The organism is Macrococcus equipercicus (assembly GCF_004359525.2).
Lineage (GTDB): Bacteria > Bacillota > Bacilli > Staphylococcales > Staphylococcaceae > Macrococcus > Macrococcus equipercicus.
In genome coordinates this window covers 115,344-173,014 of the sequence record NZ_SCWC02000001.1, presented here as the reverse complement: position 1 = coordinate 173,014, position 57,671 = coordinate 115,344, and the positions used below count along the sequence as shown (strand labels likewise).

The window sequence follows — 57,671 nt, the reverse complement described above, 5'->3', positions numbered from 1 at the left end:
GACACCGGAATCCCCAGTAATGAGTACGCCTATCCCGTAGACATCGACAAGAACGCCGTGCAGGCTTGTCTCAGGAGCAAGCTGCGTTTCAAGATAAGAAGTGAGTTTGCTCATCAGACTCGTTGTGGCATCTTCTGACGACAGCAGCGGCGTACCTTTACGGTCACATGCGGCGATCAGTTCTTCAGGCGGTTCGATACCGCGCGTAATGATGATGCACGGTGTTTCTTTGCGGCAGAGCTTATTCATCCGGTCGACTTTATCTTCCTTGCCGAGCATCTCGAAAAAAGATGTCTCCGTCGTACCGAGCACTTGAATTCTATCAGAGGAGTAGTGGGAGAAGTAGCCGGCCATTTCAAGACCTGGTCTTGAAATATCCGTATTCATCACAGGGCGGTCAAGTCCTTGTTCTCCTGCAAGCAGCGTCAGTTTAAACTTAGCGGTTATATCGTTACATGTTATCATGGATACCCTCCGTACTTTCGATACTATTATTCTAAATAACTTCTGCTGTAATTACAATGAAATGAAAAAAGCCTTTCATTTACTGATTCAGCTGATTCCCTGAAAGCACAAAACCAGACAGGAGGTCTCCCATCTGGCTGCTATCTATCAGTGATCAGTTGAACTATTGATGCATTCTTTCCACAAGCTGCTTCAAATACTTGCCCGTATAAGATGCGGCTGTCTCCATAATGACTTCCGGCGTTCCCTGCGCAATGATCTGACCGCCTCCTGAACCGCCCTCCGGACCGAGGTCGATAATGTAATCGGCCGTCTTGATCACATCGAGGTTATGCTCAATAATAATGACCGTGTCACCGTTATCGACAAGCTGATGCAATACTTTCAGCAGTCTTGCAACGTCATCTACATGCAGTCCTGTCGTCGGTTCGTCGAGAATGTACAGCGACCTGCCGTTCGAGCGTCTATGGAGCTCTGAAGCCAGCTTCACACGCTGTGCTTCGCCGCCCGACAATGTCGTCGCCGGCTGACCGAGTTTGACGTAACCAAGACCGACATCAACAATCGTTTTCAGTTTCCGGTTGATCTTTGGAATGTTTTCAAAGAAGTAATAAGCATCTTCTACTGTCATATCCAGCACATCTGAAATGTTTTTGTCTTTGTAGGTCACTTCCAGCGTCTCCCGGTTATAACGCTTGCCGTCACATACTTCACATGGTACATAGACGTCAGGCAAAAAGTGCATCTCAATTTTAATGATGCCGTCCCCGCGGCACGCTTCACAACGGCCGCCTTTTACATTGAAGCTGAAGCGGCCTTTCTGATAACCGCGCAGCTTTGCTTCATTGGTCTGGCTGAAGACATCGCGAATATCGTCAAATACGCCTGTATAAGTCGCCGGGTTTGACCGCGGTGTCCGGCCGATCGGCGACTGGTCGATATCGATGATTTTCTCGATCTGCTCTGCCCCGTCAATTGACCGGTGTGGACCTGGTTTGGCCTTTGTCTTATAGAGTTTCTGTGCCAGCCCTTTATATATTACATCATTGACCAGCGTACTTTTACCGGAACCAGAGACACCTGTCACAACCGTCATCATGCCGAGCGGGATATCAACATCCACGTCCTGCAGATTGTTGCTCGATGCGCCTTTCACTGAGATGTAACGGCCGTCAGGCTTGCGCCGCTCGGTCGGCAGTTCAATTTTCTTCTTGCCGCTCAAATACTGGCCGGTCAATGATTTCTTGTCTTTCATGACCTGCTTAGGGGTCCCTTGAGACACGATTTGGCCGCCATGGACGCCTGCGCCCGGACCGATATCAATCAAATAATCGGCCGCAAGCATCGTATCTTCATCATGTTCAACGACAATCAGCGTGTTCCCCATATCACGCATCGACTGCAGTGTAGCGATTAACCGGTCGTTATCACGCTGATGCAGTCCGATAGACGGCTCATCCAGAATATAGAGAACGCCCGTCAGTCTTGAACCGATCTGTGTGGCAAGGCGAATACGCTGCGCCTCTCCGCCTGATAATGTGCCTGCCATCCGGTTCAATGTCAAATACTCAAGACCGACATTATTCAGAAATGATAACCGTTCTGTAATCTCTTTAAGAATTAAGTTTGAGATCATCTGTTCCTTCTCAGTCAGGTCAAGAGAGTTAAAGTAGGCCGCTGATTCACCGATGGAACGACGGACCGTCTGTCCGATATGTTCATCGTTGATCTTAACAGCCATCGCCTGTTCATTTAACCGGTAGCCATGACATGTCTCACACTTCTCATCCGTCATATATTTACGCATCTGTTCCCGTGTATATTCAGACGGCGTCTCTTTGAAGCGGCGTTCAATATTATTAACGATTCCCTCGAACTTCATGCTTCTCGTCCGGGACACACGATTATCCTGCTTGAACTTATAGGCGATTGTATCCGGTCCGCCGTACAGAATAATATCGCGTTCTTCAGCTGACAGCTGATTAAATGGTTTCTTCATATCAATCTTATAGTGCTTGCACGTCTGCTTCAGTAAATTAGGATAATACTCAGAGCTGATCGGCTGCCATGGCACTAATACGCCGTCCTGCAGGCTTTTGGATTCATCGGGAATAACCAGGCTGATATCAACAGTCAGCTTAGTGCCTAACCCATCGCAGTCCGGACACGCACCGAACGGGCTGTTAAACGAAAACATCCGCGGTTCCAGCTTGTCGATGGAGAAGCCGCATACCGGACATGCATGATGCTCAGAGAACTTGAGCTCTTTGTCACCGATGACATCAATCAGGACATTTCCTTCAGCCAGCTGCAGCGCATTTTCAAGCGAATCTGCGAGTCTGCTTTCAATGCCCGGCTTGACGACCAGCCGGTCGACCACGACATCGATATCATGTGCGTGCGTTTTAGGAAGATCAATATCATCACCGGCATCATGCATCTCACCATTAATTTTAAGCCGCGCATAGCCTTTTTTGGAGATGTCCTCAATCAGTTTCTTATGCGTGCCTTTACGCCCTCTGACAAGCGGCGCAAGCACCTGGATCTTCGTCCGCTCTTCAAGCGCCATCACATGGTCAACCATCTGCTGAATGGTCTGCGATTCTATCTTAATATCATGGATCGGACAGTACGGCGTCCCGATCCGTGCATAAAGCAGTCTTAAGTAGTCATAAATTTCAGTGACTGTGGCGACCGTACTTCGCGGATTGTTGCTCGTCGTCTTCTGGTCGATAGAGATGGCAGGTGACAACCCTTCAATCGTATCCACATCAGGCTTGTCCATCTGTCCTAAAAACTGTCTGGCATATGCACTAAGTGATTCTACGTAACGTCTCTGACCTTCTGCGTAGATGGTATCAAAGGCAAGACTTGATTTACCTGACCCTGACAACCCGGTCATGACGACCAGCTTATCGCGCGGAATCGTAATGTCTATATTTTTTAAGTTATGTGCTCTTGCGCCTTTTACAACGATTTCTTTATTCTTCATGATCTCACCCTTCAGCCTTCAGTTCAAACAGAATATCACGTAATTCCGTCGCACGTTCGAAGTCAAGCGCTTTAGCTGCTTCTTTCATTTCATGTTCCACACGCTCGATAGTCTGCTGGCGTTCTTTCTTCGTTAATTTCTTCGTCTTCTTAGGTGCTGCTGTCTCTTCAGTCTCAACACTCGCGCTGATGACATCACGAATTTTCTTATTGATGGTCATCGGCGTAATGCCATGCACCTTGTTGTATGCTTCCTGAGTTTCCCGTCGGCGCTTTGTCTCTGAGATGGCAATTTCCATTGACTTTGTCATCTTATCAGCATACATAATGACTTTACCTTGTTCGTTACGCGCGGCACGGCCGATGGTCTGGATTAACGAACGCTCAGAACGCAGGAAACCTTCTTTATCCGCATCCAGAATAGCGACAAGTGATACTTCAGGAATATCCAGTCCTTCCCGCAGCAGGTTGATACCGATTAACACATCGTACACACCCATGCGCAGGTCACGGATGATTTCTATCCGCTCCAATGTCTTGATTTCCGAATGGAGGTAATTGACTTTAACGCCTGCTTCTTTCAAGTAAGTCGTCAAGTCTTCACTCATCTTCTTCGTCAGCGTCGTAATAAGCACGCGTTCATTTTGAGCGACACGCAGCTGTATCTCTTCCATAAGGTCATCAATCTGATGCTCAGATTTTCTGACTTCAATGATTGGATCAAGCAGTCCGGTCGGCCTGATAATCTGCTCGACCATCTCATCTGTATGTTCAATTTCATAAGGACCCGGTGTGGCAGAAACATAGACAAACTGCTTCGCTTTGCTGTCAAACTCCTCAAATGTCAGCGGTCTGTTGTCCAGCGCACTCGGCAGCCTGAAACCGTGTTCCACCAGCACTTTCTTTCTCGCCTGATCACCGTTGTACATCCCGCGCACCTGCGGCAGACTGACGTGCGATTCATCAATCATAATGAGCCAGTCATCACCGAAGTAATCAAGCAGTGTATAGGGCGTCGAACCTGTCGGACGCAGCGTCAGGTGGACCGAGTAGTTCTCAATCCCTGAACAAAATCCCATCTCACGCATCATCTCAAGATCGTAATTGGTCCGCTGTTCCAGCCGCTGCGCTTCCAGCAGCTTATTCTCCGCCCGGAACACTTTCAGCTGTTCTTCCAGTTCCCGTTCAATGCGCTCTATCGCAAGCTTCATCTTCTCCTCCCGGGTGACGAAGTGACTCGCCGGGAAAATAGCGAAGTGTTCCCGTTCCTTTAATACTTCTCCGGTCAAATAGTTGATCTCGCGGATACGCTCAATCTCATCCCCAAAAAATTCAATGCGGATACACTGCTCATCACGTGACGCCGGAAAAATTTCAACGACGTCACCTCTGACACGGAATGTACCGCGGTGAAAATCGATATCATTTCTCGTATACTGAACATCGACAAGCTTTCTGAGCAGGGCATTACGTTCCATCTCCATACCGACACGGACACTCACTACCATATCTTTGTACTCTTCCGGGTTACCAAGACCATAAATACAGCTGACCGAGGAAATGACGATGACATCGTTGCGTTCAAACAGCGCACTCGTCGCGGAGTGACGCAGCTTGTCAATCTCGTCATTAATAGAAGCATCTTTTTCGATGAATGTATCCGTGGACGGAACATAAGCTTCCGGCTGGTAATAATCATAATAGCTGACAAAGTATTCGACGCGGTTCTCCGGGAAAAACTCCTTGAACTCACTGTACAGCTGACCTGCGAGCGTCTTATTATGCGCAATGATCAGCGTCGGTTTGCCGACCTGCTGAATAACATTGCTCATCGTAAATGTCTTCCCTGTCCCTGTCGCGCCAAGGAGTGTCTGATGTCTTCTGCCTTCCTTGATGCCTTTTACAAGCTGATTAATCGCTTCAGGCTGGTCTCCTGAAGGCTGAAATTCTGACTGTATCTTGAATGGATGATTTTCCATCATACCCCTCCCTTTTCTTCATTATTTTATCAAATTTCATCATTCAGGTACAAACATCTGTTCGTAAAAAAGCAGATGCATGATGCATCTGCTACTGTTCGTGCAATTGAAAGCGATCGACAAGTAAATAACCGATAATCAGTGAAATGGTATCGATAAAGACAATCATCTCTGAATGAAAGAATCCTTTATAAACTGATACCCCGATCACTATAGTCGCTAACAATAGACCCGTATATTTATTTCTGATAATCATGCTGAAGACGATGACCATCAACGCAGGAAGAAATAAGGCGAGTAAATACCACGTCACTCCGAATCCTCCCTATCAAGAATGGCATACGTGATCTCTCTCAGTTCAGACCTTGGAATAAACTTCTCCTCAAGCATTTCCGGCAGAATATTATTCAGGAAATCCTGCACCGACACTAAATGGTCAAACTGCATGATTGTTTCCAGACTCTTTTCATAAATTTCAAAAAACAGCGGCTCTGGATTACGCTTTTGAATTTCCCCGAACGATTCGTAGAGCAGGTCAATCTTATCTGCGACAGCTAAAATCTGCCCCTCCATCGTATCATCTTTTCCTTCCTGCAGCCGTTCGCGGTAAACCTCGCGGTACTCAGGTGGAAATTCTGTGTCAATGAACTTAGTAATCATCTGTTCCTCCACTTCATTGAAGAGCTGCTTCAGTTCTTTAGAGGCATATTTGACAGGTGTTTTAATATCTCCTGTGAAAATCTCCGGATAGTCATGGTTGAGTGCTTTTTCATACAATTTCTTCCAGTCAATGGCATGACCATGGTATTCTTCTACCGTTCCTAAGTACTGGGCAATTTTAGTCACTTTGAATGAGTGACTAGCTACATTATGGTCATGATATTTGAATTTGCCCGGACAGCGGACAAGTTTCTCAAGATCGGACAAGCTTTTGAAATATTGATGAACACCCATTATTCGCCCTCCTCAATTTGCTGTATTAACACTTTCACTTTTTCTTCATTCAGTTCTCCTAAATATGTCTTTAGGACCACACCTTTACTATTTACAAAAATTGTCGTCGGTAAGTTGTTGATTTTATAATTCTTTCTCACGGAAGCATCAGCCGTCAGTATCGGATAATCCGCATGATATTTTTTGATGAACGCCGTGCGATTAAGTTCCTTATCCTGGAGATTCATACCGATGACCGTCACATGACCCGGTTTGTCGTGATTGTAATTGACCAGTGCCGGCATCTCACGGTTACATGGTTCACACCAGGAAGCCCAGAAATTAATAATATTGATATCCCCTGTGAGTAATTCAGTCAGCGGCTGCGGCTTCCCATGTTGATCATAAGCTGTCATTTCAGTAATATTTTTGCCGTTTAAATAGTGGGGATGGCCTGCCACTTGATTCGATTGATCGTCGTACGTCAGTACACGCCACACACTATAGCCCGCTGCAGCGAGCAGCGCTGCACTTAATAAAATAATCATAAAACGTTTCACGATGCCCCTCCTTAATATGGTTACATTATAACAAGGATAAGCGGTGAAACACTATATTATTATACAAAAAAACGTCATCACCCCTATAGCGGTGATGACGGTATGTTTGATCTAGTAAATGTATTGGTAATATGAAACATTGGCGCGATAAACTTTACGGAAAGTTTTAATGCCGCGTACTGGATAGTTCATTTCAGAGACGATGATATCACCGTTGCTGTAGATGCTTTCAACGACAGCGACATGGCCGTAATAACCTGATTGTGAAACAAGCACAGAACCTTTAATCGGTGATCTTCTGACAGTATATCCATAACGGACAGCATTGGATGCCCAGTATTTCGCATTGCCCCATTGGTTAGACACGTAGCGTCCCATCTGAGCACGGCGGTTAAACGCATAGTAAGCACATGATCCTGTCGTATAGTAGTTAGGTGCTTTATAGCGGATAGGGTTGGCATATGCAGCGGCGTCGGCTTCCTTAGTCACCTTAAAAGGAGTGATATTCAGTTCTCCACCAATTGTAATCAGCATTAATATCGTCAGCATCGTCAGCATTAATTTTTTCATTAGTATGTTTTCTCCTTAAGTTTTGTTCTTAAAAAAAGAGTAACATACCAATGAACTGTTCAAACCAATGTTATGGTTTTGTAATACAAGTGTTACGAGGACAGCATAAAATAACCGTAAAAGTTACAAAATTGCCCGTTATGCTACAATTTTGTAACAAAAAAAGAAATCTGCCGGCAACTAATTTGCCGGCAGATTTCCATTATTTGATAAGGCTGCTACATTTTACTTCTGCTTTGACAAATACGCTGCAATCTGCTCTGCTTCTTTGCCTTGTGCCTGACCTTTCGGCATCGGACCTTTACCATTTTTAATGATATTCAGTATTTCCGCTTTTGAGTACTTGCTTCCCACTTTTTGAAGGTTAGGTCCACTTGCCCCTTCCATATCGCGGCCGTGACAACCGACGCATGTGTTCTGCTGAAAGGCTGTCTTACCAGGATCAGAAGTTGACGTGTCTGATGTTTTAGTTTCGCTGCCACAAGCTGCGAGCAGAAGAGCTGAACCTATCAGTACAACTGACAATTGTTTTTTCATGACAATCCTCTTTTCATTAGCGTGGTTACTGGAGCTGTCTTTTCAAGTAAGCATCGATGAACATGGAGATATCTCCGTCCATGACAGCTCCCGTGTTGCCTGTCTCTGCATTCGTGCGGTGGTCTTTAACCATTGAATAAGGATGAAAGACATAAGAACGAATTTGTGAGCCCCAGCCGATTTCTTTCTGCTCACCACGGATAGCAAGCATCTCTGCTTCCTGCTCTTCAATCTTACGCTGATAAAGCTTGGCTTTCAGCATCTTCATCGCCTGTTCACGGTTTTTAATCTGTGAACGTTCGTTCTGACATGTCACAACAACACCTGTCGGTTTATGGGTAATCCGGACAGCTGAATCTGTTGTGTTGATATGCTGACCACCGGCACCGCTTGCCCGGTACGTGTCAATATTCAAGTCTTCAGTATTGATTTCGATTTCAATATTGTCATTATCAAACTCCGGCGTCACTTCACATGAAGCAAATGACGTATGACGTCTTCCTGACGAATCGAACGGGGAAATACGCACGAGGCGGTGTACCCCTTTCTCTGCTTTAAGATAGCCGTAAGCATTATGTCCTTTAATGAGCAGTGTCACGCTCTTAATCCCTGCTTCATCGCCTGGCAGGTAGTCCACTGTCTCCACCTTGAATCCCTGCTTCTCGCTGAACCGCTGATACATACGCAAAAGCATAGCACCCCAGTCCTGGGACTCAGTTCCACCTGCTCCTGGATGAAGTTCAAGAATCGCATTGTTGGCATCATGCTCACCATTAAGCAGCAGTTTCAGCTCAAACTGATCTACCGCTTCTTTCAAAGCGAGCAAGTTTTCACTGATGTCCTGCTCCATTTCAGCATCCGGCTCTTCTTTAACCATCTCAACCATAACTTCAATATTTTCTTTCTCTTCCGTCAGCTGATAGTAGCCGTTGACCACTTCTTTTAACGCATTGCTCTCGTTAATGATCTGCTGGGCCTTGCTGGAATCGTCCCAGAAACCCGGGTCCGCCATCATCTCGTCATATTCCTGGATGTTCGTCTCTTTTTCCTCTAAGTCAAAGAGACCCCCTGAATGATTGTAATTTCTCTTTTAACTCTGCCAGTCTGTTTTTTATTTCATATGATTCCATTATTGTTCCTACTCTCTACCATGACAATTTTTATACTTTTTGCCGCTGCCGCAAGGACACGGTTCATTTCTACCGATTTCCGGTTCATTCTGCTTCGGTTGTTTCTTAACTTTCTCTTTGCCGTCGCTTGCAACCATCGCTTCACCTTTAGCGACCTGCTCACGCTCAACTTGTTCATCTTTATCGATGACAGATTTAAGGATATACTTCGCAACATCATCTTCGATATCTTCAAGCATACCTTCAAACATGCTTAATCCTTCGTTCTGATATTCACGCAGCGGGTTAATCTGACCGTACGAACGCAGATGAATACCTGTACGCAGCTGATCCATCGTATCAATATGATCCGTCCACTTCATATCAATCGTACGGAGGAGAATCATCCGTTCGAATTCATGCATCTGGTCACCGAGCATTTCTTCCTGACGCTTGTACTGTTCATCAATGTGACGCATCACGACTTTGAAGATTTCATCGTTATCGCGGCGGGTAACCTCTTCTTCTTTCAATTGCCCTTCAGGGAGATACATATCTTCCACGAAGTTGATGAACGCTTGATAGTCGTGGTCCTCTTCTGTGATAAAGTGACCACTGACGGCACGACGTACTGACTCCTCAATCATTGAATGAACCTGCTCTGAACAGTCTTCCTGCTCAAGGATGTCATTCCGTTCCTTATAGATGATTTCGCGCTGTTTACGCAGCACATCATCATATTCAAGGACACGTTTACGGCTGTCATAGTTATTACCTTCCACTCGTTTCTGAGCAGATTCAACAGCGCGTGAGACCATCTTCGATTCAATCGGTGCATCGTCATTCATACCAAGACGTGTCATCATCGTCTGCATTCTTTCTGAACCGAAACGCACCATCAGCTCATCCTGTAGAGATAAATAGAACCGGCTGAAACCCGGGTCTCCTTGACGTCCTGAACGTCCGCGCAGCTGATCATCGATTCGGCGTGATTCGTGACGTTCTGTACCGATGACCGCGAGTCCTCCAAGTTCCACGACACCCTCTCCGAGTTTAATATCCGTTCCCCGGCCGGCCATGTTCGTCGCAATCGTCACCGCACCGCGTTGACCTGCATTCGCTACAATCTCAGCTTCCCGCTCATGGTTTTTCGCATTCAGCACGTTATGACGGATGCCGCGTTTTTTCAGCAGTCCTGAAATATATTCACTCGTCTCAACTGCCACTGTACCAAGCAGCACAGGCTGTCCGACTTTATGTCTGGCAATGACTTCCTCGACGACAGCTGTAAGCTTACCTTTCTCAGAAGCAAAGATTAAATCCGCTTTATCCTGGCGGGCAACCGGTTTATTGGTCGGAATCTGCGTCACAACCATATTATAGATGCTGACGAATTCTTCTTCCTCAGTCTTCGCTGTACCGGTCATCCCTGATAACTTGTTATACATACGGAAGAAGTTCTGGAATGTAATAGAGGCCATCGTTTTGGATTCATTTTGAATCTCAACGCCTTCTTTCGCTTCAATCGCCTGATGAACACCATCAGAGAAACGACGTCCGGGCATTGTCCGGCCGGTGAACTGGTCAACGATAACAATCTCGCCGTCCTGAACCACGTAATCGACATTGTTCAGCATAGAACGGTGTGCTTTCAGCGCGATATTGATGTGGTGCATCAGCGTCACATTTTTAACATCATAGAGATTATCGACTTTGAACATCTTCTCCGCTTTATCGATACCTGCTTCTGTCAGCTGGATGCCCTTTGTCTTCTCGTCATAGTTATAATCGACTTCATCTTTCAGCATCTTCACAAAGACATTCGCCTGTACGTAAAGACCCGTTGATTTCTCAGCCTGTCCCGAAATAATTAACGGCGTACGCGCTTCATCAATTAAAATGGAATCGACTTCATCGATGATAGCAAAGTTGAGTGGACGCATGACACGTTCCTCTGCATAAGTCACCATGTTATCTCTTAAATAGTCGAAACCGAGTTCATTGTTCGTACTGTAAGTAATATCTGCTGCATAAGCGTCGCGTTTCTCTGCTGTCGCCTTACTGTTCAAGTTGACACCGACTGAAAGACCAAGGAAGTTATAAAGCTGCCCCATCTCTACTGCCTGCGTGCTTGATAAATACTCATTGACCGTTACAACATGGACGCCGCGACCGGATAATGCATTCAAATAAACCGGCATTGTCGCCGTCAACGTTTTACCTTCCCCTGTTTTCATTTCAGCGATATCGCCGCGATGGATGACCGTACCACCCATGATCTGCACAGGATGAGGGAACAAGCCGAGAACACGTAAAGCCGCTTCACGTACAACCGCGAATGCTTCCGGCAGAATTTGATCAAGATATTTCTCCTGATCTTTATAGTCAGTGATTTCTTTAAGGTCATTCTGATATTTAACTGTCATACTTCTGAGTTCATCATCTGACTTTGCTGCCATTTGATCTTTATAGGATTCAACCTGGTCGGCAATTTTAGATAAAGATTTTACTTCACGTTTAGAACCGTCAAACATCTTTTTAATAAATCCCATGCTGTTCTCTCCTTTAATTACGAAAAACTATCGTCTACAACATCTAATAATAGCATTTATTGACGCTATATAAAAACATTTAAAAAGCTCACAGTAAGATATGTTCTGCGCGGCACCGGAAACTTAGCAGTGCTCACAAAAAAGCACCCCCGTCGCGACGGGGGCAGCGTTGCTATACTTCTGTAGATGTTTCAATCAGACCGTACTTACCATCGTTACGTCGATAGACGATGTTAGTCCCATTAGTCTCCGCATCGTTAAAGATGAAGAAATCATGGCCCAGCATGTTCATCTGCAGCACTGCTTCTTCAGAGTCCATCGGTTTAAGATCAAACTGTTTGGAACGAATGATCTCCATCTCATCCTGCTGGTCGTCTTCTGCAGCATCCAATTCCGGCAGCGCCGGGAATACATCTTTCTCCACGCCTTTCTCACGAAACTTACGGTTGACTTTTGTTTTATGTTTCCGGACTTGACGCTCCAGTTTCTCTACAATAAGATCAACAGCTGCATACAAGTCAGCATGCCGTTCTTCTGCCCGTAATGTCAGGTTTTTCAAAGGAATAGTGACTTCGACTTTTGCCTTAGAATCTTGGTAAGTCTTAATCTTTACATGGGCATTTGCGTCCGGCACCTCAGTAAAGTAGCGCTCAAGCTTACTCAATTTCTCTTCAATATAATTGCGAATGGCATCTGTCACTGTAATGTTATCACCGTGTATTTCATATCTGAACATATTGCATCGCTCCTTTTGAAACCATATTCTATGTTGTTTCTTCCTGTCTTTATTTTACCAAATATTCAGACTCTTGCAAAGATTAACACTCCTATTTCTGTGACTTGTTCCTGTCGCAGCACTTGAGCAGCCCGGTGGACCGTTAAACCTGTCGTATAAATGTCATCAATCAGCAGCACACGTGGCGCAGTCGCACCTTCTATATAGAAAGGATTGCTGTCCTGCAGTCGTTCAGCTTTAGTCAGTCCTGCCTGCTTCACGCGGTGCTTTGTCTTCAGCGGCTGCTGAAAACTGACGCCGGTCCGATGCACGACTTCTGCCATATGATCAAATCCCCGCTCAACGATTTTTTCCGGGCTTGACGGCAGCGGGATGACCATATCGCAGTTCATCGCCTTAATGTGCGGTTTTAACAGCGCCGCAAACACTTCAGCAAGAACGATATCCTTCTTAAACTTGTATTTAAAGATCAGCTCCTTTGTCCAGTCATCATAATCATAGAGACAATGGATGTGATCCACCGGCGCAAATCGACTGCTCATGAAATAACAGTCTGTGCAGTCAACTTCTTCCGGCTGCAGCTTTTTGCGGCAGTGGCTGCAGCGTCTCGCATCCTCCAGCTTAAATTTGCTGCTGCATGCTTCACAGATGAGCGGTTCACCTGTCAAATACGTGTGAAATGATAACTCCGTTCTATGGCGATTCAAGCAGATCAAGCAGTTCATTTAATCCATCCCCGCCTTTTAGCCGTCTGATTCATCGTCTGGATTTCCTTGACGGCCCGCTGCATACTCAGCGTTACACCATCATGAAAAAAGATAACTTCTCCGTCATAATACTCACGTTTCCGGTCAACCCGGCCGGCCATCTGAATCAGGCATTCCGCGGTGAAACTCCCGGAATCAACGACCCAGACATCAAGACCTGCGAGCGTAAAACCACGCTCAAGTATAGTGGTCGTAAAAACAATACGGTGCTTCCCCGCCCTGATCTCCTCTACTTTGTCATGCCTGCTGCGGTCAGCCGCAAAGACGGTCAGCGGCTTAAATGATTGGTAGGTGACGGCTGCGGCTGTCATCACTTGTATATCATTGAAGAAGACAAGCAGTGTGCCGCTGTGCCGGCGTTCCAGCCGGGCAGCGAGCCGCCCTTTCAATATTGATTTTACCGACAGATACTTAAAGCGCGGGACGGGCAGCGGACGTTCATGATAACGTGCCGGCAGTGTAATGACCTCATGCTTCTCGAATGCCGCCCGCAGTGCTCTCGGCGGTGTCGCCGTCAAGTAGATCATCGTGCCGTCTGCTGCAGCCGCTCTTGCTACACAGCGCATCAACCGTTCGTCCATCGGCAGCGGAAAGGCATCCACCTCATCGACAATCAACAGACCGAAGTGATGCATATAACGATAGAGCTGCGGGACTGTGCAGATGACGAACCGACTGCTGTAAGCAAGCGACTGCCCTTCGTACAAGACGTCAATGTCCGCATCAAAGTACGCTGCCATTCTTAAGTACACTTCTTTGACGACATCGACTCTCGGCGATACGATGGCCACATTTCTGCCAAGCCGTCTTGCTGTCTGAATCCCCTTCAGAATCATCTCTGTTTTGCCCGCACCGGTCACCGCATGCAGCAGCCGCCTGCCTCCTGATTCGACCGCTTCAACAATTAAGCGGGAAGCATAATTCTGCTGGGCAGTGAGGGCAAAATCAAGGTGACATTCCAGCTGTTCAGGAGCATCAGGTATTGCCACCGGCTGATAATAAGTTTCTGTCGTCGACCACGTCATCATAATACAGACACGGCAATAAGTGATCTCCTTCTGGAACTGATGATTGAAGTACGTATAAAACAACCGCTGATCTTCATTCAAGCAATAGCTGCAGTGATAACCCTGTGCTTTGATGACACCCGGCATCCCGGAGCAGCTTGTTTCAAGCAGTGCCATAATGACCTCCAAAAAAACAGCACACTAAAGTAAGTGTGCTGTAGAATATAAAATTAAAATATAAGACGTTGTATTGAAACTTCAAATATTCAGGCGTCGTTTGGTCACACCGAAGCCTAATGCTTTCTCGCCTAAATGTGAGCCGATGACAGGACCAAATTCTGTCAGTATCCACTTGATATCAGGATGAGCTGCTTCCAGTCTATCCAGCCATTCACGTGCTGACGCTTCATCGTTTGCGTGAATGATACATGCCGTCACATCGCGGGCATCACCGATAAACTGCTCAATCAGTGACTCTATTTCCTTCATTGCTTTTTTCTTTGTGCGGACTTTGTCGAACGGCACAATTTTTGTTCCCTGAAAGTTCAGTATCGGCTTGACCTGCAGCATGCTGCCGATAAAAGCCTGTGCCCCAGTCAGCCGGCCTCCTTTTTGCAAGTTCTTCAGATCATCGACAAGAAAATAGGCATTTGTGTCTTCTTTCATCGCCGTAAGTTCCGCGATGATTTCAGCTGCTGAATGTGTCTCCTTCATTTCGCTGGCGCGCAGCGCAAAGAATCCTTGCGGCGCACATGAAATTTCCGAGTCAAAGGCATGGACCGTAAGACCATCAACCATCGTTCCTGCTGTGACAGCACCTTGATACGTTCCACTGATGCCGCTTGACAGGTGAACGGCAATAACATCAGTAGCTCCGTCATCCTTCAATCGTTGAAGCAGCTTGACGTAGTCGCCGATAGCCGGCTGGCTCGTCGTCGGCAGTTCCTTCTCAGCTTTCATCCGCCTGTAGAATTCTTCGCTTGACAGCTCCTCTATTTCTTTATAGGAGACGCCATCAAACAATACATTCAGTGGTATTACATGAATATCATAATCTGCTGCCAGCTGTGCCGGCAGATATGCTGTAGAATCTGTTATTATTGCAATGCTCATGTCATTCCTCCTTACCCACATTTCCATCATACCATGTTGGCTTGAAAAATAAAGTGCGGACCAATTGTATCCACGATAGTCATTGACTATACTTATATAAACGAAAGCTAAAGGAATGAATGCGAATGTCCGACAACTATATCACGATTAAACAGGAGGTCACCTATGAACAGGTGATCAATAAATCCCGCTTCATCACGTCTCTTTATCCAGTGTCAACAGAAGATGAAGCAAAAGCTTATATCGCCCTTACTAAAGATACGCATAAAGGTGCTAATCATAACTGTTCAGCCTATACGCTCGGCACAGCACATCAGATCCAAAAAGCGAACGATGACGGCGAGCCATCCGGAACAGCAGGCGTGCCGATGCTTGAAACCCTTAAAAAGGAAGATGTTCATAATGTCGTCGCCATTGTCACGCGTTACTTCGGCGGCGTTAAGCTCGGGACAGGCGGACTGATCCGCGCTTACCAGTCCGGCATTACAGAAGCGGTCAGACAGACAGGAAAAGTGAGCATGCAGCAGGCGGAACGCTACTTAGTCACGATGAACTATGAACAGACCGGAAAGTTCGACCACTTCATAGACCAGACGCCTTATGACGTCATCGACAAAAGCTATACCGATAAAGTCACTTATACCATCCATATTACCGCCGAAGATGTCCCCGCATTTGAATCATTTGTCAGCAATCAGACAAACGGCCAGGCAGCCATAAAAAAAGAAGCATCATTGATGCTTCCGTTCGATTTATAATGTTTTTTTGAAAATTCTCGAATAAATGTTAAGCACCGGCCGGTAATGTTCATCGACAAGTCCCGTCAGTTCGACTATCATTTCAATCGTTAGTAAAATCATAAATCCTATCAGCAGCGCACCCCAGTTAGTAGATAAATATAAAATGATTGAGGCGATGCTAAACAAAATGGCGATAGAGTATATGAGAATAACGGTCTGCGGATGCGTGTAACCTAGTTCAAGCAGTTTATGGTGCAGATGAGATTTGTCCGCCTGCATAATTGGCTTCCCCTGACGGTATCGTCTGATCATCGCCACAAACATATCAATAAATGGCACGGCGAGAATGATAACCGGGAAAAACAACGAGATCAAGGTGATATTTTTAAAGCCGAGCAGACTTAATACACCGATAATATAACCGAGCATCAGTGCCCCATTGTCACCGAGAAATATTTTGGCGGGATAGAAATTATAGCGGATAAAACCAATCAGCGAGCCAATCAGCACACTGCAGATCATCATAATGAAAATATCATGCTGTAAAATGGAGATAAAGCCGATCGTACAAAGCGCGATGAGCGATACACCGGACGCCAGGCCATCGAGACCGTCAATCAAGTTGATAGCATTAGTCACAGCGACAATCCAGAAAATTGTCATCGGGATACTCAATACGCCGAAATCAATGACGATGCCGAACGGCAGGGTAATTAAATCAAGCGTCACGCCATAATAAACGACGATGGAACTAATAGCAATCTGTCCGATCAGCTTCACAATCGGTCTTAAATCATACAAGTCATCAATCAGGCCGAGGAAATTAATCAATATCGCACCAATGACGATAGGCATAAACTCTCGTTCTACAGGATGACCAATAAACATCCCGGTCAAAAACGAAATGAGCAGGACAACACCGCCAAGCATAGATACTGGAACGGTATGGACTTTGCGTATATTTGGTTTGTCAAGTGCTCCGATGTACGGCGAGAACTTGATGATCAGTGGTGTTATGATAAATGAGATAACAGCCGTAATAAGAATTAACGTTAATGTAAACATAGGCCACCCCAAGGTTTAAATTCTTATTTAATATAGCATATTAAATTTAAATGCGGTATTATTTTCGTGAACAGATACATCTGGACCGATTGACGAAACGCTTTATTTGATACATAATAATACGGTTAATAACAATACTCGGCACCATGTCTATGAACAATCAGCTGTCCGCAGACATCGGTAATAATTGAAATAAAGAGTAAAGCTCAAGCTTTACTCTCTTTTTTAGGGACTAAATGTTAAGGAGATGGGAATTGTGAAACGTCTGGACTATTTATACACGATTATTGGTTCTATTCTTGTAGCGCTCAGCTACAATTTGTTCCTGCTGCCGTCACAGCTGGCAGCAGGAGGTATTTCAGGAGTGAGCACGATATTAAATGAGCTGTTTCAAGTGGAGCCCTTTATCGTCCAGTCCGTCATCAATATCCCTATTTTCATTGCCGGCTGGATGGTTCTCGGCCGAGATTTCAGTCTGAAGACTATTGTGGCAACCTTTCTGATTCCGTTCGTTATTTTTCTGACGGATGATTTTGTGGACAACGGCATACATAATCCTCTGCTCGGTGCCATCTACGGCGGAATACTGCTCGGATTAGGCTTAGGCCTCGTCTACAGAGGGAATGGTTCCACAGGCGGCACAGCAACACTTGCACAGATCGTCAAAAAATATACAGGGTTGTCCAGCGGCTTCTGTCAGCTGATCGTAGATGCAGTCGTAGTGGCGGCAAGTGCCTTCGTCTTTGATTTTGAGCTTGCGCTCTACGCCCTTATTTCTATTTACGTCACCAGCAAAGTCATTGACTTCGTTCAGCTTCATACGGGTGACAACAAACTTGTCTTTATTATTACAGAAGAAGAACGAACAGTTACGCAGCTGATCTATGATTCGGTCGAGCGCGGTGTGACTAAAGTCAGTTCTTTCGGAAGCTATTCACATGCAGAGAAAGCCCTGCTGTTTTCTGTTATGGAGCAGAAGGAAGCTATTTATTTCAAGCAGGTGATCAGTCGGGCTGAACCTGAGTCATTCGTCATTTTCCTCAATGCCTCCGATATTATCGGACGCGGCTTCTCTAAATCAAAACGATATGACAGTAATCAAAATGAATGACAATAGTAGGAGTTGGTTTTATGTTTGAAGCAGTTATTTTTAATGTAGCTGTCACTATCAGTGGTATTTATTTGTTTCACCGGATGCAGTTCTTTGAAGAGAAAGAAATTGTTTTCTCGAAGAATTATATTACTTTGCTGATGATATTCATCAGTTTCTTACTAATGACTTACCCTATTGAATTCAAAGGGCTGGCATTTAATATGGCATTCATGCCGCTGCTATTTATCGGCCGCTATACGAATGCCGTCTATACGTTCGTGAGTGCTGTCATTGCTGCTGTGCTGCAGCTTGCCTTCTTTCACGGCAGCTGGATTGACGGACTTGTGTTCGTCGGCATCGGCTTGTTCGTCGGCGTCATCGGTCCTTTTATCAGCATGTCTCATTTCGCAAGCATTCAAATACTCAATGGCATTGCACTTGTCGTTATCGTGCTCAGCCTGCCATTTCGCGAGTTGCCTCATATGCTGCTCTATACAGCCATGCTGATCTGTGTGTCCTTCATCATGACGATATGCAGCGGCTTGATGTTCGTCGATATTTGGCAGATCTCAAAATTGATCAAACGCTATGAGCATGAAGATGCGGTCGATTACTTGACCGGTCTCGGCAACGTCCGCGAATTCGACCGTCAGCTTAATGCGACGAGCCGCTATGAACATCAGGCGATTAGTCTGCTGTTGATTGATATCGATGAGTTCAAGGAAGTCAACGATCAGTACGGCCATATCGCAGGTGATGCCGTATTAAGGCAGATCGCCCAGGTACTGACCAACTATATTCCAGTCGGAACGAAAGCTTTCAGAAATGGGGGCGAGGAGTTTTCAGTCATTCTTGTCGACGTCACGCTCGACAGTGCAATCAAGCTTGCTGAAAGTATTCGTCAAGGCGTCCGGCAGACAACGTTCCATCTGCCGAATAAAGAAACAATTTCATTGACTGTATCTATCGGCGTCGGTTATCTTCAAAAAGAGGAAATGAAATCTCACCGTAAAATTTTTAAAGATGCAGATGACATGCTGTATGCTGCAAAAGAACAGGGACACGATACGGTCATGTTCAATCCCATCATCAAATAACGGAAAGGCACCCTTTCTGTTATTTTTTTTATTATATAGGAGGTTAAAATGACAAGTAATGATATAAATAAAACGATTGATGTCATCATGATCGCCGGTAAAATACTGCTTGAGAACGGTGCAGAGACATACCGCGTCGAAGATACAATGACACGCATTGCAGCTCATTATGGACTGAATAATACGCACAGCTTCGTCGTACCGACTGCCATCATCTTCTCACTCAGCGATAAATCAGAGACACGGCTCATGCGGATCGATACACGGACAACTGACCTTGAGAAAATTGCTAACACCAATGAAATATCAAGAGCCATTGCAGCTGATACGATGACGCTGGATATGGCAAAAGCCGCGCTCCATGAGCTTGATCAGGCGAATCTGCAGTACCCTCTCTGGCTGAAGGTGCTGTCCGCCGGTATCGTCAGCTTCTTCTTCCTGTTCATGTTCGATGGCACAGCAGTTGATGCGCTGCCTGCTTTTCTAGCAGGCAGCATCAGTTTTCTGATCGCGGAATACATTCAGCTGCATACACGCATCAAATTCTTCTCGGAATTCGCGGCAGCGATCATCATCGCATTAATCGCCCAGCTGTTTGTCCTGCAGCTTGGCGGGGGATCTATCAACAAAATTATCATTGCAGGTGTCATGCCGCTTGTGCCTGGAGTATTGATCACTAACGCCATCCGCGACTTGATGGCATCGCATTTACAGGCCGGTATCGTTAAAGGCGTGGAAGCGGGACTGACAGCATTTGCAATCGGCGCGGGGGTGGCTCTATGCTTAACGATATTTTAATGGTTGCTTTTCAGTTCATCACGAGTTTTTTTGCGACCTTGTTCTTCTCCATTATTTTCAACGCGCCGAAAAGACTGCTTGTGCCGTGCGGTATTGTCGGTGCTGTAGGATGGGTCGTCTACTACTTTACACTGCAGGCGATGACGAGCGTCGGAGCCTCGTTTTCAGGGGCTTTCTGTTTAGGGATGATGGCCCATTTTATGGCAAGGTATTATAAGCGGCCGGTTATTATTTTTTATGTATCAGGGATCATCCCGCTCGTTCCCGGAGGACTGGCCTATGATGCGACAAAGCTGATGATTATTCATAATTACGATGCAGCGATTCAGAAAAGCTTTGAAGCGATGATGATCTCCGGTGCCATCGCATTTGCACTCATTATCGTGGAAATTATCTTTCAGACTTATTTAAAATTAAGAAGAAAGGTGCAAATGCATCGAAATCCGATATAATATACGTATCAATGATTAGGGGGATTTAACTTGAAGCATGAAATTATTGAACGTTTATCGCGTTATGTCAAAATCGATACACAGTCAGACGCAGTCAGTGAGACAACACCATCAACAGACAAACAATGGGAACTCTTACGTCTGCTCGAACAGGAAATCAAGGAACTCGGCCTTGAAGCAGCCATTGATGATAAAGGTTACTTGATGGCGACATTGCCGGCAAATACGGATAAAGAAGTGCCGGTGATCGGGCTTCTGGCACATGTGGATACGGCTACTGATTTTACGGGAACAAACGTCTCTCCTCAAGTGATCGAAAACTATGACGGCAAGGACATCACATTAAAAAGCGGCCTTGTCATCGATACGAAAACATTCCCTGAACTGCCGGACTACAAAGGTCATACGATGATGACAACTGACGGCACAACGCTGCTTGGTGCTGACAATAAGGCGGGCATTACAGCAATCATGGAAGCAGTCATCTATCTTCAGGCACATCCGGAAATTAAGCACGGCATGATCCGCTTTGCGTTCACACCGGACGAAGAAATCGGCCGCGGTCCGCATCACTTTGACGTCAAGCGTTTCGGTGCAGATTTCGCCTACACAATTGACGGCGGACGCCTCGGGGAGCTCCAGTATGAAAGCTTCAACGCCGCAAGCGCCGAAGTACATTTCTACGGTGTCAATGTCCATCCAGGTTCCGCGAAAGACAAAATGATCAACGCGCTGACATTAGGTATACAGTTCAACAGCGCCCTGCCGGTAGATGAAGTGCCTGAAAAAACTGAGAACTACGAAGGCTTCTATCATCTGATGGCGATGGAAGGTTCTGTTGAAGAGGCTGTGCTGCACTATATTATCAGAGACCACGATAAAGCGCAGTTCGCTGCACGGAAAGCACTGATGGAGCAGGCAGCGAAAAATATTGCCGGGCAGTACGGTGAAGATAAAGTGAAACTGACCATTAATGATCAGTATTACAATATGGGAGAAAAAATCATGCCCCATCCTGAACTGACTGAAATACCGCAGGAAGTGATGAAGGAACTGGCAATCGAACCGATCATTGAACCGATTCGCGGCGGCACAGACGGCTCACAGTTATCATATATGGGACTGCCGACGCCGAACATCTTCACGGGCGCCGACAACTTCCATGGACCTTATGAATATGTGTCCATCGACAATCTTGAAAAAGCGGTCCAGACTATTGTCGGTATCGCCTCTAAGTTCGAGGCCCGCTCATAATTGGCATAAAAAAACATAGCTCTCTTACTGAGAGCTATGTTTTTTCGTTTAGCGGTACATATTAATCAGTGTCATAACAGTGTTCTGCAGCTGAATGCCAATTTGTATATCCTGCGTCTGTTCAGTCATCTCAGGATAAATGTTGAAATGATAAATAGTCGCTTTATCGCTTGGCAGCTGCCGCCCCGCCGTCAAATAAAGAAAGATTTTGTCCTGCTTCGAATGCTCCATGATCGCCTGTGAGACGAGCGAGCCTTTTGTCGCATGCTCTGTCCCCCCGCCGAATATGACCATATCCGCTTCTTCGAGCAGTGCTTCAATATCTGTCTCTTTAAAGATCATTTCCTTCGATGTCATCACTTCAGCGGACAGCACGGCGCTGAAGACCGCTCTCAGTCCACCGCCGTCACCTCCGAATGCAGGCTCGGTCAAGTTGATATCGATCTTTTTGAACTGCTCGTTTAAATACCAGATGTTATTATCAATGACCTGCTGTGCTTCAGCATTCAACGTGAAGCTTGCGACATGACTGTTTCTGCCGAACAAATAGTACGACTGGTCACTGACTACAGTAAAGGTGCTCGTGCTCAGCCGGTCGTCCAAAGACGACAGATCGATTTCACGGATCCTTTTAATATCAGCAGCTGACAATGGACCCGTCAGCTGCTGCCCGTTCAGGTCATAGAAACGTGCACCGAGCAGCTCAAGCATGCCGATGCCGCCGTCCATAACGGTCGTATGACCAAGCGCAACTGTAAAAGCATCATAGCCGAGATCAAGTCCGTTTAATATTACCTGCCCGAGACCTGCAGAAGAGGTCTGCTGCAGCTCTGTCACATCATCAAATAATGTCGCACAGTCAATGAACAACCGTTTATCGATTCCTGCTACAGTCGCACGCTTCTGCTGCAGCTGACTGCCGAGCACATTCCAGTGATACCGTTTGCCGCGGTTCCATTGCAGCACGCCGTCAATCATATCTTTTGTCCCGTCAAAGAGCGGCACTTTGATGACTTGACTGCCCGGGGCTGCTTTTTGTATGCCTTCTTCAATATACACATTCGCTTCGTGTGAACTCAGTTTATCTCCGAACCGATCTAGTGCTACTAATATCTTCATAAGTCCCCTCCAAAATAAATAACTAATAGCCTCAGCTATTAGTCACTTGTCTTCCTATCTGTTATTCCTCTGCTGCTGAGAGAGAATGGACTGTTATCTGGCCGTGGCTTGCGTTCCACGCAACCTTCTTGTTGACGAAGTAAAATGCCTGGGGCGATTCGTGCCTGATGCCTGTCTGCTCTGCAATGTAATTGGAAAGCTCACGCGCTTCCTGCACGGTTAAGTAATAACCGTCCATATCCCGTTCATAGAGAAAGTTATTATACTGGTCAAAAGCATTCAAAGAAATGGGGCACGTCGTTGAATGCTTCATCAGAAAGAATTTATCCTGTTCGTCCAGCAGCTTCTCAAATTGCTCTATATTACTAATCTTTAATACCATCGTTTCACCTCATCAAATAGATGGACTATTTGTTTTGATATATCTTTTATTTTATACCCTTAATTAGTTCTCTTTAGTCATGTTATAATAACAAGAAAGGAGGATTTACTATTGAACCGATCACCATTACCTGTTAAACGCTGGGGCGTTCTTGATACTATTAATCTCTGCCTGATGATTTTTGTCTGTCTATTTGTCGTCGACTTCCAACATAATCCGCTGATTTCGTGGCTTGTCATAGCCGCCTTCGGAATATGGGCACTCACTGTGCTCGCGCGGAATATTTATCTGTCAAAATATCATAAGCAATGAGCGGAGAGAAGGGATTATGCCTTCTCTTCAAGTTTTTTCAGCGCTTCATAGTATTTGTCATCGATGGATTTAATCTGCTTTGTATTTTCAAGAATACTTTGAATCGGCATGTGCTGGAGGCTCTTTTCAATACCCATCGCATGTTTACGTTCTTTGTAGTAATTGATCAGACTATAGTCTATTTCCGTCTGCGCTGTGCGCATCTGAATCACATCTGCTGAGCTGATGTTCGTCTTGTTCAGTTTCTCCACATGCGAATGAAGCAGCGGCAGCAATGTCTTAGCAATAAAGTTCTGCTTTTCCTTAGTGCCGGCACTCCCTATTAAATACCCGACTTTAGTCTTAAGCTCAGCGTTGTTGGCATTGATCACATCGGTCAGGGCGTTATAATCTGCCTGTTCTTTCTTGTTCTTCACTGCACGTGCAGCGAACTGCTCGCTCTTTTCCTTGTTTTTCTCAAACACTTTCGTGTAGCCGAGAATTTCTTCATTGGAGACGATTGATTGGTTATAAAGACTGATATATTGGTACATATCGTTGATGAACTGCTTTTTTTTCTTGAAATTATCGACATATATCTCATGAACATCAGCCACTTCTGTCGTTTTGACCTCCACGGCATCCAGCTTCTTCTCGTAGACAGCAAGCTGCGGCATGACTTTGTTGTTGAGCGCCAGCTCTATTGCCTTAAGCTTCTCTTTTTTAGCCTCAGTGACTTCCGAACCAATCAGCTGATCTGCTTTTTCAAGCTTTAACCGGTCAATCGATTTAACGAGCTTCTTTTCTTCTGATTGAACATCGGTCATCTGGGCTTTATAATCATTAATGTCTGACTTAAGTTCATTGCCGCACGCAGCAAGCATCGTTAGACATAAAAGTACAAATAGGCGAATTATTATTTTCATTTATCTTCTCCTTGCTAAACACATTATACATAAAATCATTATCAAGTTAAATACCTATCAAAAAACCGAGGTTCTACTATGCTAAAACAACGCTCTTCTTTAACGTTAAACAATGATGCCGCAGCTTATGCCCTGCGCTACCGTGAGATTGAAAATCTCCTCTTCAATTTACTCGACACACCGGTGACCGCCGTGCATCATATCGGGAGTACAGCACTTCAAGATGCCATGACATCTGCTGTCATTGATGTGCTGGTCATCGTTCCTAATCTGCATGCTATGACAACACTGGATGAGAAGCGTCTGAACAACAGCGGCTTCTACCGGCTCCACCATCCTTATAGAAAGAAATGCGTCTTTACACAGTTCACCGACTTAAAAACGCTCAATGAACAGTGCAGACTTCATGTCATAGAAGCAGACAGCGACAAAGCTGCACGGTATTTAGCAGCTCAGCAGGCGCTGGCTGCTGAGCCGGAGCTCCTCAATGCTTTCAATACTTTTAAATCGGGATTAAATGCCTTGTCAAAACAAGATTATGAGGAAAAGAAATCAATATGGTTCGCCTCTCTTATCGCCAATCAGTAAAAATCTTGCTATAATAGATAGGAATTAGAATGAAAGGGCGTAACCCAGTGACTCTAAATAATTTATATGACTCATTAACTCAAGTTATTCCGGCTGCACTGATTAAAGTGGACGAGCCATTAAAAAAATATACGTATACTAAAACCGGCGGTAATGCAGACTTCTATGTTTCACCTGTTCGTTATGAAGATGTCAGTGCTGTCATGAAACTTGCACAGGACTATGACGTTCCTGTCACTTTCCTGGGAAACGGTTCGAATATCATTATCAGAGATGGTGGTATTCGGGGAATCGTGCTCAGTCTGCTGAATTTAAAGGATATCCAGGTCGAATACAATCAGATTATCGCCGGCAGCGGAGCCGCTATTATCGATGTATCAACAACAGCACGTGACCATCATCTGACCGGGCTTGAATTTGCCTGCGGTATTCCCGGCTCTGTCGGCGGTGCTATATTCATGAATGCCGGTGCTTATGGCGGAGAGATCAAGGACTGCATCGACCACGCTAAAGTCATCGATGAGAACGGAGAAATGTTCACGCTTGATAAGGAGGCACTGGCTCTCGATTACCGGACAAGTGCTATCCAGAAACGCCATCTTGTCGTTCTGGAAGCGACCTTCAACCTGGAACGCGGGGATGTCAATCTGATCCAGGCGAAGATGGCTGAGCTGACGCAGCGCCGGGAAGACAAACAGCCGCTTGAATACCCATCATGCGGCAGTGTGTTCAGAAGACCGCCGGGACATTTCGCCGGCCAGCTCATCCAGGAAGCAGGCCTGCAGGGTCATCGTATCGGCGGCGTCGAAGTCTCAAAGAAACATGCGGGCTTTATCGTCAATGTCGACCACGGGACAGCGACCGACTACGAAAACATGATCAGCCATGTCCGTGATACTGTTCTTGCTCATGCAGGTGTTGAACTGCAGCCTGAAGTGCGGATTATCGGTGAATATATATAATGAAAAAAAGCCCACAAGCGGGCTTTTTTTCATTATATAGCGGTAACCCCGCCATCCACCACAAGTTCTGCGCCAGTCATAAATTGTGACTCATCGCTTGCCAGAAAGACGACTGCAGGTGCGACATCGTCAATTCGACCGATTCTTTTAAGCGGTGTCTTCTCCACGTACCAGTCATGGCGCTGTTCGTTCTCCAGCTGATCTTTAATCATATTTGTCTCAATAAAGCCAGGCAGCACTACATTGACCCGGACATTATACTTCGCGAAATCACCGGCTGCTGATTTAGTCATTGATCGGACTGCCCCTTTAGAGGCACCGTACGGACTCAGGCCGAGGCCGATCATACTTGCAATGGATGACACATTGATGATGCTGCCTGCCTGCTGCTCTTTCATGACAAGAATTACTGTTCTCATACCAAGATAAGTCCCCCATACATTCGTGTCCATCACACGATGGAATTCATCGATGGTCGTGTGATGATAGGACTCCACATTGCCGATGATCCCTGCATTATTGATCAGCACATCAATGCGGCCGAAGCGCTCCTTTACTTCCGTGACAATACGCTGCCAGTCAATTTCTTTGGAAATATCATGAATCATCGTCATATGGTCTTTATCTGACACGTCACGCAGTTCCGTCTCCAGTGTTTCCAGCGCCTGCACATTAACATCGGTCGCAATCACAATAGCCCCTTCTTCTGCACATAACAGCGCTTCTCTTCTGCCTTGTCCCCCTGCCGCTCCAGTAATCAGCACAACTTTTTCAGTTAAACGCATCCAACCATCCTCTCTTTTTCTTTATTGTATCGTGTATTAATGTACAAAAAAAGAGGAATGCCTCCTCTTATTTGCTGACGACGATATCTGCGTCAGGCATTGTATGCTGATTTTTAGCAGTCACATGACTGATAACCCTATATTTTCCTGGTTCCTTGAACGTGTAGTCAAGCGTATAAACACCGTCTTCTCCGTGTTCTACTTTTTCTTTGACAGATGACTTCGCATTGTTATCTTTAATAATCTCAAACATCACTTCATCTGCTTTATCGACGCTCTCTTTGCCGTAGGTGACTTTCGCTTTCAAGCTGATTTTATCACCTGCTGAGGCGCTCTTCGGTACAGCCAGTGCAACTTTAAGCGGCTCCAGTTTATCATTTGTCGCTGTCGAACCGTGTCCTGCATGACCTTGTTCATTGCTGCACGCAGTTAAAAATAATAAGGCGCCTGCTGTTAATAGAAATTTTTTCATAAGTCATCTCCTTTGAACATTATCTTCTTCTATTATGAAAATAACTGAGCTCATATACAATGACCAAATGATGACAATTTCTATTGAACCAGTAAAAAAAGCCCTGACTGATAGTCAGGGCCATGAATACGATAGGACTTTACTACGCTTGCGCCACTTTCTCGTCATCGAAGATAAAGTCTTCATCTTTCAATGCTTCAACATTCAAGGCGATGACGTAGCCATCTCCTTTGACGCTGAAGAAGTCATGGTTTTTCGTACTCGTATTCAGCGCGTTCTCAATGATCGGATTGAAGCCGCGTTCTTCGAAGTACGGCTCAAAGCCGAGATTTGCCAGTGCTTTGTTGGCATTGTAAGCGACATAGTTCATCACATCATCAGTCAGCCCGATATTGTCATACAGCTTCTTCGTATAGCGCTCTTCATTTTCAAACAATGCAATCAGCAACTGATACATTTCCCGGTCCGCTTTCGTTTTCTCATCATCAGACAGCTCGTTACGCAGACTCTGTGCATCAAGACCTGTAAAGACCCCGTGAATGCTTTCATCAAGCAGAATTTTACGGATGATTTCACCTGATGTGGTCATGCGGCCCTGTCCTGCCAGATAAAGCGGATAGTAAAAGCCTGAGTAGAACAAGAATGATTCGAGGAACACACTTGCGACGCGTGCCATATACTGGTCATAGATCGATGCTTCCGGCTGCCATAATCTATGATAGCGCGCTAAAATAATATCGGATTTGAGTTTCAGTTCCGGCTGCTCCACGACCCAGACATCGAGCAGTTCATTTGTTTCCTGTGATGACAGCAGCGTCGTAAAAATATGTGAATAGCTTTTGGCATGAATCTGCTCCATCATCGCCATGAACGAGTAAACGGCCTTTTTGCGGAGGTCTTTTGTATGCAGCATGATGAGCGGCATGCCGTCATCTGCCTGATGTGTGTCGAGACCGGTCAGTCCAGACAGCACTTTCTTGAATGTATCCTGTTCATCAGGCGTTAATTCTTTCCAGCTCGCAATGTCTTTTGACACTTTGAATTCTGATTCCACCCACATTTGTGAAATGTTCTGACGCCAGAACATATTAGTCATGTCTTCCTGCGTGTTCCAGTTGACTGCTTTCATAGTAACCCTCTTTTCTTTAACTTATACCGCACAGCTCGTACATTCTTCTACACTTAACAGCTTGTTCCTTGTATAGTAAAGTGATTTCAATCCTTTATGATGCGCATACACATAAAGCCTTGATAATTCTCTCGTTGAAATCTCTGAATTGACGAACAGAATTGTTGAGATCCCTTGATCGACATGTTCCTGAATCGTCGCGATCAAATCAATCAGCTTCATCTGATTTGTCGTGAACGCTGATTTATAGAACCACATCGTTTCAGGCGATAAAAACGGCATCGGATAGAATGTTTCAGCGTTGCCGTATGTTCGTCGCTCAATCTGGTCAACTATCGGCATCACTGAACTTGTCGCATTCTGCACATAGGAAATACTCTGTGTCGGTGCGATGGCAAGGCGGTACGCATGGAACAGTCCATGCTGTTTCACCTGGTCACGCAGTTCAGCCCAGTCCGCTTCAGTCGGCACTTTAATACCATCGAATAATGCACTCACTTTCTCGAACTTCGGTGCATAGCTGTTTGACACATATTTATCAAAGTATGTCCCTGACGCATAGTCAGACTTTTCAAAGTCAGCGTAACATTCGCCGCGTTCTTTAGCGATCTCCATCGAACGTTCAATCGAATAGAAGTTCATCATCATGAAGAATGTATTGGCGAAATCTTTTGCTTCTTCTGATTCATAGGCAATCTTGTTTTTAGCGAGGAAGCCGTGGAGGTTCATCACACCGAGTCCTACAGAATGAAGTTCGCGATTCGCTTTAGCGACACCCGGCGCATTTTTGATATCTGCTTCGTCGCTCACCGTCGTCAGTGCATCCATTCCGATATGAACAGATTCTTTCACTTTTTTGGATTCCATCACATTGACAATATTCAACGACCCTAAGTTACATGAAATATCACGCTTAATGTCGTCTTCTGTACCGTAATCGTTGATGACCGATGTCTCCTGCAGCTGGAAAATCTCTGTGCAGAGGTTACTCATCTTGATCTGACCGATATTGCTGTTCGCATGCACTTTGTTGGCATTGTCTTTGAACATTAAATAAGGATAGCCTGACTGCAGCTGCGTCTGTGCAATAGTATTCAGCATTTCACGCGCGTCTTTTGATTTTTTGATAATATTCGGATTTTCGACGAGCTGGTCATACATTTCATCCAGATTGATGTCATCCAGTGTCTGACCGTATTCCTGCTCGACTGTATGCGGTGCAAACATAAAGAAGTCTTTACCATCACGTGCCAGCTCAAAGAATTTTGATGGCACAATCAGGCCGGTAGAAATCGTAGAAAGACGCAGGTCTTCATCGGCATTCACTTTTTTAGTATCAAGGAATTCAAGGACGTCATAGTGGAAGATATTCAAGTACACGGCACCAGCACCGGGACGCTGACCGAGCTGATCGGCATAACCGAACCCGCCTTCCAGTGCTTTAGCGACCGGCAGCACACCTTTTGCGACACCTTTAATGCCTTTAATCGCTTCCCCGCGGGCACGCAGCTTCGATAAGTTGATCGCGACGCCGCCACCAATCTTAGACAGCTGCTTTGCTGTGGAATCGATGTAGTTGATGGAGTTCAGACTGTCGTCCACTTCCAGCAGGAAACAAGAGACAAGTTCACCGCGGCGGGCACGGCCAGCATTCAGAAACGTCGGTGTCGCCGGCTGATAACGCTGCTCAACCATCGCATTGACCAGTTCCATCGCCTGTGCTTTATCACCTTTCGCTAAATACAGGCTGACGATGATCACATGCTGCTTGTAATCCTCCAAGTACTGCTTTTTATCATTAGTCTTCATCGCATAATCTTTGAAGAACTTACTTGCTGACATATAACTTGCAAAAGTAAAAGGCAGCGTTTCAGTGTAGTTGATAATATCCAGCAAGTCTTCTTCAGTGTACTGTTCGAACAAATTGTAGTAGAAGTTGTTATCTACAAGATAATGCAGGCGTTCCAGCGGAGAATCAAAATGAATCGTCTTATCGTTCACTTCTTCGAGGTAGACAAGCAGAGCCTCCTGATCTTTAGCAAGATCAAAGAATCCATCTTCACGGCGTTTTGTCACCTGGTTGTTCAGTTCAATATGATTGTACTTTTTTTCGTCTAGAATCTTCATCTAAATCCGCCACCTTTTTCTTGAATAGTATAGAATCCCCTTCATTGCCATGCAGCTCGAACTTCATGAGCAGCGGTACGTTGTACTGCGCTGCTATCGTATCACCGGCCCGGGCAAAGTTTTGGCCGAAATTTTTGTTGCCGCTTGCAGCAACGCCCCTCAAATACGAATGATGCTTCATTAAAAAATCAGCAACCGGCTGCGGTACTTCTCCGAAACCAAATGTTCCTGTCACTAAAATATAAGGTTCACAGACATCGCCGACGTCAGTCAGAGGGACTGCATCGACGCCTGCTCTATTGAGAAACCTTGTAATATTTCCTGTTAATGAGTAACAAATAATCTTCATAGTCATCACTCCGATATGTATCACACACTTTTGCGGCTAATACAATGAATAACACTATATATAGTGTTAGCTATCAAATACAACCACAATATATACGAAGTATTATAGCACGTTTGTTCCCCGTTTCAATCTATCATAACCTAAATTTTATAAATTATTAGGCTTGACTTTCTATAATTTTCGTCAATCCATTGCCCCATGTGACTTTGCAAATTTCATTAAATTTTTGTGACTTCAGAAAATATATTTATTCTGAGAGTTTCTCGTTTCAATCTAATATTTCTAGTTTAGCCGAAAGTTTTTGTGATAGAATAAGAGGTAAATTTTCTGAAACTGTAAGTATAAGGAGAAAACTATGAATAATCAACAGAAGGGCATCATGTGGCTGCTGATCGCCTCGCTCGGTTTCAGTCTGATGGGAGCATTTGTCAAACTGTCCGGTGAGCTGCCGGTCATGCAGAAGTCGCTATTCCGCAACTTAGTCGGCATGATTATTCCGCTGTATTTTGTCATCAAGCATCATGAACGTCTGTTTGGCAGCCTGAACAATCAGCCGCTGCTTATGGCGAGAAGTATATTCGGGCTTGTCGGCGTGCTCCTGAACTACTATACGATTGACCGCATGTTACTTAGTGATGCGGATATGCTGAATAAACTGAGTCCTTTCTTTACCATTATATTATGCGCTGTATTTCTGAAGGAACGCATTCAGAAGTATCAGGCGGCGGCTATCATTGTCGCGTTTGCCGGGACACTGTTCATCATTAAACCGACTTTTTCCAGCGATATTTCAGTTTCTTTCATCGGAATACTCGGGGCGCTGTTTGCCGGCCTTGCTTATACGACGCTTAGAGTGCTCGGTCCTAAAGAGAAATTTTATACGACAGTCTTTTATTTTTCATTTTTTTCAACTATCGTACTAGTGCCGTTTGTCATCACTCATTATGAACCGATGACGATGACACAGCTTGTTTATTTGCTGCTGTCAGGTATCTTTGCGACTATGGGGCAGTTCGGCATTACAATCGCCTATCAGTTTGCACCGGCGAAAGATATTTCCATCTTTTTCTATGCAACCGTATTGTTCAGTGCTCTTATTGGATTTCTTATGTTCCACCAGCATCCGGATATCTTCAGCTATATCGGTTATATCATTATTTTCAGTGCGAGTTACTACATGTTTCAGAAAACAAAAACTAAAGGAGACTTATCATGACAGGAAGAACAAACGACCAACTAAAAGATATTACATTGCTCGGCAATCAGAATAACGTCTATGAATACAGTTACGATCCGGATGTCCTAGAATCATTTGATAATAAACATCAAGGACGTGACTACTTTGTTAAATTCAACTGCCCGGAATTCACCAGTCTCTGCCCGATTACCGGCCAGCCTGACTTTGCGACGATTTACATCAGCTACATCCCAAACGTTAAGATGGTCGAATCTAAATCATTGAAGCTTTATTTATTCAGCTTCAGAAACCACGGTGACTTCCATGAGGACTGCATGAATATCATCATGAATGATCTGATTAAGTTAATGGACCCCCACTATATCGAAGTATGGGGTAAATTCACACCGCGCGGCGGAATTTCCATCGACCCTTATACGAACTACGGCAGGCCTGACACGAAATACGAGGAGATGGCTTCCTACCGACTGATGAATCACGACCTCTATCCGGAAACGATTACAAACCGGTAATATTACTCTTAAACGAAGTTGTCTAAAAAATCTAAAAAGAGTAGAATAGTTACGTTGTTACTTATTTAATTGAAAAGAGGTATTATCATGTCAGCTCGTCACACGCGTGAGGAAGTCGTCAACAGTATGCCGAGAACCGGCTTCTTCGGACATCCAAGAGGACTTATCACTTTAATGCTTACAGAATTCTGGGAGCGCTTCAGCTATTACGGCATGAAAGCCATTCTCGTCTTCTATCTTTATTACAGCGTCGCTAAAGGCGGTTTCGGAATTGAGGAAGGTTTTGCGCTTCAAATCGTTTCAATTTACGGTGCATTAATTTATATGAGCGGTATTATCGGCGGCTGGATTGCTGACCGGTTACTTGGTACAAGACATTCAATCACTATCGGTGCCGTGCTGATTATGATCGGTCATATTCTGCTGTCACTGCCGAATAACTTTACACTGATGCTCGTCGCCCTGTTATTCATTATATTGGGGACCGGGTTGCTGAAACCTAATATTTCATCAACAGTCGGAGAGCTCTATCATAAGAATGACAGTCGTGTTGATGCAGCCTTCACTTTATTCGTTATGTCTATTAACCTCGGTGCTTTTCTGGCGCCGCTTGTCGTCGGTTCATTGCAGGCGAATGTTGGCTTCCATGCCGGATTCTCGGCAGCAGCAATCGGTATGTTCTTCAGTCTGATCGCTTTCGTCATTATGTCAAAACGTTCACTTGGTCTTGCAGGACTTGATATTCCTAACCCGATTACACCAGCTGAACGCAAGAAGACCATCACTTACCTGCTGGCCGTTGCTTCAGTGGTTGCACTTTACTTTATTTACCTTGCTGCACATCATAAACTCGATCTTCGGCATTTCGCTGATTTAATCACTTTCCTAGGAATTGTCTTACCGGCGATTTACTTTGGGATGATGCTGATATCCCGTAAAACATCCCGCACTGAAAAATCACGGGTGACTGCTTATATCCCATTATTCCTGGCATCTGTTGTCTTCTGGATGATTGAGGAGCAGGGCTCAACCGTTCTTGCGAATTTCTCTGACAAGAAGACGCAGCTTGATCTGAACGTCCTGACGCATGGTGCCATCGATTTTCATATTCCAGCTGCATGGTTCCAGTCACTCAATCCATTGTTCATTGTTACATTGGCACCCTTATTCTCGATTCTCTGGACTAAACTCGGTAAACGCAATCCATCAACAGTCGTTAAGTTTGCGATTGCACTCATTCTTGCCGGTTTAAGCTTTATGATTATGATTATGCCGCTTCAAAGTGGTGTTCAGCTGATTAATCCATTATGGCTTGTTCTCAGCTTCCTGCTCGTCACACTTGCGGAGCTCTGCTTATCACCGACTGGTCTGTCAACAACGACTAAACTTGCGCCTGAAGCATTTACAGCGCAGATGATGAGTGTCTGGTTTTTGTCCAATACAATGGCTCAAGGATTAAATGCTCAGCTGGTGAATGTCTATACATCTGTTAGTCCTGTCCGTTACTTCGGAATATTCGGAGGCATCGCTATCGGACTAGGAATAATATTATTCTTCGTATCACCATTCATCAAAAAATTGATGCATGGCATTCATTAACCACTACAAGGAGCAGAATATTATATATTCTGTTCTTTTAATTTTCATAACATTCTAACTTTTAAAGGAGAGATTTATTTTGGCTTATACAAGAAAAGAGATGGTGGACAGCGTACCGCATGCCGGTTTCTTCGGCCATCCGAAAGGGCTTGGCATACTGTTCTTCGTTGAGTTCTGGGAACGCTTCAGTTATTACGGGATGCGTGCTATCCTCGTTTACTATATGTATGATAAAGTGATCAACGGCGGCCTTGGGATGGACCAGACGACCGCTGCCAGTGTCGCATCGATGTACGGCGCACTGATCTTTATGACTGGTATTATCGGCGGCTGGCTGGCTGACCGTGTCATCGGCTCAAGAAAGTCACTGCTCATCGGCGCACTGCTCATTATGGGCGGCCATATCGCGATGAGTCTGCCGTTCGGTGTACCGGCATTTTTAGCGTCCATGCTGCTGATCATCGTCGGGTCCGGACTGATGAAACCGAATATTTCGAATGTCGTCGGCGGTCTCTATGACAAGAATGACAGCAGAATGGATGCAGGCTTCGTCATCTTCTATATGTCTGTCAATATGGGTGCGTTGTTGTCACCATTCATCGTCGGCGCACTGCAGAAGAACTATAATTATCATCTCGGCTTTCTTGCAGCGGCTATCGGTATGGCACTTGCGCTCATCATCTATCTGATATTCAACAGACGTTCCCTCGGTTTAGTCGGTCTGGAACCGACGCATCCACTGTCCGCTGCTGAGAAAAGCAGATATTCAAAAATGATTATCGGTGCTGTGATAGCTGTTGCAGTCGTACTGATCGCCGCTCAATTGACAGGCGTGCTGTCATTCCGCACCTTCTCAGTCGTTGTGACTGTGCTTGGAGTCATCCTTCCTGTGCTGTACTTCACAACTATGTTCCGTAGTCAAGATGTCACTGCTACTGAACGCTCAAGACTGCTCGCTTACATTCCGCTGTTTATCGCGGGTGTCATGTTCTGGTCTATTCAGGAACAAGGCGCAAACGTGCTGAGCATATTTGCCAACGAACGCACACAGCTTGACATGAACAAAGTGTTCGGATTCAACTATATTGTTCCGGCTGCCTGGTTCCAGTCCATCAACCCGTTCTTCATCGTGCTGCTTGCCCCTGTCATTTCAGCACTCTGGGCAAAACTTGGTAAATATAATCCATCAACACCACTGAAGTTTGCAATCGGTCTGTTGTTTGCCGGTGCTTCGTTCCTGATTATGGTGATTCCGACGATGAGCGGCGGCCATTCACTGTATCATCCAATGTGGCTTGTCACATCATTTTTGCTGTGTGTCATCGGTGAACTCTGCTTGTCTCCTACCGGTTCTTCGGTTTCCGTCAAACTGGCACCTGAGGCCTTCAGTTCACAGATGCTTAGTCTCTGGTTCTTGACGAATGCCACTGCTCAGGCTATCAATGCCCAGCTGGTCAATCTTGTGGCACCGCTCGGTTACGCTAATTACTTCGCGTTCATCGGTGGTCTCGCCATCATCTTATTTGTGCTGATGATGTTATTGAACCGCTGGATTTCGCGCCATATGGAAGGGATCCATTAATTTTTCAGCACGTGCTCCGGCGCGTGTTTTTTATTTGGAAAAAGGGTACAGTATAATAAAAACGAGGTGTCACTATGGCAAGCTTTACAAACGGAATTTTATTCTATCATGACAGTGCAGGACAAGGAGAAGTGACCGAGACTATCGGAGAAGTCACGAAAAATCTTGTAAAGATGTGTCAGTCGCTCACTATATATAAAAGCGAGGAGAAAGGCGATATTATCGATTACTGCCATAAGATCAAAGAAGAACAGCTGCCGTTTGATGTGATTTACTTACTGGGTGGTGACGGCACGGTGCACGAACTGATCAACGGGGTGATTGCAGCAGAGCTTAACCTGCCGATCGGCATTCTGCCGGGCGGTACGTTTAATGACTTCACGAAAACTTTGAATCTGCCGCCTGAGCCCGTTGCCGCCTCACAGGCATTGCTTGAAGCTTCAGTCAAACATATCGATGTGATGAAAGTGAATGACAGATACGTTCTTAATTTTGTCGGTCTCGGCCTTATTGTCGAAAACTCTGAAGGCGTTGCAGAAGATGCCAAGAGCAGAATCGGTAAATTCAGCTACTTGATGTCGACACTGAAAAATGTCACCAATCCGACTTTCTTCGACTACAAAGTGACGGTTGACGGTAAACTCATTACAGGCAGCAGTTCCATGATTATTACAGCCAACGGCCAGTTTGTAGGCGGCAACCGTATACCGCTGACGGAGCTTGCGGCGGATGACGGTATTCTTAATGTGTTCATCTTCAAAGAGTCCGGTATCAAGCTGTTCACAGAGCTGCTGTCCGAAAAAAGTACGGACAACTGGAATGAGCTCAGTAACAACATCGAACATTATTCCGGCTGCCAGATTACGATAGAGACCGCAGAGACGATGGCTGTCGATGTCGATGGTGAAATTGATATTGAGACACCGCTGCAGATTGACATGCTCACTAAGCGCCTGCGGATGTTTACAGGGAACAAAACTTTTTAACAGTAAACATGCTGCATATAAAATACCGGCCGCAGCGCTGCGGCCGGTATTTTATTTGTCATTAAGAAAATAAGCTTCTACTTCCTGCCAGCTGTGCACACGGTCAAAGCCCTCTTCATGGATGTTGTGAGCGGCATTGTACATAATGCCTTTACCTTTGAATGCCCGGAGCTGCTTAGGATTGTCATCAATTAAGTAATCTGTGCCGACAATGCCTTTATTCCCGCAGAAAATAAAGTGCTGCGGATCAAGAAACGGAAAATGTTCCAGCAGCCATTCATACTTGGCATCGAAAGACGTCGGAACATCCATCGCTGCTGTCGCGATATAAACGTCATAATGCTCTGTCAGACGTTTGACGACGCGGACAGCATCCGGGAACACTTCCAGATCTCTGAAAAATTCACGGTCAAGCAGTAGCTGGGACAGCGTGTCTACATGCTGCGGGTGCATATCTCTCAGCTTAATACCCTGCAGCTGCTCAAGCGTCACTGTTTCACCTGACTCCTCATTGAATTTGAAGATGACTTTCTTCAATGTATCTGCCAGCACTTCATCCATATCTATCGCAATTGTTTCTCTCGTCATAGTGTTCATCCCTTCATTTTTTTATGCAAAGTAATCTTCCAGCGCTTTAATGACAACCGTATTCTGCGCTGCCGTGCCGATTGTAATCCTCACTCCAGCCGGCGTCGGCCGTGCAATAATACTTGCATCAAGTAAATAGTCGTTCAGCTGCTTGATGTCTTCTGTCTCCACAAGTACAAAGTTGGTCTGAGACGGCAGCAGATATTTGCTGACCTCAGAAGCAAAATAACGCTGTCTTTCCACTGCATTCCGCTGCTGAACTGTTGTCAAGTACGACTGATCCTGCAGTGCAGCGTCCGCCGCTGCAAGTGACAGCGACGTCACATTGAACGGCAGTTTGACATGATGCCATAGATACGTCCAGTCATCAGAAGAAACGGCGTAGCCGACACGTAATGCGGCAAGTCCGTAAGCTTTCGAGAATGTTCTTAAGATGATCAGATTTGGATAAGCTGCACGCAGTGCGAAGCTGTCCGGGTAATCAGTTGCCGTCACATATTCTGCGTAAGCTTCGTCCAGCACGACTGGAATATCCCCTGCTTGATCAAGAAATGCAGTCAGTTCTTCTTCTGAGAAATAGTTGCCGGTCGGATTATTCGGATTGCACAGCCAGATCAGCGCGGTGTCAGCAGAAATTTTAGCGCTGAGCGCCGTCAAATTAAATTTGCCATCTGTCAGTGGCGCGGTCACAATCGTACAGTCTTCAATGACTGCATGATGCTGATACTGGACAAACGTCTGGTCACTTGTCAGTATGACGTCACCTGGTCTTAAAATAGCACGGGACAGCATCATAATCACTTCATCGAGTCCTGCACCGAGCAGTATCGACGCTTCAGCAACATCATAATGGGCAGCGATCGTCTGTTTAAGCGCTCTGCCGCTGCTATCCGGATATTCATGCAGATTTTTCAGGGCTTGCTGCAGTGCTCGCTGCACTGCAGGTGACGGTCCGTAAACATTCTCATTGGATGAGAGTTTCATCATCTCGCCGTTAATACCAAGTTCTGTCTGAAGTTCCTCAGCTGTTTTGCCAGGCTGGTAGACATTCAGTTGCTTAATCTGTGGTTTCATACGAGCCCTCCTATTTTATCAGCTGATGCTGTTTCAAATATTGCCGTGCGACATCTTCTGCTTTCTTGCCGCCGTAAGCGACATCATAGTTCATCTGCTGCATCTCTTCGTCAGTAATTTTACCGGCCAGTGTATTAAGTGCTGTCTTCACTTCAGGATGGTCTTTGATCGTTTGATTCATAAATAGCGGTGCCCCTTGATAAGGCGGGAAGAGCTGTTGATCGTCCTGCAGGACAACCATGCCGTATTTGCGGAGCTCAGCATCTGTTGAGTAAGCATCGATGACATCAATACTGCCGTTTTGTACGGCCTGATAGCGAATTTTAGGTTCCATCGTCTTGACGTTCTTCAATTGAATGCCGTATTTTTTCTGGATGCCTTTATAGCCATCTTCCCGGTCGTTGAATTCAAGTGTAAATCCGGCCTTAATGTCATTTTTCACTTTAGCCAGGTCAGATATTGTCTTTAAGCCGTGCTGCTCGGCGTACTCTTTTTTCACGGCCAGCGCATAAGTATTGTTGTATTTCATCGGTGCTAACAGCGCCATGCCGTATTTTTTATCAATGGATGTTTTCGCCTGTTTGAATACTTTCTGTTCAGTTGTTCCCGTCGGCTGTTCTTTCGTCAGTTCACCGAGGACCGTGCCGGTGAATTCCAGGTAACCGTCAATGTCTCCTGACTTCAGCGCGTTGAATAAAAATGACGTCTTACCGAGACCCGGCTTCACATCGACTTTAAGAGCCGTTTTGTCTTCGATGACAAACTTATACATATTCGTGATGATCTCTGGTTCTGTGCCAAGTTTGCCGGCGATCTCCAGTTTGTCACTGCCGCGGTTGAACAGCGGCAGCACTGCTACAACGACGCACAGAGCTGCAAGAACTGCCAAAATGATGCCGATGTTCTTGTAGGATAGCCGCTGCATAACACGCAGTATGCTGTCAAAGAACACAGCAAGTATTGCAGCCGGAATGGCGCCAAGCAGTATTAACGATGTATTATTGCGGTCGATCCCCAGCAGAATCAAGTCACCGAGACCTCCTGCACCAATGAATGCGGCAAGTGTCGCTGTACCGATAATCAGCACCATCGCTGTCCGTATTCCCGCCATAATGACAGGCATCGCAAGCGGCAGTTCGACTTTTGTCAGCCGGCGGAACGGGTTCATCCCGATGCCGCTCGCCGCTTCTTTCAGTGATGGATCCACTTCTTTAATGCCCGTGTATGTATTGCGCAGAATCGGCAGCAGTGCATAGATGACAAGGGCAATGATTGCTGGGATCCGGCCGATACCAAACAGCGGAATCATCAGCCCGAGCAGAGCGAGTGACGGAATAGTCTGGAGTACTGCTGCAATATTGATGATCGGTTCTGCGATCTTCTGTCTTCTCGTCAGCAGAATACCGAGCGGCACCGCAATCAGCATGGCGATCAGCAGAGCGATGAATGACAGCTGAATATGCTCGAATAAAGCAGTAAGCAGTTCACCTTTACGTTCTGTCAGTGTGTTCATTAAATCGTTCATGAAGGTTGTCCTCCTTTACTTAACTGCGTGAACACTGTGCTTCTTGTGATGGCACCTATGTACTTGTCCCCGCTCTCTATATTGATCCGCTCATGCGTCTGCAGCAGGTCGTATATCTCTTCCATTCTCGTGTCAGCAGGCATGACCTGAAACTGCGGGTCAAACGGCAGAGGTGTGGCAAAGTTTTCAGCGTAGTATATTCTGCCTGCCATATTGCCGATAAATGATTTCACGAAATCGTTTTTCGGATTTTTCATAAACTCTTCAGGCGTACCGATCTGTTCGATACGGCCTTCATTCATCAGGCAGATGCGGTCACCCAGTTTAAATGCTTCAGCAATGTCATGCGTGACAAAGATAATTGTCTTTTTGATTTCTGACTGCAACTTAAGCAGATCATCCTGCAGCTTCTCACGGCTGATTGGATCGAGGGCACTGAACGGCTCATCCATCAAAATGACCGGCGGGTCAGCCGCGAGGGCGCGCACGACACCGACACGCTGCTGCTGGCCGCCGGACAGTTCGGCCGGATAACGATGCCGATACTGTTCAGCAGGTAGACCCGTCATATTCAGCAGCCGGTCGACCTGGCTGTCAATGTCAGCCTGCGACCATCTCTTCATCAATGGGACTTGGGCGATATTATCGCGGATGGTCATATGCGGAAACAGAGCAATCTGCTGCAGCACGTAGCCGATATCCCAGCGCATCTCATCAAGTTTATAGCTGCTGATTGGTCTGTCCTTGAAATAAATATAGCCGGTTGACAACGGGATAAGACGATTGATCATTTTGAGAGTCGTCGTCTTGCCGCAGCCTGAAGGACCAATCAGGACGAAAAACTCTCCTTCTTTAATATTCATGGAGACATGATCCACTGCATGCTTATCTCCATATATTTTTGACACATTATCGAACTTTATCATGACGTCACCCCGCAAGTTAGTTGTTACAATCTATTGTAAGCCTATCGCCGCTATCTTGCCACTGACAGATAGTCATTGATACAATCAATGAACTGCGGACAATAATGCTTCAGCTTATAGCTGCCTACCCCCTCAATATGAATCATCTCCTGCTTCGTTGTCGGCATCTTCTTGGCGAATAACGTCAGCGTGTGATCGGAGAAGATGGTAAACGGCGGCACATTCAGCTCTGAAGCCAGCTGCTTTCTCACTTTTTTCAGCTGACTGAAGAGCTGCTCGTTGACTTCAGTCACTGTTTTAATCGTCACTTTTTCTTTGTAATTAATCGGTTCATAGTGAGTCATCACTTTTGTCTGCCCCATGATGACTTCTTTCGCTGACGGATGACAGATCATTCTGCCGTTCACTTCATGAATATAACCATTGAACAGCAGCGTATCAATAAATCTTGAGATGTCCTTTGTTTCATAGTCTTTCAGCAGACCGAAAGTACTGAGCTGATGGTAATGATAATCTTTGATTTCATGATTATCTTCCCCTCTCAGCACTTTGATGAGCAGCAGACGGTTCACCGGCTCTTTCATACGGATCAGGCAGCTTAAAATCTTCAGCGCCTCAGTCGTCATGTTATAAGAGCCTTGACGCAGACAGTTGCCGCACTTGCCGCATGGTTGTAAATGCTCATCCGGGTTAAAGTAATTGATGATTGTTCCTTGCAGGCACTGTGTTGTCTTCGTATAGTGCACCATCTTCTCAAGCTTCTCTTTCTTCTTCTCCTGAATCGCTTCATCGCTCGTGCTGATGAAGAACTGCTGCAGTCTAATATCCTGGTCACTGAACAGCAGAATACATTCACTGTCCAGGCCGTCCCGTCCGGCGCGGCCCGCCTCCTGATAATAGGATTCCAGGTCCTGCGGCATGTTGTAATGAATGACGTAACGGACATTGGATTTATCAATCCCCATGCCGAATGCATTCGTCGCAATCATAACCGGGCAGTCATCGTTGACGAACTTCGCCTGGTTTTCCTCACGCTCGGCCTTTGGCAGACCGGCGTGATAAAGAGTGTGATCAATATTCAGATGATTAAACTGCTCACTGAGCGCCTCGACCTGTTTTCTTGTTCCGGCATAGATGATGCCTGAGTCATGCCGGTGACTGCTGACGTACTCCCGCACCATCTTCTCTTTCTGATAAGTCGGGTCAACTTTAAATGCCAGGTTATCACGTCCTGTGCTTGTTTCGATGACGTGGTCATCTGCTATGTTTAACAGTGACTGTATATCTTTTTTGACGTCGACTGTCGCCGTAGCGGTCACCGCAAGAAACGGACAGCTGAACCGGCCGATAAAATTGATGACCTGCCGGTAGCTCGGTCTGAAATCATGACCCCATTTGGAGATGCAGTGTGCTTCATCAAAAGCGATCAGCTTAATATCAAGCTGATTCAGCATCTGCCTGAAAGTCAGCTGATTGAATCGTTCCGGCGCCACATAAAGAAACTGATAGCGGTTATAGGCAAGACCTGTCATGATTTCCCGTTCTTCGGCTGCTTTTAAGTTGCTGTTCAAATAAGCGGCACTGATCCCTGAGGCGTTCAATGTATCGACCTGATCTTTCATTAATGAAATCAGCGGGCTGATGACAAGCGTAAGGCCCCCTTTAATAATGCCCGGCACTTGATAACAGATGGATTTCCCTCCACCTGTCGGCAAAATCCCGAGTGCTGACTCATTGTCCAGCACAAATGATATTAACTCCCGCTGACCTGTACGAAATGTCTCATAACCAAAATAGCGCTGTAATATGTCTTCCACTAATGTTCTACTCCATCCGTTCTGCTAAGTCGCTCCATTCGATGAATGATTCGTCATAGCGTAAAGTTAAAGCTTCTCGTTCAGCAGTCAGTTCATTCAACCGCTCATAATTTATTGTTTCACCGGCAATCTCAGCATCAACAGACTCGAGTTGCAGTTCGAGTGACTCAATTTCCAAGCCCAGCTGTTCAAACCGGCGTTTTTCCTTATACGATATGCGGCTCTGCTGTCTTGGCTTTACAGTCGCCGGCTGCACTTTAACAGCGGAAGCCTTGTCCTTCTTCACTGTTAAATAATCGTCAAATTCTCCGAGTAATGTCTCTACTTCGCTGTCATGCAAATACCAGTATTTATTCACGACTTTATCCAGGAAATAGCGGTCATGGCTGACAGTGATCACGGCACCGCTGAATTCAGACAAATAGTGCTCAAGAATAGTCAGTGTCTCTGTATCGAGATCATTCGTCGGCTCATCCAGCAGCAGCACATTCGGTCCTTCAATCAGTATGCTGAGTAAGTACAGGCGCTTCTTCTCTCCGCCTGACAGCCGGTGAATCAATGTCCCGTGGGTGCTTGACGGAAACAGAAACCGTTCGAGCAGCTGCGTGACAGAAATCTTCGTGCCGTCAGACTGCGTGGCTTCCTCTGCTTTTTCCCGCAGAAAGTCAATGACTCGCATCTGTTCATTCATACGGGCATTGCTCTGCTTGTAATAGCCGACTTTAACCGTCTGTCCGACTTTCAAGTGACCAGTGAAGTTTTCAAGCTCCATCGCGAGTATGTTCAACAGCGTTGACTTGCCTGTCCCGTTCTCGCCGACAATACCAATCCGGTCAGTCGTCTGAACGATAGTGCTGAAGCTGTCAAACAATGTCCGGCCGTTGAATGCCATGCCGATATTCTCCAGTTCAAATACTTGTTTACCGAGCCGCTGGTGGCTCAAATCGACAGCCATCTCATCTTTAGAAATATGTCCTGCTACTTTGTCTTCGATGGACTTGAAGCGTTCAATACGGGCCTGCTGTTTTGTCGAGCGGGCTTTCGCGCCTTTACGCATCCAGGCGAGCTCCTGCTTATAGAGCTGCTTTTCTTTATGCTGCACGCGTTCAAGCGTCGCCTCTTCTTCAGCCTTGCCGGCAATATAGGCATCATAGTTTCCAGGATACTGATACGTCCGCCCGTTTCTCAGTTCAATGATGTGGTCAGCTGTCTCATTCAAGAAATAACGGTCATGGGTGACGACAAGCACCGATTTTTTATAGCTCTTAATAAACTGAATGAGCCAGGCGATGGATTCAAAATCCAGATGGTTGGTCGGTTCATCAAGCAGCAGCAGATCCGGTTTCTCAAGCAGGGTCCGGGCAAGTGCCACCCGCTTCTGCTGGCCGCCGCTCATCGTCTTCAGCGGTGATGTATGATCCATAATTCCGAGCTTCGTCAGAATCGTCCGGGCTTCTGCCTGATAGCTGAAGCCATCTACAGCATCCAGCTGCTGCTGCAGCTTGTTGAAGCGATGCATCACCGCTTCAGAAGTATCATGGGCCATCAGCTGGATGACTGCTTCATACTCATTGAGCAGACGTACGACCGGGCTGTCCTGATCCATTACATTGGCCAGTGCATTGTCCTCGTCACTTAGCACAGGGTCCTGGGCAGCGTAGCTGATCTTATAATGATTAGGATGCGTCACCTCGCCGTCATGCGGCTCAATTTCTGCGATACATTTAAGCAGTGCACTTTTGCCGGTGCCGTTGATGCCGACTAATGCTACTTTTTCACCTTCAGCGATACTCAGACCGACATCGTGAAAAATCGTTTTGTCACCATACTGCTTCATTAATTTCTCAATTTTATATGCTTCCAAAGTTAGGCCTCATCTCGTCTAATGTGTTATGATTTATAAATGAAAATCTCAATATAATATTATACACTTTTTTTAATAAGGAGGTACGTATGTACGACTGGTTTAGTCAATTATCACCTGTTATCCAGGCACTGATTGCCGGAATTTTCACCTGGAGTTTAACGGCTGCTGGTGCTGCTGCTGTGTTCTTCGTGCGCGGCGTCAATAACAAGCTGCTGAACACGATGCAGGGTTTTGCAGCGGGCGTCATGATTGCAGCCTCATTCTGGTCACTGCTCGCCCCGGCACTCGAATTCAGTGAAAAGGCGGGGAATATCCCGTGGATACCGGCAGCTGTCGGCTTTCTGCTCGGCGGGATGTTTATCCGCGGCCTTGATTTCATTATTCCCCATATGCATAGAGAAGGCTCAGAAGGACACAGGCAGGAAGGCGTCAAAAGTAACTTAAAGCAGTCAACACTGTTACTGCTCGCAATCACATTACATAATATTCCGGAAGGACTGGCACTCGGTGTTGCGTTCGGTTCCATTATCCATCATGACCATACTGCGCTGCTTGCAGCAATCGGTCTTGCGATCGGTATCGGTATTCAGAACATTCCGGAAGGGACAGCGCTCAGCCTGCCGCTCTATGCAGACGGCAAGTCGAAGGGCAAGGCATTCCAGCTCGGACAGGCTTCAGCACTTGTAGAACCGCTGTTCGCCGTCATCGGCGCTGCTGCTGTCTTACTTATTACACCGTTACTGCCTTATGCTTTAGCATTTGCAGCGGGTGCGATGATTTTTGTCGTCGTAGAAGAACTGATTCCAGAGTCACAATCCGGTAATAATACAGACCTTGCGACACTCGGCTTAATGCTCGGCTTCACTATCATGATGATACTGGACGTATCGCTCGGTTAACCAAAAATCCCCTGAACAAAAGTTCAGGGGATTTTTCTTTAATGATTATTCTTTACTTACCGTACCATTAACATAGTTGTATTTCATCGGATTGATTTTCTTGAATTCCGGATTTTTATAGAATCTCATCAAATCACCATTTAACAGACTATCTGATACTTCAAGTTCAGTTTCTACTTGGTTTTTGATTTTCTCTGCATTTTTCTTATCTTGTTCATCTGTTAGCGGCTCGTTCGTTTGATTGTTGTAATATACTCCATTGATTGATTTATATTGAGGAGTGATATAATCACCATTTCTGAAGACAACGGTCTGATTATGTTTTTTAGAGAATAAATCAGTACCGAAAACGATGTAAGGTTTCGCATCGATTCCTGTTAAGTGAAGGAGCGTCGGCATTACATCTACTTGACTTGCGTAAGTTGGATCAACATGTCCTTTAATACCAGGGACTTTCAGGAATAAACCTGTACGCTGCAGATCCATGAATTTCGTCGGTGTAATGTCCTGACCAAGCAGTTTAGCCATCGCTTTATTATGGTTTTCTGAGATACCATAATGGTCACCGTAGATCATGATGACTGAGTTGTCATACAGTCCTTCTTTTTTAAGCTCTGTAATGAACTGTTTTATTGATTCATCAAGATAACGGGCTGTTTGGATGTATCCGTCGACTGTCGGGTTCCCTGTATTCGGTGAAGCGATAGTCGCGTCTTTCTTGCTTACTGTAAACGGATAATGGTTGGTCAATGTCAACAGATGCGTGTAAAACGGCTGTTTCTCTGCTTTCAAGTAAGGTATAGATTCCTTGAAGAATTCTTTGTCTTTCAAGCCTAAGTTCTCAAGGTTGTCAGGACTCATATCATAATACGATGCATCGTAGAACTTATCGATACCGAAATGTTTATAAATCTGGTCTCTGTTCCAGAATGTTTTGTAGTCGCCGTGCATGACTGATGTGTAATAGCCTTCCTGCTGATTCAATATCGCAGGCAGTGACTGATACGTGTTATCACCTTTCAGTGAGAACGCAGAACCTTGCGGCAGCCCGTAAATACTATTATCCATCGTCAGTTCAGCATCAGAAGTTTTCCCTTGGCCTGTTGAATGGAAAAAATTGCTGTAATAGATGAAGTCCCCATTGCCTTTTGTCAGCTGATTCAGGAATGGTGTCACTTCTTCTCCATTAACTTTCAGTCCGAGCAGGAAAGTCTGGAAGCTTTCCAGATGGATTTTAATGATGTTCTTCTTCTTGGCGATGCCGAAATACTGTTGATTCGGTTCAGCATATTTTGTTTTTGTGTACGATCTTACTTTAGCAAGATCATCTTCACTTGCCATTGCTTTTTGCTGGTTATTTTTAATCGTCTTGACACCGTCGTACACCGTAAAGTTGTACGGTCCTAAATATTTGACTAAATATTTGTGGTCAAATGTCCGGGTCAATAATTCCGGGCGGTCTGATTCAGCAAACGCCAGGTTAAGGAAGAACAGTGCGACTGCTATTCCCATTAATACCGGTACGAATTTACGCTTGAATGCTTTTGTATTGAGCCACTGTTTTCTAAACAGCAGAACGAACAGATAAATGATCGTGTCGATAAAGTAGACGAAGTCATACCATTGGAATGAACTCCATACAGCTCCTGACATAGAATCGACATTACTTACTTGATTCAAAGTGCTGAATGTCAAGAAATCAGAGAAGAATCTGAAGTAAACGACATTGGAATAAAGCAGTAATGTCAGAAAGAATCCTGCTGTAAAGACCAGCCAGAATGCTTTACGACCTTTAAAGAATAAAAACACACTCAAAATAAGTGCGACAAGACTATAAGGATTCATCAGTAATATTAAATTTTGTACTATGCCTTTTACGCCGAGTGACAAATCGATATAGTATGCGAAATACGTTTTTATTGAAATGGTCAGTAATGTCAGCAGGAAGAAGACAAAAATACTTATTTTACGTTCCTTCATAAGTTTTCCTCCATTAAATAAAATTGGTTGAAATAATTGATTGAGATGACTAGTGTCCCAGAGATCATTAATAAAATTTACTTTAAATTATCATGCTTAATAAATATCAGCCGGAATTTGCGTTACAACATATAAATTTAAACCTTTTTTGGCCAAATATCAATTATAAGACCGCATTTTTAGACGAAAAATTGTAAAATGTGAACTTATCATGTCAATTATGTAAATTTTTCATTGATGCTTTAAATGATAGTTAATCTGCAGCAGCAGACTTTTCACCCAAGTTTCGTAAGATTTCTCTGATAAGGCATGTTCTTCCAGTGTCTCCCATTTAAAGATCAGCTTTGAACCGGGTTTCTTCTGCGACAGCTTCGGCAGATGATAAGGCGCAATGGTCGCAATCTGCGGGAATTTACCAGGCCGCTCCACATCGTTCTGAATGACGATCAGCCTGCCTTCTGGACTAAGCTGCACCGCCCCCCGGCAAATAGGCTGCTCTGCCACTGCAATTTCATGCGCTATATGATCACCGTCCAGCATGAATCCTGTCCGGTCGAACTGCTGTGAAACTTCGTACACTTCTTCAGCGAGCAGCTGCTTCTGGTCCGCCGTCAGCTGAACCGTGTAATCAGTCTCAGCAATGTGGAAGACATCAGAGTAATAGATGCGCGCCAGACTGTAACGGTCGATTCCCCAGCTGCTCTCCTTCTGATGAACGAGCTGGTACAGCAGTGTCTTCTGGACATCCGTATACTGCCGGGACAGTTCAATAACGTCGCCGTCTTTGATCAGTCCTGTCAAACCATCGATTGATGCGTTCAATGTCTTATTGATTTTCAGCTGCATACCGCCGCCGACTGCCATATAAGCGCGCGTTCCTTTATCAGGTGTGCGGAACATCAGCGTATCGCCGCGTTCCATTAAATGCAGCTTGTAAGGAGCAACAGGCTTATCTTTCGTATAAGCTTTAAAGTCTGCTCCAGTAAGCGCAATTAAAGTGGGTTCATCAAAGTGGATGACTGGTGCGACAAACGTCATTTCGAGCGTTGCCGTATCAAGCGTGTTGCCTACCAGTGCATTGGCCAGTGTATGGGCAAGTGGATCACTTGCTGTGTCTTTATGGAATGTTGAAAACATCCCTGCTTTCTCAAAAATCATAACAATCCCTCGCTCTTTACTTTAAAATATAAGCACGGTAAATAAAATAAGACTTTAGACTGAGGCTACCAAAAAAGTGCCCTACCTAGTGACGGTAGAACACATCTAATAGAGCCAATACTTGTTCTCTCAAACCAAATACCAGGAAACCGACTATAATCACGGAAGTAATCATGGTTAAATAGAGCCATATGAGTGCTTTATTGATATTACCTTTTTTAAGTAATAGCTGTACCTGCTGGTTGCAGTAATAAATCCAGATACATAATCCAATGAGAAGCAGTAAGCTTATAATCATAATATTCTCCTATAACGTTTCGAGGTTAATACTTTCATTCTACGCTTTTCTCTCATGAATTACCATTAATAGTTGTGATTTCACTTTCAATACGAACAACGGTCCACTCGCGGAGTGAATTGATCATCCAGAATTTCAGCGCTTCCTTTTTATTCTCATACTCGTTGAGCGTCAGATCGCGCACTTTAATGATATGTTTATCGAGCAGTTCCTGCCGCATACATCCCCGCAGAAATTTCCCGGTGCCCGGCGTATAATACTCACCATCTAGCTCGTAGACAACATTACCGATATTGAATTCAGTAATATAGCCGCGCTTGTCATAATACAGAGAGAGACTGTCTTTATCAGCGGTATAATGGTCCCGGCACGAAGTCTTATACAGCAGTCTATCTTCGTCTTCTTCATCCATCAGCCGCAGCACAGCTTTTTTATTAGCTGCCGGTGGAAGTTCCTTTATTTCATAGAACAGTTTGTCAGAAGCAGCTGTGACACGCAGCAGCGCAGCATTGTCATTTGTCAGCTGCATGATGCTGTTCAGCCGGCGTGCATTCCAGCTCATATTGAAATGCTGCAAGCTGCGCGTCAACCGGTCCAGATGATAGTCCCGTCGCTTGACCCCTGTGTCATCAATACGCATCGTTTCAATCAGATGAAAGCTGCTTTGAGTCAATTCGTCGAGTATATGCGATTTAGCTTCCATCTCTTCATATTCTTTGTCCGCTAGAGAATCAATGGTAATGCCCCCGCCGACACCGTAAGTATAACTTTTCCCGTCTTTCACAAGCGTACGGATCGGCACATTGAAAATCGTTCTACCGTCCGGCAGCATGATGCCGCAGGCGCCGCAGTATACACTGCGCGCCGAGTCTTCCAGCCTGTCGATGACGGTCATCGTACTGATTTTAGGTGCCCCTGTAATCGAGCCGCATGGATAGAGCGCTGCAAATAATTCATTCAAGGTGATAGTGTCCGGCAGCACAGCCTCGATTGTTGACGTCATCTGATAGACGGTCGGATACGCCGTAATCTCAAACAGTGAAGAAACTGTCACGGTGTTTTTCAGTGCGATTCTGCTTAAGTCATTCCTCAATAGATCGACAATCATCACATTTTCAGCGCGGTCTTTTGTGGATGCCAGAAGTTGATGGCCATTATCTTCTCCTGCTGTTCTCGGCATCGTCCCTTTCATCGGTTTCGTATATATACGGCCTGATTGGCGGTCGTGTTCAAAGAACAGCTCGGGCGAGATGCTGATGACCGCTGCCTCGTCTTCCTCGATATAACACGTATAGTGCCCATTCTCTTTTCTGGTCAGCAGTTGATACACCGCGTACGGCACATTATCGCTGACTGACTTTAAACGGACTGTGTAATTGACTTGATACGTATTGCCTCGTCTGATTTCCTCCTGGATTTCAGCGATGTGCTCGATCACTTGTGCTTTTGGTGTTTCAAATTCAAAAGTCATCGGCGCTGTCATCAGTTCTCCCTCAAAAGGAGCGACTGGTGCATCAAAGACATAAAAAGCAGCATACGTCTCGACTTCTTTGACGCTCATACGATCAGACCAGGCAGCTGCCGCTTCATAAGCCATATAGCCGACTACATAATGGTCCCTGCTGTATCGTTCCGCCTCCTGCAGAACGGGCGGCACTTCAGCCGGCGATCCTGCTTTCAGCACTTTAACTGGATTTTCAAAATAATAGTCTATAGGCTGATGGTCTGTAAGCGAGATAAAATGAACACAGGCTCTTATCATCGGCTGCACCTCTTCAAAAAATTAGCGAGCTGTTCCCGCCCGCAGTCCGTCAGTACGGATTCCGGATGGTACTGCACAGCTTCAATGGGGAGCGAGCGATGGCGGACTGCCATGATGACATCATCCGCTGACGCAGTAATCGTCAGGCAGTCAGGAACAACTGACGCTCTCAGTGAATGGTAGCGTCCGACAGCAAGCGGGTTTTTTAATCCTTCAAACATCCCTTGTCCGTCGTGAGTCATCATCACTTGATGCCCATGAACCGGCGGCCCCTGGACAACTTGTCCGCCGAATGCTGCCACGATCACCTGAAAACCGAGACATATGCCGAGCAGCGGATACTTGCCCTGAAACTCCCGGACAACAGCCAGGCAGAGCTCTGCTTCAAGCGGATGCCCGGGTCCCGGTGAGATGATGATGGCTTCCGGATGAAGCAGGGAGATTTCTTCAAGTATGAGTTCGTCAGGAGTCCGGACAACAACGTCATAATCCAGCCCTTCTAAATAATGAACAATATTATAGGTAAATGAATCATAGTTATCTATCATCAGCAGCATGCTCATCATGTCCTTATCATTAATTTCTTTAAGTATAAACTTTTTTCTGTTACAATGAGAAACGAATTTAATATAAGAGGTTCCTAGCGCATACCCTCTATAAAAAACTAGTACGACATCTTGCTAGGGAAAGATGTCTTTTTTTATTGGAAAAGGTGAATATAATGAATGGACAATTATTAAATGATAAAGCACTTGTCGTCTTCAGCGGCGGTCAGGACAGCACGACATGCATGTTCTACGCGCTGAAGCATTTCAAGGAAGTTGAGCTCGTGACGTTCAACTACGGCCAGCGACATGCACTTGAAATTGAGGTGGCAGAACGCATTGCACAGGATCAGCAGTTGACACACCACGTGCTGGATATGTCGCTTCTGGCACAACTTGCACCGAACGCACTGACCGACCATACAATGGCTATTACAGCCGAAAACGATATTCCGAACACGTTTGTTCCGGCCCGTAACCTGCTGTTCATGTCATTTGCGGGCGCCCTTGCCTATCAGATCGGTGCCAGACATATCATTACCGGCGTGTGCGAAACCGATTTCTCAGGCTATCCGGACTGCCGGGACATATTTATTAAATCACTGAATGTCACGCTGAACTTGTCGATGGACAAGGACTTTGTCATTCATACCCCGTTGATGTGGCTCGACAAAACAGAGACGTGGGCACTTGCTGATTCGCTTGGTCAACTAGAGTACGTCAGAAACAATACATTAACATGCTACGAAGGCATTATCGCTGACGGCTGCGGCACATGTCCGAGCTGTCTATTACGAAATAACGGGCTCAATGCCTATATGAAAGAGAGAGAAACAAAATGATACAGCAGATTTATCCCCAAGTCGCCCATAACTATCGTTTCGAGCTTAACAAAGATATGAATTTCTCAAGTGCGCATTACATTCCGCATTCTGATGCAGGTGCATGCGGCAGAGTTCACGGCCATACGTATTTCCTCAATCTCACTATTGCCGGCAATACGCTTGATGATGCAGGATTTCTCGTGAATTTCAGCACGCTGAAGCAGCTTATTCATGGCCGGTTTGATCATCAGCTATTGAATGACCTGCCTGATATTCAAGATATCATGCCCTCCACAGAAAAATTAGCGGAACGCATTCATGAATTAGTGCAGGAGCACCTGAATACACTGCCGAATAAAGCGGTCTGTCTGCAAGTGTTTTTAAGAGAGACACCGACAAGCTACGTGATTTACCGGGGTGAGCAGTCATGAAAATTCCTGTAATGGAAGTGTTCGGACCGACTATCCAGGGTGAAGGGATGGTCATCGGCCGCAAAACCATGTTCGTCCGTACGGCAGGCTGTGATTTCAGATGCAGCTGGTGCGACTCCAAGTTCACCTGGGACGGCACAGCAAAAGACGACATCCGGATGATGACGGCTGAAGACATCATGAATGAACTGAAGGCGGTCGGTGGTGATTGTTTTGACCATGTGACTATATCAGGAGGAAACCCGGCCTTGATTAAAGGACTTAGTTCACTAGTCACTTTACTTCATGCTGAAGGCTGCGAAGTGGCGCTTGAAACACAAGGCTCTAAATTTCAGGACTGGATGACGGACATCAATCAGCTGACACTCAGTCCGAAGCCCCCGTCCTCCGGTATGGTTCATAACCTGGCCGTACTGGACAGCATCATCAATCAGGTGAACAAAGAGCGCATCAGCTTGAAAGTCGTTGTCTTTGACGACGCTGATTACGCATTCGCACGGACGATTCATCAGCGTTACCCTGAGCTTAAGTTTTACCTTCAAGTCGGCAACCCTTATCTGGACGAAACAGTCAGCAATCATACAGAAAAACTGCTGGAGCGCTATGAAGAGCTGATTGACCGCGTTATGGATGATCATCAGATGAACAGCGTATTTGTAACACCGCAGCTTCATACACTGCTGTGGAGCAACAAAAAAGGTGTATAGCGCACACGAAACTGATATAATCGGCTTAATGTTTGTTTTCCAGGAGTGTGAGTTATGATTTTGCTAATGTCAATCAGCGTGATTACAGTAATCGTTCTTCACTATTTATTCAGCCGGTATTATGCTCAATATTTTATTGCTTATCTTCCGGCTGCGATGACGATGACGGCACTTATTACGTATCCGCTCTCCGGTGAAGGGAACTTCATCAACCGTGCTTTTCTTTTGACTATCGTCTGTCAGCTGTTTGTCATCATTCTGCTCTCGATGAGAGGCATGCTGCCGCTGACTGTCCGCTGCAAGCGGGAATGGACCGGTCTGACGTTAGTCATCTGCTTATTAATTCCGCTGTTGTTTTCTACAAGTGATTCATCAGTTTATTTATCGACTGCTTATTTGAGTATCAGTGTTTTTATAACAGGCTATATTCTGTTTACACTGGGCGTGATTGACCGGCCGCTGGAGCGGAGTAAAGACAGCATTTACCGGTATATGACGTACCCTGTTCGTTATGGTCTGCTGCTGATGTACAGCACGGTCATCCTGCTGACATTTTTTATGCCTTATAACTATTTATATATACTCTGGTTTCTGCTGCTCATCCTCTTTGTTTTAAGACGTGAGCAAGTAAATTAAGAAAAAATATAAGTTTTGTGTTTAACTTTTTAAGCAGGTGGTATATATACAGCATGAGAGCTTTCTCATCATAATTTAATGTTCTTATTACTTACTTATCAGGAGGAAACATACATGGGCTTAATTCTTACATTAATCATGGGTGGTCTTATCGGCTGGATTGCTGGTATGATTATGGGTACTGATATTCCCGGCGGAAAAATCGGTAATATTATCGCAGGTTTAATCGGTGCTTCACTTGGCGGCTTTCTATTAGGCAGCTGGGGTCCTTCAATCTGGGGCGTTCACATTTTACCGGCTTTAATCGGTACTATTCTTTTAATCGCGATTGTGTCAATCATATTAAACATGATGCACCGTCGTCGTTAATTAAAAAAAGAGCCTGCGGGCTCTTTTTTTTGTGCTGTCTATCCTGCTATCATTCGACAGTATATGGAATGATTTGTATACTGGAAGTATTAAGGAGGGTGACTTAAATGAACAATCATGAAATAGATTACAAAATTTATGGTGATGATATTCAATATGTAGAAATCGAACTGGATCCTAATGAAACTGTTATTTCTGAGGCCGGCAGTATGATGATGATCAAACCGGCGATTCAGATGGAAACAATCTTCGGTGATGGCGCCTCTTCCGGCGGCTCAGGGTTTATGGACAAATTATTTGCAGCCGGGAAACGTACATTGACGGGTGAAAGCCTGTTTATGACGACGTTCACTAACCGCGGTACAGGTAAAGAACATGTTTATCTGGCGGCCCCTTATCCCGGTAAAATCATTCCAATCGATCTGGACCGTCTCGGCGGTGAATTCATCTGCCAGAAAGATGCATTTTTAGGCGCGGCTAAAGGCGTCTCAGTGGGCATCGCCATCCAGAAGAAAATCGGCGTCGGCTTTTTCGGCGGTGAAGGATTTATTATGCAGCGTCTGTCAGGTGATGGCATGGCATTCATTCATGCAGGCGGTGCGATCATCCAGAAGGATCTTGCGGCCGGTGAAGTGCTGCAAGTCGATACAGGCTGTTTAGTAGGAATGACAAGCAGCGTGAGTTATGACCTGGAACGCGTTCCCGGCATTAAGACAAAGCTGTTCGGCGGAGAAGGTGTCTGGTTCGCGCGGCTTGAAGGCCCGGGCACTGTTTATGTCCAGTCTCTGCCGTTCTCCCGTTTAGCGAGCAGAATATTTGCTGCGGCGCCACCCACCGGGGCTACTAGAGGTGAAGGCAGCTCACTTGGCGGTCTCTTCGATATACTCGGCGGAGATAACTAAATAAAACAAAGAGCCGCATTGTGCGGCTCTTTGTTTTGCCCATAGTTCATGCTTATTTATCGTTTCGGCTCATAATTCAACTGGGTGAACAGTTCCTGTCGTTCGCCAGCTGTAAGATCCTGCCATTCTCCGTTTTTCAGTCCGTCGATTAAAATATTCATGACCCGGATGCGCTTCAGCCGCCGCACGTCATATCCCAGCGCCTCGCACATTCTACGGATCTGTCTGTTTAACCCCTGCATTAAAACAATATTAAAAGTATGATCGTTAATTTTTTTTACTTTCGCAGGCAGCGTCACTGTATCAAGTATCGCCACACCTTCAGCCATCTTTGTCAAAAACTCAGCGGTGATTTTCTTGTCTACTGTCACGACATATTCTTTCTCATGCTTGTTCTCTGCACGCAGTATCTCGTTGACGATATCCCCGTCATTGGTGAGCAGAATCAATCCTTCAGAGTCTTTATCCAATCTGCCGATATGAAAAATCCGCTCGCGATGACCAACGAAATCAACAATGTTCCCTTTAATATGACGTTCCGTTGTTGATGTGATGCCTCTTGGTTTATTCAGCTTCAAATAAACATAGCTGTTATCCAGCGTAACAGGCCGGCCGTCTACCAGCACTACATCACCTTCTGCGACTTGACTGCCGAGTTCCGCCGGAAGGCCGTTAATCATAACGCGGCCGTCGTTAATGAACTTATCGGCCCCCCGCCGCGATGTGATTCCTGATTCAGATAAATATTTATTGATCCTCATGATTAACCTCCAAAAAAAGAGAGACACATGTCCCTCCCGTTTGATAATATAGCGAGCTCTGCAGTGAGATAAGTAAATCAAGCTATAGCGATTATTGATAGTCCTCTTCTTCAGAACTTGTCCGTGAAGTATTGAATTCCTTATGCAGCGCAACAGATTTAATCTGATGATTCTCCGCATCCAGTATGACCCATTTATCATAGGTCGTATCCACATAATCGTCAATATCAATGTCTGGATTCTGTGCCTGCAGCCAGCCGCCGATTGTATCAATATCATCAGCGTCTTCAAATTCAATGCCAAACTGTTCTTCGATTTCATCGAGCAGTACACGTCCGTTAATCTGATACGTGTTATCCCCGGTGCGGATAATATCATTGACTTCATCATCATCGAATTCATCACGGATTTCACCGACAATTTCCTCAAGAATATCTTCCATCGTCAAAATACCAGCCGTCCCGCCGTACTCATCTATAACTAACGCGATATGGACGCGCTCACGCTGCATTTTAATCAATGCATCACTGATTCTCGTCACTTCGTGAATCAGCGGCAGTTCATGAATATGCTCCTTAATTCTGACAGGATCACCTGAAGCATACTTTGTCAGAAACTCTTTGACATTGATGAAGCCGATAATATGGTCTTTATCACCGTCTTCAGAAATTGGATAGCGCGTGAACTGATGTTCGTTGACAACTTCCAGCAAATCTTCAATATTGAAAGGCTGTGTCATCGTGATCATCTGTGTACGCGGCACCATAATATCTTTTGCCAGACGTTCATCAAATGAAAAGATATTCTGCATATAAGCGAGTTCCGTATGATTGATCTCGCCGCTTTGATAGCTCTGCGTCATAATAATCTTCAGCTCGTCTTCGCTCATCGCCTGTTCATGTCCTGAAGGCTGAACGCCGAATATACGTAGAATCAGTCGTGCTGCTCCGTTCATCGACCAGATCACAGGTTTCATCACGACGCCGAAGAAATACAATGGTCGGGCAAATGCCAGCGTCATACGCTCCGCATATTGAATCGCCAGTGATTTAGGAGACAGTTCTCCGACGACCACGTGAATAAACGTGACAATCGCAAAGCTCAGTGCAACCGTAATAGGTTTAGCCAGTTCAGCAGGCACATGAATCAAATGCAGTACGGGATGAATGACTGATGCAAACGTCGATTCCCCGATCCAGCCAAGACCAAGCGCTGTCACTGTAATTCCAAGCTGGCATGCTGATAAGTAATAGTCCAGTTCATGCACCATGTGCTGTACAGTCTTCGCTGATTTGTTGCCCTCTGAGACAAGCTGATCAATCCGCGACGTTCTGACTTTCACCAAACTGAATTCTGAGCCGACAAATAGCGCGGTCATCGCTATAAGAAAAATAAATAATAATAAACTTGATAAGGTCGATATGTCCAATTAATTCCCTAAGAGTAGGGATTCACCTCCGGTAGTAGTTGTGAGTGCAGGAGTCAGGTCAAGATGTTGATAGTCTAAAGCCTTCCCAATGCAGTCACCTCCTTAAAACGCCTAATAGTTAGTATCATTTTACCACACTCAAGCGATGAAATGTGGATTTTTCGCTTTTAAGTGCTCCAAGATAGAGAGAGAGGTTCACGACCTGTCATCTGCACTCATATGATGCACACAAAAAAGCAGTGAATAAGCTGAGCTCTCTTTCTCCGAATGAGTCGTTTCGAAGTGTCAAGATGTTCATGCTCTTCACTGCTTATTGATTACGCTTGAGCCGCGCGCTCCGTATCCATT

At 45.5% G+C, this 57,671-nt stretch carries 57 protein-coding genes (2 of these 57 cut by a window edge); 21 read left to right on the top strand and 36 right to left on the bottom strand.

The genetic code is table 11. The annotated features are described in order from the left end of the window. The 14 genes from hprK to ERX35_RS00790 all read right to left on the bottom strand — a co-directional run. Positions 1 to 465, bottom strand: partial view of an HPr(Ser) kinase/phosphatase gene (gene hprK, locus ERX35_RS00855; RefSeq protein ID WP_149458015.1) — the 5' end (the start) only. The gene continues 465 nt to the left of window position 1, outside the view; the window shows 465 of its 930 coding nt (coding positions 1-465); the start codon lies at positions 463 to 465; the stop codon falls past the left edge of the window. Between the two features lie 163 nt (positions 466 to 628). After that, positions 629 to 3,457, bottom strand: coding sequence for an excinuclease ABC subunit UvrA (uvrA, locus tag ERX35_RS00850; RefSeq protein WP_149458014.1), 2,829 nt, complete (start codon positions 3,455 to 3,457; stop codon positions 629 to 631). Between the two features lie 4 nt (positions 3,458 to 3,461). Further along, complete coding sequence (gene uvrB / locus ERX35_RS00845) at positions 3,462 to 5,438, bottom strand: excinuclease ABC subunit UvrB (RefSeq protein ID WP_149458013.1); 1,977 nt, start codon at positions 5,436 to 5,438, stop codon at positions 3,462 to 3,464. An 88-nt stretch (positions 5,439 to 5,526) separates the two neighbouring features. After that, positions 5,527 to 5,748 carry a CsbA family protein gene (locus ERX35_RS00840; RefSeq protein WP_149458012.1) on the bottom strand — a complete coding sequence of 74 codons (222 nt, stop codon included), beginning with the start codon at positions 5,746 to 5,748 and terminating at the stop codon, positions 5,527 to 5,529. Continuing rightward, on the bottom strand, positions 5,745 to 6,389 hold the full coding sequence (locus ERX35_RS00835; protein ID WP_149458011.1) for a YfbR-like 5'-deoxynucleotidase: 645 nt from the start codon (positions 6,387 to 6,389) through the stop codon (positions 5,745 to 5,747). The genes ERX35_RS00840 and ERX35_RS00835 overlap by 4 nt, the downstream gene beginning before the upstream one ends. Next, on the bottom strand, positions 6,389 to 6,928 hold the full coding sequence (locus ERX35_RS00830; RefSeq protein WP_149458010.1) for a TlpA family protein disulfide reductase: 540 nt from the start codon (positions 6,926 to 6,928) through the stop codon (positions 6,389 to 6,391). The genes ERX35_RS00835 and ERX35_RS00830 overlap by 1 nt, the downstream gene beginning before the upstream one ends. A gap of 111 nt (positions 6,929 to 7,039) precedes the next feature. After that, positions 7,040 to 7,498: a CHAP domain-containing protein gene (locus ERX35_RS00825; protein ID WP_149458009.1), complete on the bottom strand. Its 459-nt coding sequence runs from the start codon at positions 7,496 to 7,498 to the stop codon at positions 7,040 to 7,042. 225 nt (positions 7,499 to 7,723) lie between these two features. Continuing rightward, entirely contained in the window at positions 7,724 to 8,035 is a 312-nt protein-coding gene (cccB, locus tag ERX35_RS00820) for a cytochrome c551 (protein WP_149458008.1), read from the bottom strand. A gap of 25 nt (positions 8,036 to 8,060) precedes the next feature. After that, a protein-coding gene (prfB, locus tag ERX35_RS00815) for a peptide chain release factor 2 (RefSeq protein ID WP_246143095.1) occupies positions 8,061 to 9,165 on the bottom strand; the annotation gives its coding sequence in 2 pieces (ribosomal slippage) (positions 8,061 to 9,092 and positions 9,094 to 9,165; 1,104 coding nt in all). An 8-nt stretch (positions 9,166 to 9,173) separates the two neighbouring features. Then, positions 9,174 to 11,696 (bottom strand): preprotein translocase subunit SecA, encoded by a 2,523-nt coding sequence (gene secA / locus ERX35_RS00810; RefSeq protein WP_149458006.1) that lies wholly within the window; start codon positions 11,694 to 11,696, stop codon positions 9,174 to 9,176. A gap of 172 nt (positions 11,697 to 11,868) precedes the next feature. Then, positions 11,869 to 12,432, bottom strand: a complete 564-nt coding sequence (hpf, locus tag ERX35_RS00805) for a ribosome hibernation-promoting factor, HPF/YfiA family (protein WP_149458005.1) — start codon at positions 12,430 to 12,432, stop codon at positions 11,869 to 11,871. Positions 12,433 to 12,497: 65 nt separating this feature from the next. Beyond that, positions 12,498 to 13,157, bottom strand: a complete 660-nt coding sequence (locus ERX35_RS00800; RefSeq protein WP_149458004.1) for a ComF family protein — start codon at positions 13,155 to 13,157, stop codon at positions 12,498 to 12,500. Next, positions 13,154 to 14,383: a DEAD/DEAH box helicase family protein gene (locus tag ERX35_RS00795; protein ID WP_149458003.1), complete on the bottom strand. Its 1,230-nt coding sequence runs from the start codon at positions 14,381 to 14,383 to the stop codon at positions 13,154 to 13,156. Before ERX35_RS00795 ends, ERX35_RS00800 begins: the two co-directional genes overlap by 4 nt. Before the next feature lie 81 nt (positions 14,384 to 14,464). Continuing rightward, positions 14,465 to 15,319 (bottom strand): DegV family protein, encoded by an 855-nt coding sequence (locus tag ERX35_RS00790; RefSeq protein ID WP_149458002.1) that lies wholly within the window; start codon positions 15,317 to 15,319, stop codon positions 14,465 to 14,467. Positions 15,320 to 15,444: 125 nt separating this feature from the next. On the opposite strand from ERX35_RS00790, the gene ERX35_RS00785 reads away from it, so the two are divergent. Continuing rightward, positions 15,445 to 16,077 carry a YigZ family protein gene (locus tag ERX35_RS00785; protein WP_149458001.1) on the top strand — a complete coding sequence of 211 codons (633 nt, stop codon included), beginning with the start codon at positions 15,445 to 15,447 and terminating at the stop codon, positions 16,075 to 16,077. On the opposite strand, the gene ERX35_RS00780 is transcribed toward ERX35_RS00785, so the two are convergent. Then, the gene (locus ERX35_RS00780) at positions 16,072 to 17,124 is read right to left on the bottom strand and encodes a glycosyltransferase family 4 protein (RefSeq protein ID WP_149458000.1); all 1,053 of its coding nucleotides are present in this window, start codon (positions 17,122 to 17,124) and stop codon (positions 16,072 to 16,074) included. The genes ERX35_RS00785 and ERX35_RS00780 overlap by 6 nt on opposite strands. Positions 17,125 to 17,380: 256 nt before the next feature. Between ERX35_RS00780 and ERX35_RS00775 the strand changes: the two genes are divergently transcribed. The 5 genes from ERX35_RS00775 to pepT are packed head-to-tail and all read left to right on the top strand — an operon-like array spanning position 17,381 to position 21,818. Further along, positions 17,381 to 18,235: a YitT family protein gene (locus ERX35_RS00775; protein WP_425463243.1), complete on the top strand. Its 855-nt coding sequence runs from the start codon at positions 17,381 to 17,383 to the stop codon at positions 18,233 to 18,235. A 20-nt stretch (positions 18,236 to 18,255) separates the two neighbouring features. Further along, a complete protein-coding gene (gene gdpS / locus ERX35_RS00770; RefSeq protein ID WP_149457998.1) occupies positions 18,256 to 19,314 on the top strand; it encodes a GGDEF domain-containing protein GdpS in 1,059 nt (352 codons plus the stop codon). A gap of 48 nt (positions 19,315 to 19,362) precedes the next feature. Beyond that, a complete protein-coding gene (locus tag ERX35_RS00765; RefSeq protein ID WP_149457997.1) occupies positions 19,363 to 20,112 on the top strand; it encodes a threonine/serine exporter family protein in 750 nt (249 codons plus the stop codon). Further along, positions 20,094 to 20,564, top strand: coding sequence for a threonine/serine exporter family protein (locus ERX35_RS00760; RefSeq protein ID WP_246143094.1), 471 nt, complete (start codon positions 20,094 to 20,096; stop codon positions 20,562 to 20,564). The genes ERX35_RS00765 and ERX35_RS00760 overlap by 19 nt, the downstream gene beginning before the upstream one ends. Positions 20,565 to 20,594: 30 nt before the next feature. Further along, a complete protein-coding gene (pepT, locus tag ERX35_RS00755) occupies positions 20,595 to 21,818 on the top strand; it encodes a peptidase T (protein ID WP_149457996.1) in 1,224 nt (407 codons plus the stop codon). A 48-nt stretch (positions 21,819 to 21,866) separates the two neighbouring features. On the opposite strand, the gene ERX35_RS00750 is transcribed toward pepT, so the two are convergent. Beyond that, positions 21,867 to 22,937 carry a glycerate kinase gene (locus tag ERX35_RS00750; RefSeq protein ID WP_149457995.1) on the bottom strand — a complete coding sequence of 357 codons (1,071 nt, stop codon included), beginning with the start codon at positions 22,935 to 22,937 and terminating at the stop codon, positions 21,867 to 21,869. A 61-nt stretch (positions 22,938 to 22,998) separates the two neighbouring features. Then, a complete protein-coding gene (gene ytxJ / locus ERX35_RS00745; RefSeq protein ID WP_149457994.1) occupies positions 22,999 to 23,319 on the bottom strand; it encodes a bacillithiol system redox-active protein YtxJ in 321 nt (106 codons plus the stop codon). 111 nt (positions 23,320 to 23,430) lie between these two features. Between ytxJ and ERX35_RS00740 the strand changes: the two genes are divergently transcribed. Continuing rightward, positions 23,431 to 23,631 (top strand): hypothetical protein, encoded by a 201-nt coding sequence (locus ERX35_RS00740; protein ID WP_149457993.1) that lies wholly within the window; start codon positions 23,431 to 23,433, stop codon positions 23,629 to 23,631. A gap of 14 nt (positions 23,632 to 23,645) precedes the next feature. Here ERX35_RS00740 and ERX35_RS00735 read toward each other — a convergent pair whose 3' ends face one another. Continuing rightward, positions 23,646 to 24,536 carry an EMYY motif lipoprotein gene (locus ERX35_RS00735; protein ID WP_149457992.1) on the bottom strand — a complete coding sequence of 297 codons (891 nt, stop codon included), beginning with the start codon at positions 24,534 to 24,536 and terminating at the stop codon, positions 23,646 to 23,648. Positions 24,537 to 24,614: 78 nt separating this feature from the next. Between ERX35_RS00735 and ERX35_RS00730 the strand changes: the two genes are divergently transcribed. After that, positions 24,615 to 25,124 (top strand): GrpB family protein, encoded by a 510-nt coding sequence (locus ERX35_RS00730; RefSeq protein ID WP_149457991.1) that lies wholly within the window; start codon positions 24,615 to 24,617, stop codon positions 25,122 to 25,124. A 29-nt stretch (positions 25,125 to 25,153) separates the two neighbouring features. Then, complete coding sequence (gene murB / locus ERX35_RS00725; protein WP_149457990.1) at positions 25,154 to 26,086, top strand: UDP-N-acetylmuramate dehydrogenase; 933 nt, start codon at positions 25,154 to 25,156, stop codon at positions 26,084 to 26,086. 32 nt (positions 26,087 to 26,118) lie between these two features. Here murB and ERX35_RS00720 read toward each other — a convergent pair whose 3' ends face one another. The 5 genes from ERX35_RS00720 to nrdI all read right to left on the bottom strand — a co-directional run bounded on the left by ERX35_RS00720 (position 26,119) and on the right by nrdI (position 30,948). Then, positions 26,119 to 26,871 (bottom strand): SDR family NAD(P)-dependent oxidoreductase, encoded by a 753-nt coding sequence (locus ERX35_RS00720; protein WP_149457989.1) that lies wholly within the window; start codon positions 26,869 to 26,871, stop codon positions 26,119 to 26,121. A 67-nt stretch (positions 26,872 to 26,938) separates the two neighbouring features. After that, a complete protein-coding gene (locus ERX35_RS00715; protein WP_149457988.1) occupies positions 26,939 to 27,343 on the bottom strand; it encodes a FixH family protein in 405 nt (134 codons plus the stop codon). Between the two features lie 142 nt (positions 27,344 to 27,485). After that, on the bottom strand, positions 27,486 to 28,472 hold the full coding sequence (gene nrdF / locus ERX35_RS00710) for a class 1b ribonucleoside-diphosphate reductase subunit beta (RefSeq protein WP_149457987.1): 987 nt from the start codon (positions 28,470 to 28,472) through the stop codon (positions 27,486 to 27,488). A gap of 21 nt (positions 28,473 to 28,493) precedes the next feature. Continuing rightward, positions 28,494 to 30,599 (bottom strand): class 1b ribonucleoside-diphosphate reductase subunit alpha, encoded by a 2,106-nt coding sequence (gene nrdE, locus ERX35_RS00705; RefSeq protein WP_149457986.1) that lies wholly within the window; start codon positions 30,597 to 30,599, stop codon positions 28,494 to 28,496. Further along, complete coding sequence (gene nrdI, locus ERX35_RS00700) at positions 30,562 to 30,948, bottom strand: class Ib ribonucleoside-diphosphate reductase assembly flavoprotein NrdI (protein WP_149457985.1); 387 nt, start codon at positions 30,946 to 30,948, stop codon at positions 30,562 to 30,564. The genes nrdE and nrdI overlap by 38 nt, the downstream gene beginning before the upstream one ends. 355 nt (positions 30,949 to 31,303) lie before the next feature. Between nrdI and ERX35_RS00695 the strand changes: the two genes are divergently transcribed. The 5 genes from ERX35_RS00695 to ERX35_RS00675 all read left to right on the top strand — a co-directional run bounded on the left by ERX35_RS00695 (position 31,304) and on the right by ERX35_RS00675 (position 36,825). Further along, positions 31,304 to 32,164 (top strand): DMT family transporter, encoded by an 861-nt coding sequence (locus ERX35_RS00695; RefSeq protein WP_149457984.1) that lies wholly within the window; start codon positions 31,304 to 31,306, stop codon positions 32,162 to 32,164. Then, positions 32,161 to 32,658, top strand: coding sequence for a preQ(1) synthase (gene queF, locus ERX35_RS00690; protein WP_149457983.1), 498 nt, complete (start codon positions 32,161 to 32,163; stop codon positions 32,656 to 32,658). The genes ERX35_RS00695 and queF overlap by 4 nt, the downstream gene beginning before the upstream one ends. A gap of 87 nt (positions 32,659 to 32,745) precedes the next feature. Then, on the top strand, positions 32,746 to 34,257 hold the full coding sequence (locus tag ERX35_RS00685) for a peptide MFS transporter (RefSeq protein ID WP_149457982.1): 1,512 nt from the start codon (positions 32,746 to 32,748) through the stop codon (positions 34,255 to 34,257). Between the two features lie 100 nt (positions 34,258 to 34,357). Beyond that, positions 34,358 to 35,839 (top strand): peptide MFS transporter, encoded by a 1,482-nt coding sequence (locus ERX35_RS00680; protein ID WP_149458334.1) that lies wholly within the window; start codon positions 34,358 to 34,360, stop codon positions 35,837 to 35,839. Positions 35,840 to 35,913: 74 nt separating this feature from the next. Further along, positions 35,914 to 36,825: a diacylglycerol/lipid kinase family protein gene (locus ERX35_RS00675; RefSeq protein WP_149457981.1), complete on the top strand. Its 912-nt coding sequence runs from the start codon at positions 35,914 to 35,916 to the stop codon at positions 36,823 to 36,825. Positions 36,826 to 36,876: 51 nt separating this feature from the next. Here ERX35_RS00675 and ERX35_RS00670 read toward each other — a convergent pair whose 3' ends face one another. Genes ERX35_RS00670 through ERX35_RS00645 form a run of 6 tightly spaced genes read right to left on the bottom strand, consistent with a single transcriptional unit; the run spans position 36,877 to position 44,619 of the window. Next, complete coding sequence (locus ERX35_RS00670; RefSeq protein ID WP_149457980.1) at positions 36,877 to 37,413, bottom strand: 5' nucleotidase, NT5C type; 537 nt, start codon at positions 37,411 to 37,413, stop codon at positions 36,877 to 36,879. A 21-nt stretch (positions 37,414 to 37,434) separates the two neighbouring features. Then, positions 37,435 to 38,487, bottom strand: a complete 1,053-nt coding sequence (hisC, locus tag ERX35_RS00665) for a histidinol-phosphate transaminase (RefSeq protein ID WP_149457979.1) — start codon at positions 38,485 to 38,487, stop codon at positions 37,435 to 37,437. A gap of 10 nt (positions 38,488 to 38,497) precedes the next feature. Beyond that, complete coding sequence (locus tag ERX35_RS00660) at positions 38,498 to 40,012, bottom strand: ABC transporter permease/substrate-binding protein (RefSeq protein ID WP_149457978.1); 1,515 nt, start codon at positions 40,010 to 40,012, stop codon at positions 38,498 to 38,500. Beyond that, positions 40,009 to 40,938, bottom strand: a complete 930-nt coding sequence (locus ERX35_RS00655) for an ABC transporter ATP-binding protein (protein ID WP_149457977.1) — start codon at positions 40,936 to 40,938, stop codon at positions 40,009 to 40,011. Before ERX35_RS00655 ends, ERX35_RS00660 begins: the two co-directional genes overlap by 4 nt. 50 nt (positions 40,939 to 40,988) lie before the next feature. Further along, positions 40,989 to 42,755, bottom strand: a complete 1,767-nt coding sequence (gene recQ / locus ERX35_RS00650; protein WP_149457976.1) for a DNA helicase RecQ — start codon at positions 42,753 to 42,755, stop codon at positions 40,989 to 40,991. Between the two features lie 7 nt (positions 42,756 to 42,762). Further along, a complete protein-coding gene (locus ERX35_RS00645) occupies positions 42,763 to 44,619 on the bottom strand; it encodes an ABC-F family ATP-binding cassette domain-containing protein (protein WP_149457975.1) in 1,857 nt (618 codons plus the stop codon). A gap of 89 nt (positions 44,620 to 44,708) precedes the next feature. Here ERX35_RS00645 and ERX35_RS00640 point away from each other — a divergent pair, with 89 nt between their 5' ends. Further along, positions 44,709 to 45,521, top strand: a complete 813-nt coding sequence (locus tag ERX35_RS00640) for a ZIP family metal transporter (RefSeq protein ID WP_149457974.1) — start codon at positions 44,709 to 44,711, stop codon at positions 45,519 to 45,521. Positions 45,522 to 45,566: 45 nt separating this feature from the next. On the opposite strand, the gene ltaS is transcribed toward ERX35_RS00640, so the two are convergent. The 4 genes from ltaS to ERX35_RS00620 all read right to left on the bottom strand — a co-directional run bounded on the left by ltaS (position 45,567) and on the right by ERX35_RS00620 (position 51,276). Continuing rightward, the gene (gene ltaS, locus ERX35_RS00635) at positions 45,567 to 47,501 is read right to left on the bottom strand and encodes a polyglycerol-phosphate lipoteichoic acid synthase LtaS (protein WP_149457973.1); all 1,935 of its coding nucleotides are present in this window, start codon (positions 47,499 to 47,501) and stop codon (positions 45,567 to 45,569) included. 231 nt (positions 47,502 to 47,732) lie between these two features. Next, positions 47,733 to 48,659 carry a 5-oxoprolinase subunit C family protein gene (locus ERX35_RS00630; protein ID WP_149457972.1) on the bottom strand — a complete coding sequence of 309 codons (927 nt, stop codon included), beginning with the start codon at positions 48,657 to 48,659 and terminating at the stop codon, positions 47,733 to 47,735. A gap of 350 nt (positions 48,660 to 49,009) precedes the next feature. Further along, complete coding sequence (locus ERX35_RS00625; RefSeq protein WP_149457971.1) at positions 49,010 to 50,719, bottom strand: chorismate-binding protein; 1,710 nt, start codon at positions 50,717 to 50,719, stop codon at positions 49,010 to 49,012. After that, positions 50,716 to 51,276: an anthranilate synthase component II gene (locus ERX35_RS00620; RefSeq protein WP_149457970.1), complete on the bottom strand. Its 561-nt coding sequence runs from the start codon at positions 51,274 to 51,276 to the stop codon at positions 50,716 to 50,718. Before ERX35_RS00620 ends, ERX35_RS00625 begins: the two co-directional genes overlap by 4 nt. A gap of 164 nt (positions 51,277 to 51,440) precedes the next feature. Between ERX35_RS00620 and queC the strand changes: the two genes are divergently transcribed. The 6 genes from queC (at position 51,441) to ERX35_RS00590 (ending at position 55,133) form a co-directional block, all read left to right on the top strand. Then, positions 51,441 to 52,106, top strand: a complete 666-nt coding sequence (gene queC, locus ERX35_RS00615; RefSeq protein WP_149457969.1) for a 7-cyano-7-deazaguanine synthase QueC — start codon at positions 51,441 to 51,443, stop codon at positions 52,104 to 52,106. Further along, a complete protein-coding gene (gene queD, locus ERX35_RS00610; protein ID WP_149457968.1) occupies positions 52,103 to 52,519 on the top strand; it encodes a 6-carboxytetrahydropterin synthase QueD in 417 nt (138 codons plus the stop codon). Before queC ends, queD begins: the two co-directional genes overlap by 4 nt. Next, a complete protein-coding gene (gene queE / locus ERX35_RS00605) occupies positions 52,516 to 53,226 on the top strand; it encodes a 7-carboxy-7-deazaguanine synthase QueE (protein ID WP_149457967.1) in 711 nt (236 codons plus the stop codon). Before queD ends, queE begins: the two co-directional genes overlap by 4 nt. 54 nt (positions 53,227 to 53,280) lie before the next feature. Then, positions 53,281 to 53,862 (top strand): hypothetical protein, encoded by a 582-nt coding sequence (locus ERX35_RS00600; RefSeq protein WP_149457966.1) that lies wholly within the window; start codon positions 53,281 to 53,283, stop codon positions 53,860 to 53,862. Positions 53,863 to 53,976: 114 nt separating this feature from the next. Next, complete coding sequence (locus ERX35_RS00595; protein ID WP_149457965.1) at positions 53,977 to 54,231, top strand: GlsB/YeaQ/YmgE family stress response membrane protein; 255 nt, start codon at positions 53,977 to 53,979, stop codon at positions 54,229 to 54,231. Between the two features lie 107 nt (positions 54,232 to 54,338). Then, a complete protein-coding gene (locus ERX35_RS00590; RefSeq protein ID WP_149457964.1) occupies positions 54,339 to 55,133 on the top strand; it encodes an AIM24 family protein in 795 nt (264 codons plus the stop codon). Positions 55,134 to 55,189: 56 nt separating this feature from the next. Here ERX35_RS00590 and ERX35_RS00585 read toward each other — a convergent pair whose 3' ends face one another. The 3 genes from ERX35_RS00585 to ERX35_RS00575 all read right to left on the bottom strand — a co-directional run. After that, positions 55,190 to 55,894, bottom strand: coding sequence for a pseudouridine synthase (locus tag ERX35_RS00585; protein WP_149457963.1), 705 nt, complete (start codon positions 55,892 to 55,894; stop codon positions 55,190 to 55,192). Between the two features lie 91 nt (positions 55,895 to 55,985). After that, a complete protein-coding gene (locus tag ERX35_RS00580) occupies positions 55,986 to 57,323 on the bottom strand; it encodes a hemolysin family protein (RefSeq protein ID WP_149457962.1) in 1,338 nt (445 codons plus the stop codon). 317 nt (positions 57,324 to 57,640) lie between these two features. Continuing rightward, positions 57,641 to 57,671 carry the end of a PTS fructose transporter subunit IIABC gene (locus tag ERX35_RS00575; protein ID WP_149457961.1) on the bottom strand. The gene runs 1,898 nt beyond the window's last position, so 31 of the gene's 1,929 nt are visible here — the last part of the coding sequence; its start codon lies beyond the right edge, outside the window; it ends in the stop codon at positions 57,641 to 57,643.

Excerpts from the sequence above, each read along its gene's own strand:
- secA (WP_149458006.1), bottom strand. The coding sequence starts at position 11,696 with ATGGGATTTATTAAAAAGATGTTTGACGGTTCTAAACGTGAAGTAAAA.
- ERX35_RS00660 (WP_149457978.1), bottom strand. The coding sequence starts at position 40,012 with ATGAACGATTTAATGAACACACTGACAGAACGTAAAGGTGAACTGCTT.
- uvrB (WP_149458013.1), bottom strand. The coding sequence starts at position 5,438 with ATGATGGAAAATCATCCATTCAAGATACAGTCAGAATTTCAGCCTTCA.
- queC (WP_149457969.1), top strand. The coding sequence starts at position 51,441 with ATGAATGGACAATTATTAAATGATAAAGCACTTGTCGTCTTCAGCGGC.
- ytxJ (WP_149457994.1), bottom strand. The coding sequence starts at position 23,319 with ATGGTATTAAAGATTAGTAATATAGAGCAATTTGAGAAGCTGCTGGAC.
- ERX35_RS00735 (WP_149457992.1), bottom strand. The coding sequence starts at position 24,536 with ATGAAAATAATAATTCGCCTATTTGTACTTTTATGTCTAACGATGCTT.
- ERX35_RS00795 (WP_149458003.1), bottom strand. The coding sequence starts at position 14,383 with ATGGCACTGCTTGAAACAAGCTGCTCCGGGATGCCGGGTGTCATCAAA.
- ERX35_RS00675 (WP_149457981.1), top strand. The coding sequence starts at position 35,914 with ATGGCAAGCTTTACAAACGGAATTTTATTCTATCATGACAGTGCAGGA.
- ERX35_RS00785 (WP_149458001.1), top strand. The coding sequence starts at position 15,445 with ATGTCCGACAACTATATCACGATTAAACAGGAGGTCACCTATGAACAG.
- ERX35_RS00685 (WP_149457982.1), top strand. The coding sequence starts at position 32,746 with ATGTCAGCTCGTCACACGCGTGAGGAAGTCGTCAACAGTATGCCGAGA.
- ERX35_RS00730 (WP_149457991.1), top strand. The coding sequence starts at position 24,615 with ATGCTAAAACAACGCTCTTCTTTAACGTTAAACAATGATGCCGCAGCT.
- ltaS (WP_149457973.1), bottom strand. The coding sequence starts at position 47,501 with ATGAAGGAACGTAAAATAAGTATTTTTGTCTTCTTCCTGCTGACATTA.
- cccB (WP_149458008.1), bottom strand. The coding sequence starts at position 8,035 with ATGAAAAAACAATTGTCAGTTGTACTGATAGGTTCAGCTCTTCTGCTC.
- ERX35_RS00715 (WP_149457988.1), bottom strand. The coding sequence starts at position 27,343 with ATGAAAAAATTTCTATTAACAGCAGGCGCCTTATTATTTTTAACTGCG.
- ERX35_RS00630 (WP_149457972.1), bottom strand. The coding sequence starts at position 48,659 with ATGATTTTTGAGAAAGCAGGGATGTTTTCAACATTCCATAAAGACACA.
- queE (WP_149457967.1), top strand. The coding sequence starts at position 52,516 with ATGAAAATTCCTGTAATGGAAGTGTTCGGACCGACTATCCAGGGTGAA.
- ERX35_RS00590 (WP_149457964.1), top strand. The coding sequence starts at position 54,339 with ATGAACAATCATGAAATAGATTACAAAATTTATGGTGATGATATTCAA.
- nrdI (WP_149457985.1), bottom strand. The coding sequence starts at position 30,948 with ATGAAGATTATTTGTTACTCATTAACAGGAAATATTACAAGGTTTCTC.
- ERX35_RS00790 (WP_149458002.1), bottom strand. The coding sequence starts at position 15,319 with ATGAGCATTGCAATAATAACAGATTCTACAGCATATCTGCCGGCACAG.
- gdpS (WP_149457998.1), top strand. The coding sequence starts at position 18,256 with ATGTTTGAAGCAGTTATTTTTAATGTAGCTGTCACTATCAGTGGTATT.
- queD (WP_149457968.1), top strand. The coding sequence starts at position 52,103 with ATGATACAGCAGATTTATCCCCAAGTCGCCCATAACTATCGTTTCGAG.
- ERX35_RS00695 (WP_149457984.1), top strand. The coding sequence starts at position 31,304 with ATGAATAATCAACAGAAGGGCATCATGTGGCTGCTGATCGCCTCGCTC.
- murB (WP_149457990.1), top strand. The coding sequence starts at position 25,154 with ATGAAAGGGCGTAACCCAGTGACTCTAAATAATTTATATGACTCATTA.
- ERX35_RS00760 (WP_246143094.1), top strand. The coding sequence starts at position 20,094 with ATGCTTAACGATATTTTAATGGTTGCTTTTCAGTTCATCACGAGTTTT.
- ERX35_RS00640 (WP_149457974.1), top strand. The coding sequence starts at position 44,709 with ATGTACGACTGGTTTAGTCAATTATCACCTGTTATCCAGGCACTGATT.
- ERX35_RS00655 (WP_149457977.1), bottom strand. The coding sequence starts at position 40,938 with ATGATAAAGTTCGATAATGTGTCAAAAATATATGGAGATAAGCATGCA.
- ERX35_RS00595 (WP_149457965.1), top strand. The coding sequence starts at position 53,977 with ATGGGCTTAATTCTTACATTAATCATGGGTGGTCTTATCGGCTGGATT.
- ERX35_RS00670 (WP_149457980.1), bottom strand. The coding sequence starts at position 37,413 with ATGACGAGAGAAACAATTGCGATAGATATGGATGAAGTGCTGGCAGAT.
- nrdE (WP_149457986.1), bottom strand. The coding sequence starts at position 30,599 with ATGAAGATTCTAGACGAAAAAAAGTACAATCATATTGAACTGAACAAC.
- ERX35_RS00680 (WP_149458334.1), top strand. The coding sequence starts at position 34,358 with ATGGTGGACAGCGTACCGCATGCCGGTTTCTTCGGCCATCCGAAAGGG.
- nrdF (WP_149457987.1), bottom strand. The coding sequence starts at position 28,472 with ATGAAAGCAGTCAACTGGAACACGCAGGAAGACATGACTAATATGTTC.
- ERX35_RS00800 (WP_149458004.1), bottom strand. The coding sequence starts at position 13,157 with ATGAACTGCTTGATCTGCTTGAATCGCCATAGAACGGAGTTATCATTT.
- ERX35_RS00825 (WP_149458009.1), bottom strand. The coding sequence starts at position 7,498 with ATGAAAAAATTAATGCTGACGATGCTGACGATATTAATGCTGATTACA.
- ERX35_RS00750 (WP_149457995.1), bottom strand. The coding sequence starts at position 22,937 with ATGAAGATATTAGTAGCACTAGATCGGTTCGGAGATAAACTGAGTTCA.
- queF (WP_149457983.1), top strand. The coding sequence starts at position 32,161 with ATGACAGGAAGAACAAACGACCAACTAAAAGATATTACATTGCTCGGC.
- ERX35_RS00600 (WP_149457966.1), top strand. The coding sequence starts at position 53,281 with ATGATTTTGCTAATGTCAATCAGCGTGATTACAGTAATCGTTCTTCAC.
- hpf (WP_149458005.1), bottom strand. The coding sequence starts at position 12,432 with ATGTTCAGATATGAAATACACGGTGATAACATTACAGTGACAGATGCC.
- ERX35_RS00780 (WP_149458000.1), bottom strand. The coding sequence starts at position 17,124 with ATGTTTACATTAACGTTAATTCTTATTACGGCTGTTATCTCATTTATC.
- ERX35_RS00620 (WP_149457970.1), bottom strand. The coding sequence starts at position 51,276 with ATGCTGCTGATGATAGATAACTATGATTCATTTACCTATAATATTGTT.
- ERX35_RS00625 (WP_149457971.1), bottom strand. The coding sequence starts at position 50,719 with ATGATAAGAGCCTGTGTTCATTTTATCTCGCTTACAGACCATCAGCCT.
- hisC (WP_149457979.1), bottom strand. The coding sequence starts at position 38,487 with ATGAAACCACAGATTAAGCAACTGAATGTCTACCAGCCTGGCAAAACA.
- ERX35_RS00765 (WP_149457997.1), top strand. The coding sequence starts at position 19,363 with ATGACAAGTAATGATATAAATAAAACGATTGATGTCATCATGATCGCC.
- ERX35_RS00720 (WP_149457989.1), bottom strand. The coding sequence starts at position 26,871 with ATGCGTTTAACTGAAAAAGTTGTGCTGATTACTGGAGCGGCAGGGGGA.
- ERX35_RS00835 (WP_149458011.1), bottom strand. The coding sequence starts at position 6,389 with ATGGGTGTTCATCAATATTTCAAAAGCTTGTCCGATCTTGAGAAACTT.
- ERX35_RS00585 (WP_149457963.1), bottom strand. The coding sequence starts at position 55,894 with ATGAGGATCAATAAATATTTATCTGAATCAGGAATCACATCGCGGCGG.
- uvrA (WP_149458014.1), bottom strand. The coding sequence starts at position 3,457 with ATGAAGAATAAAGAAATCGTTGTAAAAGGCGCAAGAGCACATAACTTA.